This is a genomic window from Streptomyces sp. CB01373, from assembly GCF_002803075.1.
GTDB lineage: Bacteria > Actinomycetota > Actinomycetes > Streptomycetales > Streptomycetaceae > Streptomyces.
In genome coordinates this window covers 1-57,671 of sequence record NZ_NNBK01000016.1, presented here as the reverse complement: position 1 = coordinate 57,671, position 57,671 = coordinate 1, and the positions used below count along the sequence as shown (strand labels likewise).

Below are 57,671 nucleotides of genomic sequence, written 5' to 3'. Positions count from 1 at the left end.
GGGCACCACCCGGCTCGTCGACCGGCGCGACCCGATGCTGCCGTACGCGGAGACCGTGCTCGCGGCCCGGCGCGAGGCCGCGCTCGCGGGCGCCGTCGCCACCTTCGGCAAGATCGCCGTCGAGCCGAACGGCGTCAACGCGATCCCGTCCCTGGTGCGCGGCTGGCTCGACTCCCGCGCCGCCGACCAGACGACCCTGGACACCGTGGTCACCGGCGTCGAGAAGGCGGCCCGCGAGTACGCCGCCGCTCACGGCGCCGACCTGGACGTGGTCCGCGAGTCCTTCACCCCCGTCGTCGAGTTCGACCACGCCCTGCGCGACGAACTCGCCCGCCTCCTGGGCACGGACACCGACCTGAAGGTGCCGGTGCTCGGCACGGGCGCCGGACACGACGCCGGAATCCTGTCCGGGACCGTCCCGACCGCCATGCTGTTCGTGCGCAACCCCACCGGTGTCTCGCACTCCCCGGCCGAATCCGCGGCCGAGGACGACTGCGTGGCCGGAGTGCGCGCGCTCGCCGACGTACTGGAAGGGCTGGCCTGCACGTGACCCCCACCGAGCAGACGCGGACGTACTGGCTGGAGCAGGCCTGGCTCGGCACCCTCCCCCAAGCTCTCGACGGCGCTCGAGCAGGGGGGACCCCCATCGAGCCGGGCGTGGCGCTCGACGTGCGCGGCGGCCGCGTCGCGGCCGTCCGCACGGGCGTGCCCGTCCCGCCGCCGGGCGCCGAGGTGCTGCGGGGCCTCACGATCCCGGGACTCGCCAACGCGCACAGCCACGCCTTCCACCGGGCCCTGCGCGGCACCGTCCAGGTCGGCTCGGGGACCTTCTGGACCTGGCGCGAGGTCATGTACTCCACCGCCGACCGGCTCACTCCCGAGACGTACCACGCGCTGGCCCGCGCGGTGTACGCCGAGATGGCGCTGGCCGGCATCACGGCCGTCGGCGAGTTCCACTACGTCCACCACGCGCCGGGAGGCACCCGGTACGCCGACCCGAACGCGATGGGCGAGGCCCTGATCGCGGCCGCCGCCGAAGCCGGGATCCGCATCACCCTCCTCGACACCTGTTACCTGTCCTCCGGGTTCGGGCAGTCGCCCGACACTCACCAGCTCCGCTTCTCCGACGGGACGGCCGAGGCCTGGGCCGAACGCTGTTCAGTTCTCAAGGAACACGATCACGCGCGGATCGGTGCCGCCGTGCACTCCGTACGGGCCGTGCCGGCGCGGGAGCTGGAGACGGTGGCGCGGTGGGCCGAGGAGCGGCGGGCCCCGCTCCATGTGCACCTGTCGGAGCAGACCGCCGAGAACGACGCCTGCCAGGCCGCCCACGGGTGCACCCCGGCCCGGCTGCTGGCCGACCACGGCGTCCTCGGCCCGCGCACGACCGGCGTGCACAACACCCACCTGACCGACGAGGACATCGCCCTGCTCGGCGGATCCGGCACCGGCACCTGCATGTGCCCGACCACCGAGCGGGACCTGGCCGACGGCACCGGACCCGCCGTCGCCCTCCAGCGCGCCGGCTCCCCGCTCTCCCTGGGCTCCGACAGCCACGCCGTCATCGACCTGCTCGAAGAGGCCCGAGGGATGGAGCTGAACGAGCGGCTGCGCACCCGCACCCGCGGCCACTGGACGGCCGCGTCCCTGCTGCGGGCCGCCACCGCCGACGGGCACGCCGCCCTCGGCTGGTCCGACGCGGGCAGCCTCACCCCCGGCGCCCACGCCGACTTCACGACGCTCGCGCTGGACTCGGTCAGGACAGCGGGGACGCTGCCCAGGCTCGGCGCCGAGACGGCCGTATTCGCGGCGACCGCCGCCGACGTACGCCATACGGTCGTGGCCGGCCGGCACGTCGTGCGGGACAGCGCCCACACCCTCGTACCGGATGTGCCGTCGGCGCTGGCAGGCGCCGTCGAGGCACTGCGCGGCTGAATCCCCCCGTCACCCCTGAGGACACCATGAGCAGCACCGTCATCACCAACATCGCCACGCTGGTCACCAACGACCCCTCCCTCGGTGACGGATCCCCCCTCGGACTGGTCCGGGACGCGGCCGTCGTCATCGACGGCGACCACGTCGCGTGGACCGGTGAATCCAGCAAAGCACCCGCCACTGACAACCGGGTCGATGCCGGCGGCCGGGCGGTGATCCCCGGCTTCGTCGACTCCCACTCCCACCTGGTCTTCGCGGGCGACCGCACCGAGGAGTTCAACGCCCGCATGTCCGGCCGGGCCTACAGCGCCGGCGGCATCCGCACCACGGTCGCCGCCACCCGCGCCGCCACCGACGCGGAGCTGGAGGCCAACCTCACCCGCTATCTCGCCGAGGCCCTGCGCCAGGGCACGACCACGTTCGAGACCAAGTCCGGCTACGGCCTCACCGTCGCCGACGAGGCCCGCGCCCTGCGCATCGCCGCCGCGCACACCGACGAGGTCACCTACCTCGGAGCCCACATCGTCTCCCCTGACCACGCCGGGGACCCGGCGGCGTACGTCGCCCTGGTCACCGGGGAGATGCTGGACGCCTGCGCCCCGCACGCCCGCTGGATCGACGTCTTCTGCGAGAAGGGCGCCTTCGACGGCGACCAGGCCCGGGAGATCCTCACCGCGGGCATGGCCAAGGGCCTGCTCCCGCGCATCCACGCCAACCAGCTCAGCCACGGCCCCGGCGTCCAGCTCGCCGTAGAGCTCGACGCGGCCAGCGCCGACCACTGCACGCATCTGACCGACGCGGACGTGGACGCGCTGGCGAACGGGAACACGGTCGCCACGCTCCTGCCCGGCGCCGAGTTCTCCACCCGCGCCCAGTGGCCCGACGCCCGCCGCCTCCTCGACGCGGGTGTCACGGTCGCCCTGTCCACCGACTGCAACCCGGGCTCGTCCTTCACGTCCTCGGTGCCCTTCTGCATCGCGCTCGCCGTACGCGACATGGGCATGACCCCGGACGAGGCGGTCTGGGCGGCGACGGCGGGCGGTGCGAGGGCCCTGCGCCGCGACGACGTCGGCCGTCTGTCCCCGGGCGCCCGCGCCGACCTCGCCGTCCTGGACGCGCCCAGCCATGTGCACCTGGCCTACCGGCCGGGCGTCCCGCTGGTCACCGAGGTCTGGCGGCGCGGCGTGCGGGAGGCCTGAGCAGGACCGACAGGACCGCACGGGGCGGCGGTGAAGCGCCGGCCGCGGCCGCCTGGGCCGTCGGCCGGCGCTTCACCGCCGCCCCGTCACCCGGTCACTCCTCGAGTGTCAGGCCCTTGCGCAGTTGGCCGAGCGTGCGGGACAGCAGCCGGGAGACGTGCATCTGCGAGATGCCCAGTTCGTCGCCGATCTCCGACTGGGTCATGTTGGCGACGAACCGCAGGGACAGGATCTTCCGGTCCCGGGAGGGCAGTTGCGCGATCAGCGGCTTCAGCGCCTCCACGAACTCGATGCCTTCGAGACCGTGGTCCTCGTAGCCGATGCGGTCCGCGAGGGCGCCCTCGGAGTCGTCCTCCTCGGGCTGGGCGTCCAGCGACGAGGCGGTGTAGGCGTTGGAGGCGGCCATGCCTTCCACCACCTCGTCGTTGGACAGACCGAGGTGCTCTGCGAGTTCGGCGACCGTGGGGGCGCGGTCGAGCCGCTGGGCCAGTTCGTCACCGGCCTTGGCGAGGTCCAGCCGCAGTTCCTGGAGCCGGCGCGGGACGCGTACGGACCAGGAGGTGTCGCGGAAGAAGCGCTTGATCTCACCGATGATGGTGGGCATCGCGAACGTGGGGAACTCCACGCCCCGGGACAGCTCGAACCGGTCGATCGCCTTGATCAGGCCGATGGTGCCGACCTGGATGATGTCCTCCATCGGCTCGCTGCGGGAGCGGAAGCGGGAGGCGGCGAACTTGACGAGCGCGAGGTTGAGCTCGACGAGCGTGTTGCGGACGTACGAGTAGGCGTGAGTGCCTTCCTCGAGGGACTCCAGCCGCTCGAAGAGGGCCTTGGACAGGGCCCGGGCGTCGTCGGGGGCCACTTCGTCGTACGGAGGGATGTCCGGAAGTCCGGCCAGTGCGTCGGCCTGGTCGGCCCGCTCGGCGCGTACGTCGGGAAACTCGATGGGATCCAGGTGCTCCGTGGGGGATGCCGACGTCGCCATCCGGGTATGCGAGGCGTCGAGCCGGGGTGACATGATGTCCTCCATCGTTCTCGGCATATGGCTGCCGAAGCCAATTTGTGCACTGCGGTGTGCGGCGCCTCCAAAGCCGGCCGTGTCGGGTGCGGGTCCCTACTAGCCCTACCCGCTTTACCAACACCGCCGCAAGTTCCTTGTGTGGGGCTATGTCCGGTTGTGTGTGGTTGTTCGGGTGTCGGAGCGGTGAGGGAAGGCGTAGTGTTCGAGGGCGTCAGTCAGCAGCCAAGACCCCGGGAGAGAGACGGCATGGACCGCGGGACGGTCGGCAGCGCACAGTCGGGCCGGCTTCTGGTGGAGGTGCGGCAAGAGGGCTCCAGTGCCGTCGTGACGCCGGCGGGGGAGCTCGATCACCACACGGCCGACCTGCTGCGCGAGCCGCTCGAGGAGTGTCTCGACAAGGGGCGCTCGCGTCTGGTGGTGGACTGTTCACGTCTGGAGTTCTGTGACTCCACGGGGTTGAACGTCCTGCTGGGCGCGCGGCTGAAGGCGGAGGCGGCCGGAGGGGGCGTGCATCTGGCCGGGATGCTGCCGGTGGTGGCCCGCGTCTTCGAGATCACAGGGGCGGATGCGGTCTTCACCGTGCACGACTCCCTGGAGGACGCGCTGGCCGACGAGGCCGGCTGAGCCGGCCCCGGGACTCTCGACGTGCCCCTTTCGTGTTCCGCGCCCGGCGTACGCCGGGCGCCCGCACGGCGGGCCGAAAACGGGGGTGTTCCCCCCGATCGGTCGGGCAGGAGACAACCTGAGTGGATCGGCGGCCCTCGCGAGCCGGCTATCGGCATTCGGCGAATGAACGGACGTACCGGCGTGTACGTGAAGTGACTGGTGACTTTTGAATCGTGAACTGGTGAATCGGTGAGGTGAAGCGCTGATGAGCACCACCCGGCCTTACTCGCCGGGCGACCGCGGCCCGGAGTCCAGCGGCGCTTCCGGGGCGTCCGAGGGGGACGCGCCGGCGGGCGCGGTACCCCCAGGGGGTGCGACCGCCGTGCCGGCGGCCCCGTCCGGAAGTCGCCAGATCCGCAGGCTGAGCTTCGACGGCGAGAGCGGCGTCGTGCCGCTCGCCCGCGACTTCACCCGCCAGGCACTGTACGCGTGGGGCTGGCTGCCCGCCGCGACCGCCGACCAGCGGGCCGCCGCCGAGGACGTCCTCCTCGTCGTCTCCGAGCTGGTCACCAACGCCTGCCTGCACGCCGAGGGCCCCGACCAGCTGGAGATCACCTGCGACAACAAGGTGATCCGCCTCGAGGTCTCCGACCGCGGCACCGGACAGCCCGCCCCGCGCACCCCGCACCGCGCCGGACGCCCCGGCGGCCACGGCATGTTCATCGTCCAGCGGCTGTGCCTGGACTGGGGCGTCGTCCGCGCCCCCGGCGTCACCGGCAAGAGAGTGTGGGCCGAGCTGGGCGCACCCGCCTGAAAGACCGGCAACGCGAAAGGGCCGCCCCTCACGGGGGCGGCCCTTTCGCGTTGCCGCGGGGGGACGTCAGTGGACGTCGCCCATCAGGGACTTCACCTTCCGGCGGTACATGTACACCGCGACACCGGCGAGGGCGGCGAGGGCCGCTTCCAGGGCCACCGCTCCCGTCCCGCTGAGGTCGACCCCGGCCACGGCCGGGTTGGACAGCAGGCTGGTGATGGAGTCGCCCGCGGTGACCGCGAGGAACCACACGCCCATCATCTGGCTGGCGTACTTGGCCGGCGCCATCTTGGTCGTCACCGACAGGCCGACCGGGGAGAGGCACAGCTCGCCGACGGTCTGGATCAGATAGATGCCGACCAGCCACATCGGGCTGACCATGGTGTCGCCGCCGGCCATGCCCAGCGGCAGCAGGAAGAAGAAGAACGAGACGCCGATGAAGAACAGGGCGGCCGAGAACTTCGCGACCGTGCTCGGCTCCTTGCCCTTGCGGCTCAGCCACAGCCAGAACCAGGCGAAGACCGGGGCCAGCGCCATGATGAACACCGGGTTCAGCGACTGGTACCAGGAGGAGGGGAAGCCGAAGCCGAGCAGCGAGGAGGAGGTCTTGGTCTCACCGAACGCCTGGACCGTCGAACCGCCCTGGTCGTAGATCATCCAGAAGGCGGCGGCCGCGACGAAGAACCAGATGTAGCCGGTCATCCTGGACTGCTCGACGCCCGTCAGCTCCTTGTCGCGCTTGATGCGCAGCAGGACGCCGGCCGGGATGACCAGACCGATGACGGTGAGCGGGATCATCGCCCAGTTCAGGGTGAAGTGGCCGGTGAAGCCGACGATGCCGTAGAAGACGGCGGCGACGGCCAGCCAGGTCAGGCCCTTGCGCAGCCAGGAGGCACGCTCGGCGGCGGCCAGCGGCTTCGGCACGACGCTGCTCTGCGGGCTCAGGTTCCGGGTGCCGATGAGGAAGGCCGCGAGGCCGATCGCCATGCCCACGGCGGCGAGGCCGAAGCCCAGGTGCCAGCTGACCTGCTGACCGACGGTGCCGATGATCAGCGGCGCGAAGAAGGCACCCATGTTGATGCCCATGTAGAAGATCGTGAAGCCACCGTCGCGGCGCGGGTCGTCCGGGCCGTTGTAGAGGTGGCCGACCATGGTGGAGATGTTGGCCTTCAGCAGGCCGGAGCCGAGCGCGACCAGCGCGAGACCGGCGAAGAAGGACGCCTGGCCACCGGGCAGCGCCAGGACCGCGTGGCCCGCCATGATCGTGATCGCGGCGATCGCCACCGTCTTGCGGGGACCCCAGACGCGGTCGCCCAGCCACCCGCCGGGCATGGCGAGCAGGTACACCATCGACAGATAGACGGAGTAGATGGCGGTGGTGGTGGCCAGATCCATGCCGAGCCCACCGCTCATGCTCCCCTTCTTGGCGTCGGGGCCGCCGGAGAGCAGGTACACGACGAGAAGGGCGCGCATGCCGTAGAAGCTGAAGCGCTCCCACATCTCGGTCATGAAGAGGGTGGCCAGGCCGCGGGGGTGGCCGAAGAAGGTCTTCTCGGAACCGGGGGTGCCCGGATGGACCGAGTCCTTCGTCAGGCTGGACGCCATGGTCGTTCCTTGCTGGTCGGGACGCGCCGCCCTCGGCGGTTGTGCGCCCGGTGGGGGTGGCCGGCACCGGCAGGCCCGAGGTCCACCCCACGCCCAGGGGGAGTCCGCTCCGGATCGCGAAGCGGGGGACGACGGCCACCGGGATCCACACCTCTGCCCGCGTCGACGCGCGTACGAGGCCCGGCCCTAGGTCGTTCTTTTCCGGGCCGGCCCGGGCCGGCCCGCTCACAAAAGAGACCTTCAGCGTCAATACGATCGCCAAAGGTCCCCTGTGTGCATCAGACGTTCAATCCACCATACGGCAGGACACTGCCGGAAATGGAAGGACTTGAGAGATGGATCACAGGCTACAGGGGAACCCTGCCCTGCTTTCGAAGGTCTATTACCGAGGTCTCAAACGATCACATCCGGGCCGAGCGATCCGTGGCGCGGGCCGCCGAGGCGGCGCCCGGCCGGCCGCAAGGTAAGAACCGCGCGTGTCGATCACACCGCAGGACCGCCCCAGCGGGCGGCGTCGGCGGACTACCATCGGTCCATGACCCGTGTACTGCTCGCCGAGGACGACGCGTCCATCTCGGAGCCGCTGGCTCGCGCACTGCGCAGGGAAGGTTACGAGGTCGAGGTGCGTGAGGACGGACCCGCCGCGCTCGACGCCGGAATGCAGGGCGGTGTCGACCTGGTCGTGCTGGACCTCGGACTGCCCGGCATGGACGGCCTGGAGGTCGCCCGCCGGCTGCGCTCCGACGGCCACACGGTGCCCATCCTGATCCTGACCGCGCGCGCCGACGAGGTGGACACCGTCGTCGGCCTCGACGCGGGCGCGGACGACTACGTCACCAAGCCCTTCCGGCTCGCCGAACTGCTCGCCCGCGTCCGGGCCCTGCTGCGGCGCGGCGCCGCCGAACCGCAGCAGCCGCCCGCCACCCACGGCGTGCGCATCGACGTCGAGTCCCACCGCGCGTGGATGGGCGACGAGGAGCTCCAGCTCACCGCCAAGGAGTTCGACCTGCTCCGGGTGCTCGTGCGGGACGCCGGCCGGGTCGTCACCCGCGACCAGCTGATGCGCGAGGTCTGGGACACCACCTGGTGGTCGTCCACCAAGACCCTCGACATGCACATCTCGTGGCTGCGCAAGAAGCTCGGCGACGACGCGGCGAACCCCCGGTACATCGCGACCGTGCGCGGCGTGGGCTTCCGCTTCGAGAAGAGCTGAGCCGGCCGCCCCGCGCTTTCGTCAGGTAGGAGTACATGCGCCGCCGACTGATCCAGTCCACGCTTGCCGTGGTCCTGGTCGTGATCGCCGTCTTCGGTCTCTCCCTGGTGATCGTGGAGACCCGCACCATCAGCAGCAGCGCCCAGGAGCGCGTCGACTCCGAGGCGCTGCGGCTGGCCAGCATCGTCGACAGCAGGCTGCTCGGCGAGGCGACGGTCAACGCGGCGATCCTGCGCCACCAGATGGCCGACGGCCAGTACGCCGTGATCGGCATTCCGGGGCAGCGGCCCATCCAGGTCGGCGACAAGCCGTCCGGCGACGTGATCCACTCCACGGCCACGGGGGAGCAGGGCGAGACCGTCCGGGTGGAGGAGCCGCGCTCCTCGGTGACCCGCGAGGTCGGCCGTACGCTGCTGATCATCGGTCTGGTGGCGCTGCTCGCGGTGGTCGCCGCGGTGCTGCTCGCGGTCCGCCAGGCCAACCGGCTCGCCTCCCCGCTGACCGACCTGGCCGAGACCGCCGAGCGCCTCGGATCCGGCGATCCGCGCCCCCGCCACAAGCGCTACGGCGTCCCTGAACTGGACCGGGTCGCGGACGTGCTCGACGGATCGGCCGAGCGCATCGCCCGGATGCTGACCGCCGAGCGCCGGCTCGCCGCCGACGCCTCCCACCAGCTGCGTACGCCGCTGACCGCGCTGTCCATGCGCCTGGAGGAGATCACCCTCACCGACGATCCGGACACGGTGAAGGAGGAGGCGAACGTCGCCCTCGCCCAGGTCGAGCGGCTGACCGACGTGGTGGACCGCCTGCTGACCAACTCCCGCGACCCGCGTACCGGCTCCGCCGTCTCCTTCGACCTCGACGAGGTCATCCAGCAGCAGATCGCCGAGTGGCGCCCCGCCTACCGCAGCGCCGGCCGGGCGATCGTCAGCTCCGGCAAGCGGCACCTCCGGGCCGTGGGCACGCCGGGTGCCGTCGCGCAGGTGCTGGCCGCGCTGATCGAGAACTCCCTCATGCACGGCGGCGGCACGGTGGCGCTGCGCACCCGCGTGACCGGCAACCAGGCCGTGGTGGAGGTCACCGACGAGGGCTCCGGCGTCCCCGCCGACCTCGGCGCCCGGATCTTCGAGCGCACCATCAGCGGCCGCAACTCCACGGGCATCGGACTCGCCGTCGCCCGTGACCTCGCCGAGGCCGACGGCGGCCGCCTGGAACTGCTCCAGGCCCAGCCGCCCGTCTTCGGCCTGTTCCTGTCCCGCACCCCGCCGCTCAAGAAGGAGCCGGAGGACCACCCGACGGTGCGCTGACCGCCAGGGCCGGGGGGAGGGCCGGGGGCCTAGCGGAAGGCCCTGGTCCGGGGCGTCTTCGACTCGGTCTGGAGGAAGGACTCCGCGCCCGCCACGGTCTGCCGGGCCGGCAGGGTGCGGAAGACCCAGGTGCGGTACGACCAGAAGCGGAACAGGGTCGCGATGCCGATGCCGAGGAACTTGAAGACGTTGCTCTGCAGCGGGCTGTCCCAGCCGAAGCCGTACGTCGCCAGGTACAGCACGCCGTTCTCGATCACCAGGCCGACCGCGCTGAACAGCAGGAACAGCGTCAGTTCCCTGGTGCGCCCGGTCCTCTCGCGGTCCCGGTACGTGAAGTAGCGGAAGCCGATGTAGTTGAAGACGATCGCGACGACGGTCGCGATGACGCTGGCCCGCACCACCTGGAGTCCGGTCGTGTGCCGCACCAGGTTGAACACGAGCAGGTTGACCAGCAGCCCAGCCCCGCCCACCGCGCCGAACTTGACGACCTCGCGCCAGAGCTGGTCCACGTGCCTGCGCAGCGCGCCGCGGGGCGCGGGGGGCGCCGGTCGAAGCCCCGAGGAACCATGTTCCATGGTCGTGCAGGCCCCCGTCTCGGTCGGTTCGGTCAACCCGGCCATGCTAACCAGCGCCGCACGTCCGCCCCCGTGCACAAGGCATCAGCTCGGGAACGGGTCGGAAAGAGTCCGGGAAAAGGCGGGAAAGAGCCGTCGAAGTGACTGGTAAGAACGCCGACGGGGGTGACGTCGCGTACATCAGTGCGGGGGGTGAGAGCCCCGCGAGGCGCCGGTGCGGCCCCGGCGGGCGCGGAAGCGGTGCGCGGCGTGGCGGCCGATACCCTAGGAGCGTGACGTTCCCGGTAGTCGGCATGGTCGGCGGTGGCCAGCTCGCTCGTATGACACACGAGGCGGGCATCCCGCTGGGCATCAGGTTCAAGCTCCTCAGTGACACTCCCCAGGACTCCGCGGCGCAGGTGGTGAGCGACGTCGTCATCGGCGACTACCGCGACCTGGACACGCTGCGCGCGTTCGCGCGGGGCTGTGACGTGATCACCTTCGATCACGAGCACGTCCCCACCGAGCACCTGCGGGCCCTGGAGGCGGACGGCATCCCCGTGCGCCCCGGCCCCGACGCGCTCGTGCACGCCCAGGACAAGGGCGTGATGCGCGCGAAGCTCGACGCGATCGGTGTGCCCTGCCCGCGGCACCGCATCGTGAGCGACCCGCGGGACGTGGCCGCGTTCGCGGCGGAGCTCGAAAGGGGCGGGCACGAAGTGCCCTCCGGCGAGGGCGGCGGTGGGCGACGGGCGGGCGGTTTCCCCGTGGTCCTGAAGACCGTCCGCGGCGGTTACGACGGCAAGGGCGTGTGGGTGGTCGGCTCCGCCGAGGAGGCCGCCGAGCCCTTCCGCGCCGGCGTGCCCGTCCTCGCCGAGGAGAAGGTCGACTTCGTCCGGGAGCTGGCCGCCAACGTCGTACGCTCCCCGCACGGCCAGGCCGTGGCCTACCCGGTGGTGGAGTCGCGGCAGGTGAACGGCGTCTGCGACACCGTGATAGCCCCGGCACCCGACCTCGACGAGGGGCTCGCCCTCAGGGCCGAGGAGCTCGCGCTGACCATCGCCAAGGAACTCGGTGTCGTCGGCCACCTCGCCGTCGAGCTGTTCCAGACCCGCGACGGCCGCATCCTCGTCAACGAGCTGGCGATGCGCCCGCACAACTCCGGCCACTGGTCGATGGACGGCGCCATCACCTCCCAGTTCGCCAACCACGTCCGCGCGGTCCTCGACCTCCCGCTCGGCGACCCCCGCCCGCGCGCCCGGTGGACCGTCATGGTCAACGTCCTCGGCGGCGACTACCCCGACATGTACTCCGCGTACCTGCACTGCATGGCCCGCGACCCCCAGCTCAAGATCCACATGTACGGCAAGGACGTGAAGCCCGGCCGCAAGGTCGGCCACGTCAACACCTACGGCGACGACCTGGACGACGTGCTGGAACGCGCCCGTCACGCAGCCGGCTACCTGAGAGGCACCATCACCGAATGAGCCCAGTTGTTGGCATCGTCATGGGGTCGGACTCCGACTGGCCCGTCATGGAGGCCGCCGCCGAGGCGCTCGACGAGTTCGAGATCTCCTACGAGGTCGACGTCGTCTCCGCGCACCGCATGCCGCGCGAGATGATCACGTACGGCGAGCGTGCGGCGGACCGCGGCCTGAAGGCGATCATCGCGGGCGCGGGCGGGGCCGCCCATCTGCCCGGCATGCTCGCCTCGGTCACCCCGCTGCCGGTGATCGGCGTACCCGTCCCGCTGAAGTACCTGGACGGCATGGACTCGCTGCTGTCGATCGTGCAGATGCCGGCCGGAGTCCCGGTGGCGACCGTGTCCGTCGGCGGCGCCCGCAACGCGGGTCTGCTCGCCGCCCGGATGCTCGCCGCGCACGACGAGGAACTGCTCGCCCGGATGCGGGAGTTCCAGCAGGAGCTGAACGACCAGGCCACCGAGAAGGGCAAGCGGCTGCGCGCCAAGGTCGAGAACTCCGGCGGCTTCGGCTTCGGCAGGAAGTGACGCCGATGACCTCGCTGAACGAAGCCCGGGACCTGCTGCGGGAGTTCCCCGTCGTCGACGGCCACAACGACCTGCCCTGGGCGCTGCGCGAGCAGGTCCGCTACGACCTCGACGCGCGCGACATCGCCACCCCGCAGAACGCCCATCTGCACACCGACCTGCCGCGCCTGCGCGAGGGCGGCGTCGGCGCGCAGTTCTGGTCGGTCTACGTCCGCGCGGACCAGCCCGACCCCGTGCCGGCGACGCTGGAACAGATCGACTGCGTACGGCAGCTGCTCGCCCGTCACCCGGCCGACCTGGCGCCCGCGCTGACCGCCGCCGACATGGAGGCGGCGCGTGCGGAGGGCCGCATCGCCTCCCTCATGGGCGCCGAGGGCGGCCACTCCATCGCCGATTCCCTCGGCACGCTGCGCGGGCTGTACGCGCTCGGTGTGCGGTACATGACGCTCACCCACAACGACAACGTGGCCTGGGCGGACTCGGCGACGGACGAGCCGGGCGTGGGCGGCCTGTCGGCCTTCGGCCGCGAGGTGGTCCGGGAGATGAACCGGCTCGGCATGCTGGTCGACCTCTCCCACGTGGCCGCGACGACCATGCGGGACGCACTCGACACCACGAGCGCGCCGGTGATCTTCTCGCACTCCTCCGCGCGGGCCGTGTGCGACCACCCCCGCAACATCCCGGACGACGTGCTGGAGCGGCTGCCCGCCAACGGCGGCATCGCGATGGTCACCTTCGTGCCGAAGTTCGTGCTCCAGGCGGCCGTGGACTGGACGTCCGCCGCCGACGAGAACATGCGTGCGCACGGCTTCCACCCCCTCGACAGCACCGCCGGGGCGATGAAGGTCCACCACGCCTTCGAGGAGGCGAACCCGCGCCCGGTCGCCACGGTCGCGACGGTGGCCGACCACCTCGACCACATGCGCGAGGTCGCCGGCATCGACCACCTGGGCATCGGCGGCGACTACGACGGCACGCCCTTCACCCCCGACGGCCTCAGCGACGTCTCCGGCTATCCGAACCTGATCGCGGAACTCCTGGACCGCGGCTGGTCCAGGACCGACCTGGCCAAGCTCACCTGGCAGAACGCGGTCCGCGTCCTCGGCGCCGCGGAGGACGTCGCCCGTGACGCGCAGGCCACCCGGACACCGTCCAACGCGACGATCGCCGAACTGGACGGCTGAGTTCCAGTACCGGACGGCAGGAGACCACGGCATGTGTGTCTCCTGCCGTCCGGCGCACACGGCGACCGCCGGACGCCTCTCAGCAGGCGCACAGGCAGAACGGGTGCCCGGCGGGGTCGGCGTAGACGCGGAAGCTGCTGCCGCCCTGCTCGGCCAGGGGCTTGGCCCCGAGCGCCAGCACCCCCTTCTCCGCCGCGTCCAGGTCCTCCACGACCAGGTCCAGGTGGAACTGCTGCGAGGCGTCCCCGGCCGGCCACTTCGGCGGCACGTGCCCCGGAGCCCTCTGGAACGCCAGCGCCGGACCGCCCGGCACCTTCAGGTCCACCCAGTCGCCCTCGCCCTCCACGGTCCCGCCGAGCACCTCGGCGTAGAAGCCGGCGAGGGCGCGCGGGTCGGGACAGTCCAGGACGACGACACCCAGCTTGGCGAGAGCCATGACTTCCTCCCAGTCGGAGACGGTGTTACCCATAGGAGTGGGTAACCGGTAACCGTTACCGCATGCTCCACGTATAGCAAGTAACGGCGCAACCGTATTGAAGAGGTACCGTCGCTGACATGAGTGAGAGATCGTCCGCGCCCGGGAGCCTGGCGCTGGTCGAGGCCCTGGTGAACACGCTGGACATCGAGACGGGCGCCGACTCGCTCGACACCGTGGAGGCCCGTGCGCGCCTGGGAATCTCCGAGGCGGAGCTGGAGCGGGCGCGCGAGCTGCGCGAGTCGCTGCGGGCGGTGCTGCTGGCCCACGCCGGTCACCCGCCGCACCGGCGGGTGACACCGCTGGGCGAGCTGCTGGCGCGGGCGCCGCTGCTGGTGTCCGTCGACGCCCGGGACGGCTCCGCCACGCTCGCGCCCGCCGACGACGGCCCCCTGCTCTCCAGGGTCGCGGCCGCCGTCGCCGAGGCACTCGTCGCGGGCACCTGGACCCGGCTGAAGGCCTGTGAGGCGGCCACATGCCACTGGGCGTTCTACGACCGCAGCCCGGCCGGCCGCGGCCGCTGGTGCTCGATGCAGGTGTGCGGAGCACGCGCGAAGATGCGCCGCTACCGGGCGAAGCAGACGTGATCCACAGGCCGTTCGTCGTTCACACCGGCCTGTGTGGTGCACAATGCGTGCAGACGCCGGTTCGGCCGACTGAGCCTCGGCCGAACCGGCGTCGCCTGTTCTCGTGTGCCTGCCCGCGCGGGACTACGCGGTCGGGCGGCCCATCGCCCGGTACGTCCACCCGGCCCGCCGCCACAGCTCCGGGTCCAGCGCGTTCCGCCCGTCGAGGACCACCCGGGCGGCCACGACCTCGCCCAGCCCGGCCGGGTCCAGCTCGCGGAACTCCCGCCACTCCGTCAGGTGCAGGACGACGTCGGCGCCCCGCACGGCCTCCAGCGCGGAGCCGGCGTACCCGAGCGTGGGGAACACCCGCCGGGCGTTCTCCATGCCCTTGGGGTCGTAGACCGTCACCTGGCCGCCCTGGAGGTGGATCTGCCCGGCGACGTTGAGCGCGGGGGAGTCCCGCACGTCGTCCGAGTCCGGCTTGAAGGTGGCGCCGAGCACCGCGACCCGCTTGCCGAGGAACGGCCCGCCGCCCAGCGCCTGCCGGGCCAGTTCCACCATCTGCCCGCGCTGGCGCATGTTGATCGAGTCGATCTCGCGCAGGAAGGTCAGCGCCTGGTCCGCGCCCAGTTCACCGGCGCGCGCCATGAAGGCCCGGATGTCCTTGGGCAGGCAGCCGCCGCCGAAGCCGATGCCGGCCCGCAGGAACTTCCGGCCGATCCGGTCGTCGTGCCCGATGGCCTCGGCCAGCTTGGCCACATCGCCGCCGGCGGCCTCGCAGACCTCGGCCATCGCGTTGATGAAGGAGATCTTCGTGGCGAGGAAGGAGTTCGCGGAGGTCTTCACCAGTTCCGCGGTGGGGAAGTCGGTGACCACGAACGGGGAACCCTCGCCGACCGGCGTGGCGTACACCTCGCGCAGCAGCTTCTCCGCCCGCTCGCTGCGCACGCCGACCACGATCCGGTCCGGGCGCAGCGTGTCCTGCACGGCGAAGCCCTCGCGCAGGAACTCCGGGTTCCAGGCCAGCTCCACGTCCGCGCCCGCGGGCGCGAGTTCGGCGATCGTACGGGCCAGACGGTCCGCGGACCCCACGGGCACGGTCGACTTGCCGACGACGAGCGCGGGGCCGGTCAGGTACGGGGCGAGCGAGGTGACGGCGGAGTCGACGTAGCTCATGTCACAGGCGTACTCGCCGTGCTTCTGCGGGGTGTTCACGCAGACGAAGTGGATGTCGCCGAACGCGGCAACCTCCGCGTAGTCCGTCGTGAAGCTCAGCCGCCCGGTCGAGCCCTCGATCCCGGCCACGTGCCGGCGCAGCAGCTCCTCGAGACCGGGCTCGTACATCGGGACCTCGCCCCGCCGGAGCATCTCGATCTTCTCGGGGACCACGTCGAGACCCAGCACCTCGAACCCGAGCTCGGCCATGGCCGCGGCGTGCGTCGCGCCGAGATAGCCGGTCCCGATCACAGTGATCTTGAGGCTCATGGGTGCTCCAGGAAAGACGACGGTGATGCGGTGCCCGAGCATATCGGGGGCATGCGCGGGGCCTTCGCCGGGCAATGTCCCCGCTGTCGCCAAGCTCACGTATCACTGGCGGGGGCGGGCGCATAAAATTTGGGTTACTTAACGGTAATTAGCGTTGGAGCGTGAGAGACCTTGGCCGGATCGGCTGACTTCGACCTGTACCGCCCGTCGGAGGAGCACGGCATGCTCCGCGACGCCGTCCGCTCGCTGGCCGAGGCGAAGATCGCGCCGTACGCCGCCGTGGTGGACGAGGAGGCCCGCTTCCCGCAGGAGGCCCTGGAGGCGCTGGTCGCCAACGACCTGCACGCGGTGCACGTGCCCGAGGAGTACGGCGGCGCCGGCGCGGACGCCCTCGCGACGGTCATCGTGATCGAGGAGGTGGCCCGCGTGTGCGCGTCCTCCTCCCTCATCCCGGCCGTGAACAAGCTGGGCTCGCTGCCGGTGATGCTCTCCGGCTCCGAGGAGCTGAAGAAGCGGTACCTGACCCCGCTCGCCAAGGGCAACGCGATGTTCTCGTACTGCCTGTCCGAGCCGGACGCGGGCTCCGACGCGGCCGGCATGAAGACCAAGGCGGTCCGCGAGGGCGACACGTACGTCCTCAACGGCGTCAAGCGCTGGATCACCAACGCGGGCGTGTCCGACTTCTACACGGTGATGGCCGTCACCGACCCCGACAAGCGCAGCAAGGGCATCTCGGCGTTCGTCGTGGAGAAGTCGGACCCCGGGGTCTCCTTCGGCGCCCCGGAGAAGAAGCTCGGCATCAAGGGCTCCCCGACCCGCGAGGTCTACCTGGACAACGTCCGCATCCCCGCCGACCGCATGATCGGCGCCGAGGGCACCGGCTTCGCCACGGCGATGAAGACCCTGGACCACACCCGCATCACCATCGCGGCCCAGGCCCTCGGCATCGCCCAGGGCGCCCTCGACTACGCCAAGGGCTATGTCAAGGAGCGCAAGCAGTTCGGCAAGCCGATCGCCGACTTCCAGGGCATCCAGTTCATGCTCGCCGACATGGCCATGAAGATCGAGGCCGCCCGCAACCTCACCTACGCGGCCGCCGCCAAGTCCGAACGGGGCGATTCCGACCTGACCTTCCAGGGCGCCGCCGCCAAGTGCTTCGCCTCGGACGTCGCCATGGAGGTCACCACGGACGCCGTCCAGCTCCTCGGCGGCTACGGCTACACCCGCGACTACCCGGTCGAGCGCATGATGCGCGACGCCAAGATCACGCAGATCTACGAGGGCACGAACCAGGTCCAGCGGATCGTGATGGCGAGGAACCTTCCGTAGCAGGTCTCTTCACGCGTCTTCGACGGCCTCCGGCATCGCGCCGGGGGCCGTTCGTGTCGCGGTGGGGAGGGCCGCCGTAAGCCGAACGGCGGTAGCCGGTGCGTTGTCCGTGCCGGATGGCGCGGGGGCCCGGGCGGGCGTACGACGGAAGTGAACAGGGCCCCGATCCGGTGCCCTTCGTCCTCCAGGAGGAGCCATGACCCAGCCCGGAACCATGACCCCCATGAGCAAGGAGATGCAGGACTGCGTCCAGGCCTGCATGTCGTGCCACACCGTCTGTGAGGAGGCCATGAGCGGCTGCATGCAGATGGGCGGCCAGGCGCAGATGCAGATCATGCGCGCGATCATGGACTGCTCCGAGATGACCCGCATGTGCGCGGACATGATGATGCGCCGCTCGCCGATGGCGGCCGAGATGTGCGCGATGTGCGCCAAGGCCTGCGACATGTGCGCCGAGGCGTGTATGTCCATGCCCGACGACAAGATGATGATGCGCTGCGCGGAGGCGTGTCGCCGCTGCGCGGAGATGTGCCGGGCGATGGCGAGCGTCAGGATGTGACCTGAGCCCGACCGGACGGCGAAAGCCCCGCGGTGCCGGCCGGCACCGCGGGGCTCTCCTGGGAGAGTGGCCGGGTCAGTTGCCCGTGACCGTGACCTTCTCGTCGTTCTTCAGCTCGTTGACCAGAGTCTTGACCTTCGGCATGTCCCAGACGAGGTTGCCGCCGGTGGAGCCGGATATCGGCATGTTCATGGAGGTGCCGTCGCCGCCGCTGACGTTCTTCATCGCCCAGAACATGGAGGCCAGGTTCCACAGGCTCATGTCCTTGTCGACGATCAGGGAGTCCAGGCCCGCGCCCAGCGTCGGGTAGAGCTTGAACGGGTTCATGACGGTCGAGGGGGTCGCCACCTCGTGGGCCAGTGCGGCGAGGAACTTCTGCTGGTTCTTGGTGCGCTCCAGGTCGGAGGCGGCGAAGGCGTGCCGGGTGCGGACGAAGGCCAGGGCCTGCCGGCCGTCCAGCGTCTGCTTGCCCGCCTTGAAGTCGGCGCCCGAGTACTTGTCCTGGAAGCCCTTGTCGATGGTGAGTTCCACGCCGCCGACCGCGTCCACGATGTTCGCGAAGCCGGCGAAGCCGATCTCCACGTAGTGGTCTATGTGCAGTCCGGTGTTGTACTCGACGGTGCGGACCAGCAGCTCCGGGCCGTCGAAGGCGTAGGCCGCGTTCAGCTTGTTCGCTCCGAGCGGGCCCTTGATCTTGCCGGACTCCGAGCCGCGGAACTGCGGGATCGTGACGTTGGAGTCGCGCGGCAGGGATATCAGCGTGTCGCCGTTGTCGCCGACGTGCAGGATCATCATCGAGTCCGTGCGCTTGCCCTCGGCGGACCCGGTGTGCAGGTCCTTCTTCTGCTGCGAGGACATCCCCTCACGGCTGTCGGAGCCGACGATCAGGTAGTTCGTGCCCTTGCCGGCCTCCGGGCGGTCGATGACCTTGGACAGGTCGACCTCGCGGCGGAGCTTGGAGTCGGCCCAGAAGTAGGTCGCGACCGAGGTCACCACCAGCAGCGTGACCAGGGTGATCACGGACCACTTGAAGCGGCGGCGCCAGTTCGGCGCGGGACGGTAGCCGCGCGGGTCACCGCCGCCCGGTCCGCCGGGACCGCCGTAGACCTGGCCGGAGTTGTAGCCGTCGTGGCCGCCGGGATCGTCGTACCCCCCTCCGCCGACGTACGACGGCTGCTGCGGGATGCCGTAGGGCGGTGCCGAGGGGCCGGGACCGCCGGGTCCCGGATACCCGCCCTGCCCTGCGGGGCCACCCGGGCCGCCGCGCCGTACCTGGCGCATCGCACGCGCCCCTTCCGGCGTCGCGCCGGCGCTGCCGCGTCCGTATCGGGGTCCGCGGTCGCCGCCGGACCGCCCCTGGGGCCATTCACTCATGCGGCCCAGTGTGCAGGGCACCGCCGTGTGCCTTACAAGGGCCGTCGGTGAATAAGGGCCCCGCTGTTGCCAAGCTGACACAAAATCCCCCGGATGCCGCCTCGCATAAGGTAGGGGTCATGACAGAGCAGGCCTCCACCGCTGAGTCCGAGATATCGGACATCCCCGGCAAGCCGACTTCGGCGTCCCGGACCACCCTGAGCCACATCATGACCCACAACGACACCAACCTGCTGGGGACGGTGCACGGCGGCGTGATCATGAAGCTGGTCGACGACGCGGCGGGAGCGGTGGCCGGCCGGCACAGCGGCGGACCCGCCGTCACGGCGTCCATGGACGAGATGGTGTTCCTCGAACCGGTCCGGGTCGGCGACCTCGTCCACGTCAAGGCCCAGGTCAACTGGACCGGCCGCACCTCCATGGAGGTCGGTGTGCGGGTGCTCGCCGAACGCTGGAACGAGTCCACCCCGACCACCCGGGTCGGCTCGGCCTACCTGGTCTTCACCGCCGTGGACGCCGACGGCAAGCCGCGCCCCGTGCCGCCGGTGCAGCCCGAGACCGACCGGGACCGGCGGCGCTACCAGGAGGCCCAGATCCGCCGCACCCACCGCCTGGCCCGCCGCCGCGCCATCAAGGAACTGCGCGAGAGGCGCGCCGCCGAGGGCTTCGAGGACTGACGGCTGCCCGCCGGTCCTCACTCCGTCAGCCGCACAGCACCTCGTCGCCCGTCATGACCGTCGCGGCGCCCTGCTCCGGGTCCTCCACCCGCACCGGGCGCACCCGGCGGTAGTCGCTTCCCGCGATCACCTTGAGCGTGGCCCCCTGCCCCGGCACGGCCCGCAGCTCACTGCCCGGCAGCGCCGCGGCGAGCGACTTCGCCGACCGGTCCCACCGGGGGTCGTAGACCACGACCGTCCGTCGCGCGGTGCGGTCCTGGGCGTCCGCGGGCGCCCCCGTCGTACGGAACCCGGCCGCGGCCAGCGCCTCGTCCACCCGATTGCCGAGCCCGGTACCGGCGGTGCCGTTCTCCACCTGGACGCGGATCTGCTGCGGGGCGACCTGCACGGCCGCCGGAGGGTTCGCCGGCCGCGGCCGGCGAACGGTCAGCGGCCGGTCCTCGCGCAGCGCCTGGAAGAGGCGGTCGGCCTTGGTCCGGTCCCACTTCACCGTCGAGCCGAGGCCCTTGACGGGATACGACGGCTGCGCGATCGGGACGGTGGTGAACTCCGAGGAGGACGGGGAGAAGTTGCGCATCGCCCGCCCGAGGTCCAGCAGCTCGTCGGTGTGGAACCCCTGGTCCGCCCGCACCGAGCCCAGCACGGTCAGCGCCACGTTCCGGAACTTCATGGGGTTCAGCAGCACCCGGGAGGAGGCCGCTCGCTCGATCAGGGCGGCCAGGAAGCGCTGCTGGCGCTTCATCCGGCCCAGGTCGCTGGCCCCGTCGACGTGCCGGGAGCGGACGTACTGCAGGGCCTGGCCGCCGGAGAGCGTGTGCGTGCCGGCGGCCAGGTCCAGGCCGGAGTAACTGTCCCGCATCGGTTCGGAGGTGCAGATCTGCACCCCGCCGAGGACGTCCACGGTCCGCATGAAGGTGGTGAAGTCCACCTCCAGATAGTGGTCGATCTTGAGACGGGTCAGGTCCTCGACCGTGCGCACGGTCAGATGCGGCCCGCCCTCCGCGTACGCCGCGTTGAGCTTGACGGGGTGCGGTCCGTGCCGCCGGCCGGAGTTCTGGTCGACGTGGCCGGGCAGCTCGGCGTAGGAGTCCCGGGGCAGGCTCACCACGCTGGCCCGCTGCCGGTCCTGCGACACATGCACGATCATCATCGTGTCGGTGCAGTGGCAGGCCTGGCCGCCCAGCCGGTACTGGCGCCGCTCCTGCTCGCTGATCCGGTCCCGGCCGTCGGTGCCGACCAGCAGGACGTTCATGCCGTGGCCCGCGCGCGGGCGGTTCTTCATGTCCTTGAAGGGGTCGACCCGGGCGATGTCCGCGTCCAGGCTGGAGACCACCGCGTGCCCGATCCCGGCGGAGGCGAGCACCACCACCGACAGCGTGGTCGCCGCTCGCATGGCCCAGCGCGGTCTTTTCCGCGGTACGGACGCGTACGGAACCCGGGCCGGCCGCGGCGGTGCGGGGCGGCGCTGCGGGGGTCGCGGTGACCGCGGGCGGGGCCGGGACGGCGTGGTGGGCATGGGGACACCTCCGCATAGGCGTGGGTGGACACCGTGAGCACCGTAGGGCCATACGATCGGCTGACCGGTGCAGTGACCCCCACGGCGCGCACCGGTGTCCCCCGTTCGCGGTAACGTGAGCACCGATGAACGCCAAGCCCGACGTGCGGCTCCCCGCCGTTTCTGTGATCATGCCCGTCCTCAACGAGGAACGGCACCTGCGCGGAGCCGTCGAAGCGATCCTCGCGCAGGACTACGGCGGCGAGATGGAGGTGGTCATCGCCCTCGGTCCGTCCACGGACCGCACGGACGAGATCGCCGCCGCGCTCGTGGCCGACGACCCGCGCGTGCACACGGTCCCGAATCCCACCGGCCGCACCCCCGCCGCGCTCAACGCCGCGATCAAGGCCTCCCGCCATCCGATCGTGGTCCGGGTCGACGGCCACGGGATGCTCTCGCCGGACTACATCGCCACGGCGGTGCGGCTGCTCGAGGAGACCGGCGCGCAGAACGTCGGCGGCATCATGCACGCCGAGGGCGAGAACGCCTGGGAGCACGCCGTCGCCGCCGCCATGACCTCGAAGATCGGGGTGGGCAACGCCGCCTTCCACACCGGCGGCCAGGCCGGCCCGGCCGAAACGGTCTACCTGGGTGTCTTCCGCCGCGCGGCCCTTGAGCAACAGGGCGGCTACAACGAGGAGTTCATCCGGGCCCAGGACTGGGAGCTCAACTTCCGCATCCGCGAGGCGGGCGGCCTGATCTGGTTCTCGCCCGAACTGCGCGTGTCCTACCGGCCCCGCCCGAACGTGCGGGCGCTCGCCAAGCAGTACAAGGACTACGGCCGCTGGCGGCACGTGGTCGCCCGCTACCACCAGGGCTCCATCAACCTGCGCTACCTCGCCCCGCCGGCCGCGGTGTGCGCCATCGCGGCGGGCATCGTGGCGGGCGCCGTCCTGACCCCTTGGGCCCTGGTGGTCCCCGGCGGCTACCTGGCGGCGATCGCCGCCGGCTCGCTCCCGGCGGGCAAGGGCCTCGCCCCGGCGGCCCGGATGCGCATCCCGGTCGCCCTGGCCACCATGCACATGTCCTGGGGCTGGGGCTTCCTGACCAGCCCCAAGTCCCTGGCCCGGAGGGTCATCGCCGCACGACGTCCGGCGGTCCCCGCCGCCGACTGAGCGTTCCCGCCAGGAGTTCCGCAGGGCCCCTCTCCCAGGAGAGGGGCCCTGTTCGCGCTACCAGCGGTAGGGCGCGTACACGTCCATGCACTGGTTCTCGTCCGAGCCGTTGATGGCGTCGGAGTTCTCGGGCAGCTCGCCGGGCTTCGGCGCGGCCTCCTCCGGATAGGTGGTCCCCGTACGCCAGTCGGCGCCGACGACGACGGTGACACCGGAGACGTCGGTCGACCTGCGCACCGAACTCAGCGGAATCCCGAGGGCCTTGGCGACGCTCTGCGCGTCGCCCTCCATGTCCGCGCTCGGGTACCGCACGAGCGTCTCGTCCTCCGCCAGCGCCTGCGAGGTGTCCGCGGCGGCCCGGGTGAAGCCCTTGCCCGCCAGTTCCTGGCTGATCTCCCGCGCCCGGCCGCCGACCGGGGCCGCGGTGGCGGTGCGGGTGGCGTTCTGCACCAGGACGCCCAGCCGCTCGGCCGGGACCGAGGGAGTCCTGCCCGCCGCGCCCTTGCCGGTCCCCTTCTTCGCGGCAGGCGACGTGCCCTTGTCGTCGAAGGGCACGTCGTCGCGGAGCATCTTCCACATCTTCGCGGCGTTGGCGCCGTCCGGGAGCAGGTGGTTCTCGTCCTTCCAGTCCTCGATGTTGGGCATCGTGGTCATGGTGATGCGTTCGGTGGGGATCGTCTTGAGCTGCATCCCGAGGTCGTACAGCTTCGCGACGGTGCCGATCTCCTCGGAGACCTCGAGCGACTTCGTGGCCGTCTCCGCCAGGTTCATCAGCCGGCCGGTGTCGGTGAAGACGTTCTGGTGCTGCAGAGTGCGGATCATCGAGTTCATGTACATGTGCTGGCCCCTGGCCCGCATCTGGTCGCTGCCCCAGGCGTGCCGGGTGCGCAGCCACTGCAGGGCCTGCTTGCCCTGGACCTTGTGTTTGCCCGCCGTCAGCTTCAGGCCGGAACCCCCGGGCGCCTGGGGCGTGGGGTGGTCCCACACGTTCTGCTTCACACAGACCTCGACGCCGCCGATGGCGTCCGCCATCTTCACCACGCCCGCGAAGTCGAGCGTCATCCAGTGGTCGATGTACACACCGGTGAGGCTCTCCCAGGTGGCGAGCGTGCAGCCGGCGCCGCCGCGGGCCAGCGACTCGTTGATGATCTGGTTGACCGGCGGATAGACCTCGCCGGTGTCGGGGTCGGTGCACTTGGGGATGTCGACCCGGGTGTCCCGCGGGATGCTCACCACGGCGGCGCTCTTGCGGTCCGCGGCCAGGTGGATGAGCATCTGCACGTCGGCCCGTGGCGGGGTGCCGCGGTTGTCCCGGCTGCCGCCCAGTGCGATGTTCGCGTCGGAGTTACGGCTGTCGGAACCGATCAGCAGGATGTTCATGGGCGTCTGGCCGTCCGCGTTCGGCCTCGACCGCTGCGCCTTGGAGTCGCCGCTGCTGCGCCGGCCCTTGTGGATGTTGTCGTTCAGGTGCTGGTAGTAGAGGTATCCGGCGCCGGCCGTGCCGAGTACGACCAGTGCGAGCACCGTGGCCGACCAGCGCAGTACGCGCCGCGCGGGGCTCCTGCCCGCGGTGTCGGGCTTCTTCCCGCCGCGTCCTCCTCCGCCGTGCCGGCGGCGGCCGCCCGATGCGCTGCCCTTGCGCGGCGCGGGAGGTATCGCTTCCTCGACCGCCGACCCCTCCCCGCGCAGACTGCTCTGCGTCACTCCCCGTCCTCCCACCCTGGTGCCATGCCATGAAACAGGCCTGCCATGCGCCGGGTTAGACGCATGACAGGCCCATAAGGTGGTGCTGTGCGCTCAACTTGCGCACTCGACCTTGTCCGCCGTGGACTTCTCGTCGACATCCGGGGCCTTCGTCGGCGCGGTGAGCGGCACGCCGGCACCCTTGAAGTCCTTGCCCAGGGTCAGCGTCATCGTGGGCAGCCCCTGGGAGTTGGTGAAGCTCTTGCCCGGCTTCAGCGCGGCCCCGGACAGTCCCATGAGCGCGGCGAGCTTACGCGCCTGCGGCGCCTGGTCGGGCGCGTACTCGAGGGTGGTCTTGGGGAGTTCCTCGGGCGCGTTGGCCGCGTTCTCCGACTTGAGCACGCCCACGGAGGTCTGCAGCCAGCTGACGGTCTCCTGGGCGGAACCGGGGGCGGCCCCTCCGTTGAAGACCCGGACCCGCACCTCGGAGGCCTCGGACTGGGTGCCCTTGAGACGGGCGGCCGCGGCGCTCTTGTCGGCCTTCTGCTTCTTCTTCACCTCGGTGAAGGAGACGTCGTTGGCGATGGCGTCGAAGATCTGGGGCGCTTTGGCCTTGTTGACGACGACCGTCGCGCGGACCTTTTCGGTCGGATTGTCCAGCACCGGCACCGTCAGGAAGGTGATGTTCTTCGTCGGCACCTTCTTCAGCTCCAGCGCCACGTCCTTGAGGGCGCTGACCTTGCCGATGCCGGTGTCGACGGTCAGTGCCTTGGTGGCGGCGTCCGCCAGCTCGTACAGCTTGGTCGGGTCGGTGAGCGTGTCACCGGAGGCCATCTGGCGCATCAACGAGCTGAGGAACTGCTGCTGCACTTTGATGCGGTCCAGGTCGCCCTGGTTGCCCCAGGCGTGCCGGGTGCGCACGAAGGCCAGCGCCTCCTCGCCCTCGACGTTGGACTTGCCGGCGGGCAGGTTCAGGTGCGACTTGTCGTCGTTCACGGCGTGCTTGAGGCAGACCTCGACCCCGCCGACCGCCGTCGTCAGCGTCTTGACCGCGTTGAAGTCGGCCATCATGAAGTGGTCGGGCTGAACACCGGTGACCTCTTTGACCGTGCGCATGGTGCAGCCCGGGTCACGGCCGTCCTGGCCGAGGCTTGTGTTGAAGCGCTGGTTCAACGTTCCCGGGATGACCTTCGTACTGCCGTCGGGCTGCTTGGTCGGGCAGTCCGGGATGTCCACGATCATGTCGCGCGGGATGCTCAGTGCGGTCGCGTTCGTACGGTCCTTGGAGACGTGCAGCAGGACGTTGGTGTCGGCGTGGCCCACGCTGCCCGCGTCGCCGTAGCCCTCGTTGCCTTTGCCGGTGCGCTTGTCCGTGCCGATGATCAGTATGTTGAAGGCTTCGTCCTTGCTGAAGCCGTTCTTGGCCGCGTTGCCCACGTCGGTGGTGGTGACGTTGCCTTCGAGGTGCTTGTAGACCAGGTAGACGGTCGTGCCGACGCCCACCACGACGAGAGCCATGGCGCCGCTGGTCCACATCAGGACCTTCTTGGTCTTCGACTTCTTCTTCTCCGGCCGGCGCCCCCGCCGTCCGGGCGGCGGCTCGTCCGCCGGCGCCGTCCGGCGCCGGCGCGGGGCGGGCACTGTCTCGGCGGGGGCGGCCTCGCGGGTCTTCTGCCCTCCGGACGGCGCCGCCGGGCGCTCCGCGGACGCGTTGCCCCCGGCCCTGCCCGCGGACGGCCGACGAGGACCCGGCACCGACGACTGCGGTGCGGAATCGGGCAGTCGCAGCTCGTATTCGCCGGTGTCCGGATTGAGTACCCACTGGTCTGCGGGGTCGATGTTGTCCGCCCGCCCACGGCCTTGCGCGTCCACGGTTGTCCGAATCCTCCGTCGGGGCCACGCGGCGCCTGCCCTTCTCGGCGCCAGGTCTGCTTCGCACAGTGCGCGACCCCAGGAAGACCTCGCGGCCAGTCGCACCGGATCGCTCACACTATCCGGCAGATTCAACATCGAGCGACGCTGGTGACAAATTCCACTTCCCTACAAGGGGGCAATTCGCCCATTTCCTTGGACAAAAGTTCGCCTTTGGCCGTGGCTTTACCCTTAGGGGCCCCCGAGTTGGCGGTGTTGTCGCGGGACGACGTCGCGGGTCGGGGCGCGAGTCATGGGTCGTCCGGGCGCTCGGGCCGCGTCGCGTACAACCCTTGGAATACCCACCGTAGTCGTGCGGCTGCGCAGGCGAATCTCTTTCCGGTCCGGAATCCGAATCCTCTCGGCGGCGGAATTAGCGCCGTTCGCCCCGAATCCAGCATTCCGCGGGATTCGGGGCGAGGGAGTGGTACGGAGATCCGGGCGCGGGGCCCGGTCGCCTCATCTGGCCGTGGCTGTGACCCGTTCGGACTCGATGCGCTTGGCGAGGGCGTCCTCGGGCAGGCGGTCGAGGTTGCGGCACAGGACGACCGAGGCGCCGGCGGTGAGCGGCGCGTACAGGCCCGCGCTGAGGCCCTCCCAGGTGTCGTACTGCAGCGCCGACAGCAGGCGGGAGCCCGGCCCGGTCAGGTTCAGTTCCGGGGCGTCGCCGCGGGCCCGCTCCACGACCTCGGCCGCCGTGTACTCGGCCCCGGCCACGATCAGTGCCGGCTCCTCCGGGTCCACCGGCGCGAAGGGCGCGAACACGTCGCCCTGCCCCGGCACCTCGACGGCGTAGTCCGCGAAGCCCTCCGGCGGCTGCGGGAAACGCCCGCCCAGCGGCCGCAGCGCCAGCGCCACCCGCTCCCCGGAGCAGGCGCGGGCCGCGTCCAGTGTGCCGGGACCGCTGACCACGACGTCGGCCGCGCGCGCGTTCCCGTCGACGTCGGCCACCGCGCCCACCGACGCGCACGCCAGCAGCCACACCGCCGTCTGCCAGTGCGCCGGCAGCAGCAGCGCGACCCGGTCGCCGGGGCCGGCGCCGAGGTCCCCCTGGAGGAGGTTCGCCGTCTTGGCCACCCAATTGGAGAAGGTGGCCACGGACAATTCGACACGTTCGCCCGTGGCGTCGTCGTAGAAGGTCACCAGCGGGCGTCCGGGATCCGCGGCGAGCGCGGAACGCAGCAGGTCGGCAGGGGTGCGTTCGGTGGCGTTCACCCACGCAAGCGTACGCGGCGCCGGTCCCGCACACCGCGTGGCGGGCCAGGCGCGGGCCACCGGTTCGGCGCAACGACAGGCGACGGTCCGTCAAATCACCGATGGGCAGGTTTGTCTGACCATGTCCAGGATCAGGGGCATGCGTCGATACGGATTCCTCGCCTCCTCCCTCGGTGCCACGTGCGCGGCCGCCGTCGCCCTCGGGCCGGGCCTGACGGGCAGTCGGGCAAGCGCTCAGCCGGCAGCGGCGGCCGGGACGGCGGCCGTCACCGGCACCACCCGGTCACTGCCCCTCGCCCCGCTCACCCGTGACCCCGATCCCGGCGGCGCCGCCCTCGAACAGGGCCTGCGCCGCACGGACGTCCACCACTTCTCACTGGCCGGCGTCGTCTGGAACGACCCGGACGCCGAACTGCGAGGCACCGTCCGGATCCGCACCCGCTCCGCCGCCACCGGCGCCTGGTCCGGCTGGCAGGACCTCGACACGCGCAATGCCGACCACGGCGCCGACCCCGGCACGGCCGAGCGCACCTCCGGGCACGTGCACGGGGCCACCGCGCCGCTGTGGGTGGGTGACTGCGACGGCGTCGACGTACGCGTCCGCGCCGATGCCGGGAGCCGCGACCCGGCCGCCCGACCGGTCCCGCTGCCCGCGGGACTGCGCCTGGAACTCGTCGACCCCGGCACTCTGTCCCCGGCGCGGGGCCGGAGCGCCCAGGCCCCTGTGGGACCGCGGCCGGGTATCGTCACGCGCCGCGGCTGGGGCGCGGACGAGTCCCTGCGCGAGCCGGGCTTCGTCTACACCCAGAAGGTCAAGGTGGCGTTCGTGCACCACACCGCCTCCGGCAACAACTACACCTGTGCGCAGGTCCCGGCGGTGATCCGCGGCATCTACCGCTACCACGTCAGGAGCATGGGCTGGCGCGACGTCGGCTACAACTTCCTGGTCGACAAGTGCGGGACCATCTACGAGGGCAGGGCCGGCGGAGTGGCGAAGGCCGTGCTGGGCGCCCACACCATGGGGTTCAACAGCAACAGCGCGGGCATCGCCGTCATCGGCACCTACGACACCGCCAAGCCCTCCTCGGCCGCGGTGACGGCCCTCGCTCGGCTGACCGCGTGGAAGCTCGGCCTCTACGGGATGAATCCGCTCGGAAAGACATATCTGACGTCCGGTGGTGGCAACCTCTACCAAAAAGGGAAGAGCGTACGCCTGAATGTGATCTCCGGCCACCGGGACGGCTTCGCCACCGACTGCCCGGGACAACAGCTCTACGGCAAGCTCGGCACCGTCCGCTCGACCGCGGCGCGCTACCAGGGCCGCTGAGGGCGGACCGAGGACGAACAGGAAGCGGAGACGACAGGTGACAGAAGCGATCCTCCTGGTCGGCGGCAAGGGAACACGGCTGCGCCCCCTCACGGTGCACACGCCGAAGCCGATGGTGCGGGCGGCGGGAGTGCCGTTCCTCACCCACCAGCTGGCGCGGGCGAGAGCGGCGGGCGTCGAGCACGTCGTGCTCGCCACCTCCTACCTGGCCGAGGTCTTCGAGCCGTACTTCGGCGACGGCTCCTCGCTCGGCCTCCACCTGGAGTACGTGACGGAGGAGGAGCCCCTGGGCACGGGCGGCGCCATCCGTAACGTCGCCCCCCTCCTGCGCTCGGGTCCCGACGAGCCGGTCCTGATCTTCAACGGCGACATCCTGACCGGACTGGACATCCGGGCGCTGGTGCGCACCCACGAGACGACGGGCGCGGACGTCTCCCTGCACCTCACCAAGGTGCCGGACCCCCGCGCCTACGGTCTGGTCCCCACCGACGGGACCGGCCGCGTCCTCGCCTTCCTGGAGAAGCCGCAGACCCCCGAGGAGATCGTCACTGACCAGATCAACGCGGGGGCGTACGTCTTCCGCCGCTCGGTCATCGACACGATCCCGCACGGCCGGCCGGTGTCGGTGGAGCGGGAGACGTTCCCCGAACTGCTCGCGGCGGGCGCCCACTTGCAGGGCATGGTCGACTCCACCTACTGGCTGGACCTGGGCACCCCGGCCGCCTTCGTACGCGGCTCCGCGGACCTGGTCCTCGGTCGCGCGCCCTCCCCGGCCGTGCCCGGCCGCTGCGGCGACCGTCTGATCCTGCCCACGGCCGTCGTCGCCCCCGGGGCCAAGCTGACCGGCGGCACGGTGGTGGGCGAGGGCGCGTTCGTCGCCGAGGGCGCGCGGGTGTTCGGCAGCACGATCCTGCCCGGTGCCGTCATCGAGTCCGGTGCCGTCGTCACCGACTCCCTCATCGGCAGCCGCGCCCGCGTCGGCACCCGCTCCGTCCTCAACGGTACGGTCGTCGGCGACGGCGCGGTGGTGGGCGCCGACAACGAGCTGAGGAACGGGGCGAGAGTGTGGTGCGACGCGACGATCCCGGCCGGATCCGTGAGGTTCTCCTCGGACCAGTAGCCCGGCCTCGCGCCGGCTGCGACGCGGGCGCCCGTCAAGGCCTTTGAGCCGCCCGGCTCGGAGGTGCCCCGGCTCGAGGACGCCCCGGCTCAGAGGCGCCCGATGTCGCCCTTCGGCATCCGCGGCGCCCGCCGGGGCGGCACCCGCCCGCTGATCAGGATCAGCCGGGCCGCCCGATGCCGCTGCCCGGCGTACGGCTCCAGCAGGCGCAGCATCTCCGCGTCGTCCGCGTTCCGGTTCCCGGCCAGCGCCCAGCCCACGATTCCCGGCAGGTGGAGATCGCCGACCGTCACGGCGTCCGCCGCGCCATGACTGCGCTGCACGGTCTCCGCCGACGTCCACGGCCCGATGCCGGGCACCAGTTCCAGACGCTCCCGCGCCCGCTCCGGAGTCATCCGCGCCGCCTCCTCGAGCCGCGCGGCGACCCGCACCGCCCGCAGCACGGTCGAGGCCCGCTTGTCGTCGACCCCGGCCCGGTGCCACTCCCACGACGGGATCAGCGCCCAGGTCCGCGGGGCCGGCATGACGTACATCCCTGCGGGGGCGGGCCCGGGCGCCGGCTCCCCGAACGTGCGCACCAGCGTCCGCCAGGCCGCGTACGCCTCGACCGTCGTCACCTTCTGCTCCAGGACGGAGGGGATCAGCGACTCCAGTACCAGCCCGGTCCGCGTCAGCCGCAGCCCCGGCCGGCGGTGGCGGGTCAGCGCGAGCAGCCGGTGCCGCGGTACGAACGCGGACGGGTCGTCGGTGGCCCCGAGCAGCTCGGGCAGCTGCTCCAGCAGCCATGCGGCCCCCGGCCCCCACGCCTCGCCGCGCGCCTTCCCGCCGTGGGCCAAGACGCGCAGCGTCCCGGGTCCGAGCGGTGTGCGGCCGGTGCGCCACACCGAACCGTCCGGCGTCGCACGGAACGTGGGGTCGCCCTGCCCCCGCCGCAGCGGCCCGAGCACGAGGCCCAGGTCCAGCGGCCCGTCCGGCGTCCAGGTGCGCACCCGCCCCGGCGCGGCGGCCTGCCGGGGCACGGACGCGGGTACGCCGGCCTGCCCGCCGCGCACGGTCGGGCGCGGGGGCCGCGGAGCGAAACGTCCTGCCACGAGTGAGATCCAGGGTTGCCTTGGGGATGCCGTACGAGCCTATGCGGTCACCGGGAGACGACGAACGCCCCCGCGTCGCGCTCCGGCCGCGGCTTCGGCAGCTCCGCAGGATGCCCGACGGCGACCGCTCCCATCGGATCCCAGTCCTCGGGCAGCTCCAGCACCTCGCGCACCACGTCCCGGCAGAACATCGTCGAGGACACCCACGCCGAGCCGAGCCGCTCGCCGGCCAGCGCGACCAGGAAGTTCTGCACCCCGGCCCCGGCGGCGACCACGAACATCTCCCGCTCGGCGCCGTCCCGGCGCTCGTCGCCGTACTCGTGCGAGCCGTCCATGACGAGGCAGGGCACCACGAGGTACGGCGCGTTGCGCAGCACGTCCCCGCGCCGGATCCGCCGGGCGATCGACTCCTCGCTCTTCCCGTCCCGTCGCAGGTCCGCGATCCACGCCTCGCGCATCGCGTCGAGGAGCCGGGTGCGCGACTGTGCGGACTCGAGCAGCACGAACCGCCACGGCGTGGTGTGGTGCGGCGCGGGCGCGGTCACCGCCGCGGCCACCGCCCGCCGTACCGCGCCGGGGTCGACGGGCTCGTCGGTGAAGGACCGCACGGTACGCCGCTGGGTCACCGCCTCCCGCACGGCCTCGGAGGTCCCCAGCCGGAACATGTCGTCGCGCGCGTCCCGCACCATGGCCCGCGCTCCTTCCCCGTCCTCACCGTCCTCCCCGTCCTCCTCGGCCACCACGTGCCGCAGCCCGCGCACCACGGCGACGGGCAGCCCGGCGGCCTTGCCCTTGACCAGATCGCCCGCGGCGGCGAGTTCGTCGGCGGTGGCGACGACGGTGGCGCTCAGCGGGTTGCCGTGGGCGTCGGTGCCGCCGCGCAGATCGTCCAGCACGCGCACGCCCGCGGCGCCGATGGCGACGTCGGTCAGCCCCGCGCGCCAGGGTCGCCCGAAGGTGTCGGTGACGAGCACGCCGACGGTGACCCCGAGGGCGTCGCGCAGCCCGTCCCGGATGGCGCGCGCGGAGGCGTCCGGGTCCTCCGGGAGCAACAGGACGGTGCCCGAAGGGGTGTTGGACGCGTCGACTCCGGCGGCCGCCATGACGTGCCCCTGCCGGTTCTGCACGATCCGCAGCGGCCCGCGCCGGGCCACGACCCGTACGGTCTCGGCGTCGATGGCAGCCTCCCGGTCGGCCGCGTGGACCAGCCGCCCTTCGGCCTTGGAGACGATCTTCGAGGTGACGAGCAGCACATCCCCGTCGGCCAGCCCGGGTTCCGCGCCGGCGATGAGCTTGGCCAGATCGTCGCCCTGCGCGACCTCGGGCAGCCCGGGCACCGCCCAGACCCGGAACTCCGGGGCGGCCGGTGACTGCTCCGTCGTGCCGCTCATGCCCCGCGCACCTCCTCGGCCAGCGTGAGTGCCTCGTCCGCCATCCGGGCGGTGGCGTCGATGTCGGTCATCATCAGCGGCACCGCCCGGCACCGGATGCCCGCGGCCTCGACCCGCTCGACGGAGGCCTCGTCGACCGTGTCGACCAGCCAGCCGTCCAGCAGACCCGAGCCGTAGTGCTCGGCCACCGCCGCGGCCGTGGACTCCACGCCCACCGCGGCGAGGACCTTGTCGGCCATGCCGCGCACCGGCGCGTCCCCGACGATGGGGGACAGGCCGACCACCGGTACCCCGGCGTCGGCGATGGCCTCCCGGATGCCGGGCACCGCGAGGATGGTGCTGATGGAGACGACGGGGTTGGACGGCGGGAAGAGGATCACGTCGGCCGCGGCGATCGCCTCCAGCACGCCGGGCGCCGGCTTGGCCTGCTCCGCGCCGACCGGCACCACCGCGTCGGCCGGCACCGAGGCCCGCAGCCGCACCCAGTACTCCTGGAAGTGGACGGCCCTGCGCTCGCCGGGCCCCGGGGTGGCCCCGCTGTCGGGCAGCGTGACCGCGACATGCGTCTCCACCCGGTCGTCGGTCATCGGGATCAGCCGCACCCCCGGCTTCCACCGCTCGCACAGCGCCTCGGTCACCGCGCTGAGCGGATACCCGGCGCCGATCATCTGAGTGCGCACGATGTGCGTGGCGAAGTCGCGGTCGCCGAGCCCGAACCAGTCCGGTCCGACGCCGTACGCCGCGAGCTCCTCCTTGAGATGGAAGGTCTCCTCGGCCCGGCCCCAGCCCTGCTCCTCGTCGATGCCGCCGCCGAGCGTGTACATCACCGTGTCCAGGTCCGGGCAGATCTTCAGCCCGAAGAGGTGGATGTCGTCACCGGTGTTGCCGATGACCGTGACGTCCGCGTCCGGCACGGCCCGCTTCAGACCGCGCAGGAACCGGGCACCACCGATGCCGCCTGCCAGAACCACAATCCGCATGGAAACAGTGTGTCAGCCGCCGGGCCGACGCGTGGCGGCCTGTGGACAAGGGACAGGTCCGCGGTCTGTGGACGAGGAAGCCGACGCGCGGCGGCCCGTGGACCAGGGGCATGCCCCCCCGCGGGCGGCTCAGGCGCCGGTCGCGCCCGCCGGGTCGAGGTAGGCCCCCGCGCACCGGGCGGCGGAGTGGGCCGCCCCGGTCGAGGACCGGGGGTGCATGGGCATCTCGGTCAGACCGGGGAAGTACACGTGCAGGCTGACCGCCGGCTCCAGCGTGTCGTTGACGACCTCGTGCGCGTAGCCGGGCGCGAACACCCTCCCCCACTCTCGGCTTCGCTCGAGCGGGGGGACCCCCATCGCCCCCGCGCCCAACGTGCGGGTGGCCCGCGCGGTGCGCTCGGTCAGCTCGCCGTCCAGGACCGTGAGCACGCCGGAGGAGGGACCGTGGTCGTGCGGTCCGCTGCCCTGTCCGGGCACCCAGGACAGCAGCCACACCTCGTAGCCCGGGCCGGTGCGCAGCCGGTGGTACCAGCGGGTCGTCGCGTCGTAGCGGACGAGGTGTGCCCACTGGGCGCGGTCGGCGGCGATGGAGCGGGCCAGTCCGACGAACTCGGCCACGGTCGAGGGGTGTTCGCGGGGGGTCTGGAGCAGGTGCGGGACTTCGAGGATGTCGCCGGCGATCTGGAGGTCGCTGTCGCTGTTCATGAGGGTGGGGTGGTTCCTCGGTGAAAGAAGGTCAGAGGGAACGAGGGCCCGGCCGCGAAGGGCCGGACGACGGCTGGAGCACGCGTGCGCGCGTGGGGCTCAACAGCCGCAACAGCGACAGCTGTGGCGAACGTGGGCAGCACCGCGGGACCCGGCGGTGCGGGTCGTGGTGAGTACCGAGTTCGCGAGCATGCCCTCAAGGACAGCGGCTCACACCTTCACTGTCAACCTGACGCCCGGAATGTGGGACATGTTTCACCTCATCCGGTTCATCTCACAGGTGAAAGGTTTGCTCGTGGGGCCACCGGGACACATGGCGTCCATGCCGGGCGCGCAAGCCCCGTTGCGATCCCGTGATCAGACCGTGATCCGGGTCGCTTCGGTGCATGCGCCGGAACGAGATCGAAGTCCGGGTCGTCCTTCCCTGTGCGGGCTCCGTGCGGGGTGCGAGACCCTCGGGGCCTCGGCGGCGTGTCAGGGGTTATCCCGATTTGAACACTTTCCGCATGGCCTTGGTTCCGCAGAGTGAATAAGGGGCTCAATAGCAGATCTCGGCTTGACTCGCCCGGAGCAGCACACTTGTAATTTCACTCGTGTCGTTCAGCCGGACAGATAACGGCTGCATCACGGGGACGCGAAAGACAGACGAGGGGCGCACATGACCGAGCTGGTGCAGCAACTGCTGGTCGACGACGCGGACGAGGAGCTCGGCTGGCAGGAGCGCGCGCTGTGCGCCCAGACCGACCCCGAGTCCTTCTTCCCCGAGAAGGGCGGCTCGACCCGCGAGGCCAAGAAGGTCTGCCTCGCCTGCGAGGTCCGCTCCGAGTGCCTCGAGTACGCCCTCGCCAACGACGAGCGCTTCGGCATCTGGGGCGGCCTGTCCGAGCGGGAGCGCCGCCGTCTGAAGAAGGCCGCCGTCTGACCGCCGGAGCGCCGCAGGCTCCGCTCGCTCCCCCCGGAAGAACGTCCCGGAAAAACGTCACGAACGGCCCGTCGCAGGTGGGTTATCCACAGGCGGCGGGCCGCCTTGTTGGCCAGCCGATAGTGTGGTTGCTCGTCCGACACGCCCCCCTGCACCCAGCGGGCGCGGGCGTCCACCGCAGACCACCGAACCGGGGCCCGTATCTCGATGTCCGTGCACAGCCATACGGCAGCCCACTACGACGGCGCTGCCCCAGCGCCCGACCCGGCGCGCGCGACGGTGTCCGACCAGACCGGCACACCGGAGTACCCGCGCCACGTCGTCACTGCCGTGCTCGTCTCCCATGACGGCGCCCGCTGGCTGCCCGACGCGCTCGCCGGCCTGCTCGGCCAGGAGCGCCCCGTCCAGTACGCCGTGGCCGCCGACACCGGCAGCGGGGACGAGTCCGCCCAGGTGGTCACCGACGCCCTCGGCCCCGACCGCGTCGTGCACCTCGCCCGGCGCACCGGCTTCGGACAGGCCGTCGAGGAGGCCCTCCACGGCGCCCCGGTCCTCACCCCGGACGACCTGCCGTACCTCAAGCGCCCCAGCAGCTGGGACCCCGTCACGCGCACCTGGCGCGACGACGCCTACGACCTGCCCGAACTGCCCCACGGGGAGCCGGTGCAGTGGCTGTGGCTGCTGCACGACGACTGCGCACCCGAACCCGAGGCCCTGGCCGAGCTGCTGCGCGTCGTGGACAACGAGTACGAACTCGGCCGCGACGACGTGGCCGTCGTCGGCCCCAAGCTGCGCGGCTGGTACGACCGAAGGCAGCTCCTCGAAGTGGGCGTCAGCATCGCCAACTCCGGCCGCCGTTGGACCGGACTCGACCGGCGCGAGCAGGACCAGGGACAGCACGACCACGTACGGCCCGTGCTGTCGGTGTCCACCGCCGGAATGCTGATCCGGCGTGACATCTTCGAGGAACTGGGCGGGTTCGACCGCCGGATCCCCCTGATGCGCGACGACGTCGACCTGTGCTGGCGTGCCATCTCCGCCGGCCACCGCGTCCTGGTCGCCCCCGAAGCCGTCGTACGGCACGCCGAGGCGGCCTCCCGGGAGCGACGCACCGTCGACTGCGCCGGCCGCACCGCCGCCTCCCCGCACAAGGTCGACAAGGCCGGCGCCGTCTACACCCTGCTCGTCAACGTCCGTACGGCGGCACTGCCCTGGGTCCTGCTGCGGCTCGTCCTGGGCACCCTGCTGCGGACCGTCGCCTACCTTGTCGGCAAGGTCCCGGGACAGGCGGTGGACGAGATCCGCGGCCTGATGAGCGTTCTGCTCCGGCCCGAGCGGATCATCGCGGGCCGCGGCAGACGCGGCCGGCCGCAGATCGACAAGGGCGAGCTGCGGGCGCTGCTCCCGCCGCCGGGCGCCACCATCCGCGCCACGGTGGAACAGGTGGCAGGCAACTTCGTGGGCGGCTCCGACGCCGAGGCGTCCGCGGCCGGCCGGCACGGTAGCGCGATCGAGTCGGGGCCCGGCGGCGACGACGCCGACTTCCTCGAGGTCGAGCAGTTCGCCCGCCTCAAGCGCATCGCCCGCAAACCCGGCCCGGTGCTCTTCCTGGTGCTGCTGCTCGCCTCCCTGGCCGCCTGCCGCGGCCTGCTCGGCGGCGGCGCGCTCGCGGGCGGCGCCCTGCTGCCCGCACCCGCCGACTCCGCCGAACTGTGGTCGCGCTACCTCGACTCCTGGCACCCGGTGGGCGCGGGCGGCACCCCGTCCGCGCCGCCGTACCTGGCGATGGTCGCGATGCTCGCCTCCCTGCTGCTCGGCTCGGGCGGACTCGCGGTCACCGTCCTGCTGGTCGGATCGGTCCCACTGGCCGGGTTCACGGCGTACTTCGCCTCCCGCCCGCTGGTCCCCTCCCGTCTGCTGCGCGCCTGGGTCGCCGTCGCCTACGCCTTCCTGCCCGCCACCACCGGCGCGCTGGCCGGCGGCCGCATCGGCACCGCCGTGCTGGCCGTGCTGCTGCCGCTGATCGCCCGAGCGGGCGTCGCGGCCGGCGGCCTCGCCAAAGCCCCCGGCGCCCGCGGCAGTTGGCGCGCCACCTGGGCGTACGCCCTGCTGCTGACCATCACCACCGCGTTCACGCCGATCGTGTGGCCCATCGCGCTGCTGCTCGGCCTCGGTGTGCTGGTCGTCCGCCGCGACGACATCGTGGCCCACGGGCTGCGCTTCCTGGCCCAGTTGGGCACCCCGCTGCTGGTCCTCGCGCCCTGGTCGCTGTCGCTGCTGCCGTTCGGCTTCTTCCACGAGGCCGGCCTGGAGTACGGCGCCTCGGCAGCCTCCGCGCTCGACCTGCTCGGCGCCGGTCCCGGCGGACCCGGCACCATGCACGGGCTGATGCTCATCGGCATCGTCCTGGCCGCGCTGGCCGCCCTGCTGCGCTCCGAGCGCCAGTTCGCGATCTGGACGGCCTGGGCGGTCGCCCTGGTGGCGCTCGTCTTCGCCGTGCTGTCCAACGGCTCCACCTGGGCCGGCCCGGCCACCCTCGTCTACGGCCTCGCCCTCCTCGCCGCCGCCGTGATCGGCGCCGACGGGGCACGCGCCCGCGTGGCCGAGCAGAGCTTCGGCTGGCGCCAGCCGGTCGCCGCGCTCATCGCCTTCGCCTCGGCCGCCGGACCCCTGCTCGTCGCCGCCGGCTGGATGATCGGCGGCGCCGACGGACCGGTGGAGCGACGCGACCCCGTGCAGGTGCCCGCGTTCGTCGCCGAGGAGAGCGCCACCCGCGACCAGGCCCGCACCCTGGTCCTCGACAGCGACTCGCCCGCACACGTCGGCTACATGCTCGTACGCGGCTCCGGCGCCCGCATGGGCGACGCCGAACTCGCCGCGGTGAACGGCGCGAACCAGCAGCTGGACAAGGTCGTGGCCAACCTGGTCGCCGGCTCCGGCGCCGACCAGGCCGGCCAGCTCGGCGGCTACGCCGTGCGCTACGTCCTGGTCCACAAGGGCGCGCCCCGCGACGTCAGCCGCGTCCTGGACGCCACGCCCGGCCTCACCCGGCTCAGCCAGCAGGACGGCAGCGCCCTGTGGCGGGTGAACCGGGAGGTCTCGCGCGCCGCCGTCGTGTCCGCCTCGGGCTCGGGCACCGCCGAACCCGTCGCCGCGGGACCCGTCGAGATCCACACCACCATCCCGTCCGGGGCCGAGGGCCGCGTGCTGCGCCTGGCCGACTCCGCCGACGCGGGCTGGACGGCCACCCTGGACGGCAAGCCGCTCACCCGCACCACCGTCGACGGCTGGGCCCAGGGCTTCCAGCTGCCCGCCTCCGGCGGCAAGCTGGACGTCACCTTCGAGGACCCGTTCGCCCACACCGCCTGGCTGTGGGCCCAGGGTGCCCTCGCCGTCGTCCTCGTCGTGCTCGCCCTGCCCGGCCGGCGCCGTGACGTCGACGACGACCTGCCCGAGGAGGAGCTCGCTCCCGCCGAGGCCGTCGCCGGAGAGGGCCGCCGGGCCCGCAGGCTCCGGGCCCAGGCCGAGGCCGAGGAGGCCGCACAGGACGAGGCCGGTCACGAGGGGTTCGGTCCGGAGGAGCCCGGGCAGCAGGAGCCCGGAAAGGCGGAGTTCGCCCCCGAACCGGGCACCGTCCCGTCTGCCGCCCCGGACGAGGCACCCGCCGCCGTCCCGCACCAGCAGGCCTACGACGAGTGGGACACCACCGCCTACGCGGGAGCGACGGCCGAGTACGGCGCCTACGGCGACAACCAGTACCAGGACGACGGCCAGTACCAGGGCGCCCAGCCCCAGCAGTACCCGGCGGGCGGCTACGACCAGGCGTACCAGGCCGACCCGTACCAGGGCGCCCAGTACGACCCGTACGGCTACGACGGCCGGACGCCGGCGGCGCCGTACGACCAGACGACGTATCACCAGGGATACGAGGAGCCGTACGACCCGGCTCAGCACCACCCGCACGGCAACGGCAATGAGCGCCCCGACGGGAGCCAGCAGTGAACCGCACGACCCTGTCCCTGATCGCCGGCGTGACCGCGCTCGCCGCCGTCACCGGATTCGCCGCGCTGGAGACGCCGGAGGCCACGGGCGCCGGCACCGCCACGGCGGCCGCGCAACTGCCGGTCGAGCGCACCACCCTGGTGTGCCCGGCGCCGAGCACCTCGGACATAGCCGACACCGCGTACGCGTCCTTCACCCCCGTGACCACGGGCACCGGCAGCACGGGCAAGGCCCAGTTGCTGCCCGCCGGCGAGGCGTCGGACACGGGCGCCGGGAAGGGCACGGCCAAGGGCGGGACCAAGGACGGCGGAAAGAACAAGACCGCCAAGTCCGTCCTGGAGCCCAAGGAGCCCGGCACCCCCGTCACCGCCGACATCTCGGGCGGGGACGGGACCGCGCTGATCGGCACGGCCGAGGGCAAGTTCGCACCCGGCTGGACGGTGCAGCAGACCACCGAGGTCACCGTGGGCGCCGGCCGCGGCCTCCTGGGCGTGACCTGCACCCCGCCGGACACCCAGTTCTGGTTCCCCGGCGCCAGCACGGCCGCCGGCCGGTCCGACTACATCCACCTCACCAACCCGGACGACTCCCCGGCCGTCGTCGACATTCAGCTCTACGGCACGGAGGGCGTCGTGAAGTCGCCCGCCGGCGAGGGCATCACCGTTCCGGCGCACTCCAGCGAGCCGGTCCTGCTCTCCACGCTCGCCGATTCCCCGCAGCAGGACCTCACCGTGCACGTGAGCGTGCGCAGCGGCCGGGTCGGGGCGGCGGTGCAGTCCCTCGACAACAGTCTGGGCGGGGACTGGCTGGCGGCCTCGGCCGATCCTGCGGGCAGCCTGGTGCTCCCGGGCATCCCCAAGGACGCCACGGACGTACGGCTGGTCGCCTTCACGCCCGCCGACTCCGACGCCGACCTGACGGTGCGCCTCGCCTCCCCGTCCGGGCTGATCACGCCCGCGGGGCACGAGACGGTCCACCTCAAGGGCGGGACGACGACCGTCGTCGAACTCGGTGAGGTCACGCGCGAGGAGGCGGGCTCGCTGGTGCTGACCCCGACCTCGCGGTCGGTGCCGGTGGTCGCGGCGCTGCGGATCCTGCGGGGCAAGGGCGACCGGCAGGAGACGGCGTTCATCCCGGCGACCGGCCCGGTCGTGACCCGGGCGACCTCGCCGGACAACAGCGCCAAGGGCTCGACGCTGTCGCTGACGGCTCCCACCGCCACCGCGGAGGTCAAGGTCACCGCGTCGGCGGGCAGCGGCGGCGGCACGGCCGTGTCGAAGACCTACACGATCAAGGAGGGGACGACCCAGGACATCGTCCCGCCGGTGCCGTCCGGTCTGAAGGGGACGTACGCGGTCACGGTGGAGCGGGTCTCCGGCGGCCCGGTCTACGGGGCGCGCACCCTCACGGCGTCGCGGGAGGGCAGCTCCGGCTTCACGATCCAGACGCTGCCGGACGACCGGGGGATGGTGGCGGTGCCACACGCGGAGCAGGACCTGTCGGTGCTGCAGAAGTGAGCCTGGCGGCCCCCGGCGGGCAGGGGCGCTCCTCGTCGCGGCGGGGCGGTCAGTCCTCGCCGTACCGGGGGTCGACCGTCTCCGGGGTCAGCCCCAGCAGCTCGGCCACCTGTTCGACCACGACCTCGTGCACCAGGGCGGCCCGCTCGTCGCGGCCCTTGGTGCGGATCTCCACCGGCCGCCGGTAGACCACCACGCGCGCGCGTCGGCCCTCGCGCGACGCGACCGTACCTCCGAGCGGCACCACCTCGTCGCTCCACGCCTGCCCCGGCCCGTCCAGCCGCGGCACCTCCACCACGAAGAAGTCGATGTCGGCCAGTTGCGGCCAGCGCCGCTCCAGCCGGTCCACGGAGTCCTGCACCAGATCCGCGAACGCCTCGGCACGGCTCGCGGCGAGGGGCACCTGCGGCGGGGCGATCGGGCCGCGCATGCCCCGGCCGTGGCGATCACGTCGTCGGGGCCCGGGGCCGGCGGCACGGGGCGGTACACGGTTGTCCATCACTGCTGAAGGGTAGTCCCCGGCGTCCCCGCGCGCCCGGCTCCACGCGTCACCCCGGACATCGCGCGCCATCCCGGGCGCCGCGCCCGACACCGCGTCACGGCCTGCGTGACGGTGAGCATTTCAGCCAAGCTGGGGCTCGATTCCATATCTCTACGGGACCGTCAATATCAAGGTAATTGACTGATTTTGCACCCGGTCGTGACCGGATCCGGCTTGCCCGAGGTCCCGTCAGGCGGCGTTCGCGCAGGTCAGGGAAGTGTGACAGAAGGCGCTTCCGGGACGTTTCATGCCGCGACACGGTGGAGTGGCCTGGTGGAGAGTCGTCGCGGCCCGCTCAAGAGTGCGGTACCGTCCAACGTCGTGAGCCTTGTACGTCGCTGTTCGCGCACCGCTTGCGGCCGTCCCGCCGTAGCGACGCTGACGTACGTCTACGCCGACTCGACCGCTGTCCTCGGCCCGCTCGCGACCTACGCCGAACCCCACTGCTACGACCTGTGCGCCGAACACTCCGAGCGCCTCACCGCCCCGCGCGGCTGGGAGGTCGTCCGGCTCCTCGACGGCTCGGCTCCCGCGCGGCCCAGCGGCGACGATCTGGAAGCGCTTGCCAACGCCGTGCGCGAGGCCGCCAGGCCCCAGGAACGGGCGGCCGAGGCCGGTGGCGGAGCGCGTACCGCGGACCCGATGGAGGTCGCTCGCCGCGGCCACCTGCGCGTGCTGCGCTCGCCCGACAACTGACCGCGTCCGGCCGCGCACTCCTTCCGTCACCCGTGCCCCGCGCCTTCGCTGCCTCGTGTTCGCGCACCGACGGTAGTTTGTGGTGACCGATAGGACCTCAGAAGGGCTTGCCGTGGCTGCTGATCTGTCGCAGATCGTGAAGGCGTACGACGTACGCGGGGTGGTCCCGGATCAGTGGGACGAGTCGCTGGCCGAGCTCTTCGGCGCGGCCTTCGCCCAGGTGACCGGCGCCGAGGCCCTCGTGACCGGCCACGACATGAGGCCCTCCTCGCCCGGCCTGGCCCGCGCCTTCGCCCGCGGCGCGGCCCGTCACGGCGCCGACGTCACCGGGATCGGGCTGTGCTCCACGGACCAGCTCTACTACGCCTCCGGCGCCCTGGACCTGCCCGGCGCGATGTTCACGGCCTCGCACAACCCGGCCGAGTACAACGGCATCAAGATGTGCCGCGCGGGCGCGGCCCCCGTCGGCCAGGACTCCGGACTGGCGGACATCCGCGAACTGGTCGAGCGGTGGCTCGCCTCGGGCGCCCCGGAGCCGGCCGCCCGGCAGGGGACGATCAGCCGGCGTGACACGCTGCACGACTACGCCGCCTACCTGCGCTCCCTCGTGGACCTGGACTCCCTGCGCCACCTGAAGGTCGTCGTCGACGCGGGCAACGGCATGGGCGGCCACACCGTCCCGACCGTCTTCGACGGCCTGCCCGTCGACCTCGTCCCGATGTACTTCGAACTGGACGGCACCTTCCCCAACCACGAGGCCAACCCCCTCGACCCGGCCAACCTCGTCGACCTCCAGAAGCGGGTCCGCGCGGAGGGCGCCGACCTCGGCATCGCCTTCGACGGCGACGCCGACCGCTGCTTCGTGATCGACGAGCGCGGCGAGCCGGTCTCCCCGTCCGCGATCACCGCACTGGTCGCCGCCCGCGAACTGGGGAAGAACGGCGGCAAGGGCGTGATCATCCACAACCTCATCACCTCCTGGTCGGTCCCGGAGGTGGTCGAGGAGAACGGCGGCACGCCCGCCCGCACCCGCGTGGGCCACTCCTTCATCAAGGCCGAGATGGCGAGGACCGGCGCGATCTTCGGCGGCGAGCACTCCGCGCACTACTACTTCAAGGACTTCTGGAACGCCGACACCGGCATGCTCGCCGCTCTGCACGTCCTCGCGGCCCTCGGCGGCCAGGACGGCCCGCTGTCCGCCCTCGTCGCCCAGTACGACCGCTATGCCGGTTCCGGCGAGATCAACTCCACGGTCGACGACCAGGCCGCCCGCCTCACAGCGATCAGGTCGGCCTACGAAGGCCGCGCGGACGTCACCCTCGACGAACTCGACGGTCTCACCGTCAGCGCCGCCGACTGGTGGTTCAACGTCCGCCCGTCCAACACCGAACCGCTCCTGCGGCTGAACGCCGAGGCCCGCGACGAGCCGACGATGGCCAAGGTGCGCGACGAGGCCCTCGCGATCATCCGGGGCTGAGAGACCGTTCACCGCCGGTGGCGGCGGCGCCGCGCCATGCGGGCCCCGGCCCGCCCCCGCCATGCCGCCGCCACCGGCGGTACGCTGACCAGGCACGTCCGTACGACCGCACCGACGCGTCCATCCCGCCGCCCGAAGGGAAACCCCATGCCGCTCGAAGCCGGCCTCCTGGAGATCCTCGCCTGCCCGGCCTGCCACGCCCCCCTCAAGGAGCAGGAAGCCGAGCTGGTCTGCACCGGGCAGGACTGCGGTCTGGCGTACCCCGTCCGCGACGGCATCCCCGTCCTGCTCGTCGACGAGGCCCGCCGCCCGGCGTGACACCGGCTCGTCCGGAGGAGGCCCACCGCCTCGTCCGGACGACTTCCGCTGCCCGCACGAAGACGACCAGGCGCTCGGTGCCCGATCGGGAGGCTGCCGCCCATGCTCGACGAATCGCTGCTCGACGCCCCTGAGGGGCTCGCCGCCGCCGACAGCCGCGGACTGCTCCGCGGTGCCGCCGAGGCCGGCGCCCGCGTCCGGACCGCCGCCCGGAACGCCACCGAGGCCGGAGTGGCCGGCCTCAGGCCCGACGGCCGCCCCCGCGCCGTCCTGATCGCCGGCCCCGGAGCCGCCGCCACCCACGCGGCCGACCTGCTCGGCGCGCTCGCCGGCGCCGGCAGCCCCGTGACCCGGCTGGCGCCCACGGGTGTGGCCTCCGCCGCCGGCGCCCTGCGCTGGGAGCTGCCCGGCTGGGCCGGCTCCGTCGACCTGCTGCTGATCGCCACCCCGGACGGCACCGAACCGAGCCTGTCCCTGCTCGCCGAGCAGGCCTACCGGCGCGGCTGCACGGTCGTCGCCGTGGCCCCGGCCGGAACCCCGCTCGCCGAGACCCTCGAAGGCGCCCGCGGCCTGTTCATCCCCATGGCCACGGCCCCCTACGACCACGACGAACCCCTCGCCGGATCCGCCCCGGGTGTCCTGTGGGCGCTGCTCACACCACTGCTGGTCCTCCTGGACCGCGTCGGCCTGCTCGCCGCCCCGCCCGACGCCCTGGAGAAGGTCGCCGACCGGCTGGACCAGATCGCCGAGCGCTGCGGACCCGCCATCGTCACCTACAGCAACCCGGCCAAGACCCTCGCCGCCGAACTCGCCGACGCGCTGCCGGTCATCTGGACCGAGGGCGCCTCCGCGGGACCCGCGGGCCGCCGCTTCGCCGCCGGGCTCGCCGAACTGTCCGGCATCCCCGCGGTCGTCGCCGAACTGCCCGAGGCCCTCGCCGCGCACACCGCGCTGCTCGCCGGTCCGCTGGCCGCCAGCGCCGACCCGGACGACTTCTTCCGCGACCGCGTCGAGGAACGGCCCGCCCTGCACGCGCGCGTGGTGCTGCTGCGCGATCGCCCGCTGGGCGGCCTGACCGCCGCCCCGGCCGCCCGGGACCTGGCCCTCAGCCACGACACGCCGATCAGCGAACTGGAGCCGGGCCCCGGCGACGAGATCGAGAGCCTCGCGGAACTGATCGCCGTCACGGATTTCACCGCCGTTTACCTGGCGCTCGCCTCCGGCACCTGATCTGTCCTTGAGAACAGCCGAGAACAGCCCAGAACCGCAGAGAGAAGCGCATGGACCGCCTCGACAACACGATCCGCCCCTACGCCTGGGGTTCCACCACCGCCATCCCGCACCTGCTGGGTGTCGAACCGAGCGGCGAGCCCCAGGCGGAGCTGTGGATGGGGGCCCACCCGGGCGCACCCTCGCGCACCGCACGCGGCACCCTCGCCGACGTCATCGACGCCGCCCCCGAGGAGGAACTCGGCGCCGGGACGGTCGCGAAGTTCGGCCCGCACCTGCCCTTCCTGCTCAAGATCCTCGCCGCCGGCGCCCCGCTCTCCCTCCAGGTCCACCCCGACCTGGAGCAGGCCAAGGAGGGATACGCCGACGAGGAGCGCCGAGGCGTCCCCGCCGACGCTTCGCACCGCAACTACAAGGACGCCAACCACAAGCCCGAACTGGTCTGCGCACTCACCGAGTTCGACGGCCTGTGCGGCTTCCGCGCGCCGAACCGGGCCGCCGACCTGCTCGAAGCCCTCGGTGTCGACTCCCTCAAGCCGTACATCGAGGTGCTGCGCACCCGCCCCGAGGAAGCCGCCCTGCGCGAGGTCCTCACCGCCCTCCTCACCGCCGACCGCGAGGAGATGGCCGCGACGGTCACCGAGGCCGCGGCCGCCTGCGCCCGCCTCGGCGGCGACCACGCGCCCTACGCCGGCATCGCCCGCCACTACCCGGGCGACCCGGGCGTGCTGGCCGCGATGCTCCTCAACCACTTCCGCCTCAAACCGGGCGAGGCGGTCTTCCTCGGCGCCGGCATCCCGCACGCCTACCTCGACGGCCTGGGCGTGGAGATCATGGCCAACTCCGACAACGTCCTGCGCTGCGGCCTGACCCCCAAGCACGTCGACGTGCCCGAACTCCTGCGCATCGTCCGCTTCGAGGCGGGCGACCCCGGCATCATGTCCCCAGAAGCCGGCCCCGACGGCGAGGAGGTCTACGACACCCCCGTCGACGAGTTCCGCCTCTCCCGCTACGTCCTGTCCGAGGGCACCGCCGACGTCGACCTCACCCTCGGCACCCCGCAGATCCTGCTCTGCGCGACCGGCTCCGTCCGGGCCGGCGAGCAGCAACTGACCCCGGGGCAGTCCGTGTTCGTCCCGGCCGGCGAGAAGGCCGGGGCATCCGGCACCGGCACCCTGTTCCGCGCCACCGTCGTCGTATGACCTCCCGGGCGGCGGCCCGGGAGGCCGCCGCCCGCGTACCGCCGCCGGACCGGGCTGCCACAATGACCCACCGGCCGAGCACGGGGCACGGCCGCGAGGGCGTACGACGGCGAAGGGACCACGCGAACAGATGAGCGCGTCAGGCGGTACCAGGGCGATCATGGCGGCACTCGGCGCCAACCTCGCCATCGCGGCAGCCAAGTTCGTGGCGTTCGCCTTCAGCGGCTCCTCCTCGATGCTCGCCGAGGGCGTGCACTCCCTCGCCGACTCCGGCAACCAGTTCCTGCTGCTGATCGGCGGCAAGCGGGCCCAGCGCGAGGCGACTCCGCAGCACCCCTTCGGCTACGGCCGCGAGCGGTACGTCTACGCCTTCCTCGTCTCCATCGTCCTGTTCTCCGTCGGCGGCATGTTCGCCGTCTACGAGGGCATCGAGAAGATCAGGCACCCGCACGAACTGGAGCACTGGTACTGGCCGGTGGGCGTCCTCCTCTTCGCGATCGTCGCCGAGGGCTTCTCCTTCCGCACGGCCATCAAGGAGGCCGACCAACTGCGCGGCAAGCTGTCCTGGCCGCAGTTCATCCGCCGCGCCAAGGCACCCGAACTGCCGGTCGTGCTCCTGGAGGACTTCGGCGCGCTGATCGGTCTCGTCCTCGCCCTCGGCGGTGTGGGTCTCTCCCTGCTCACCGGCGACGGCATCTGGGACGGCATCGGTACGGTCTGCATCGGCGCCCTGCTCGTACTGATCGCCCTCGTCCTGGCCGCCGAGACCAAGTCCCTGCTGCTCGGCGAGGCCGCCGGCACCGACGTGGTCCGGCAGATCGAGACCGCCATGGTCGACGGTGACACCGTCACCGGCGTCATCCACATGCGCACGCTCCACCTCGGCCCCGAGGAACTGCTCATCGCCGCCAAGATCGCCGTCCGGCACGACGACACGGCCGCCGACGTCGCCGCCGCCATCGACGCCGCCGAGGCCCGCATCCGCGCGACCGTCCCGATCGCCCGCGTCATCTACCTGGAACCGGACATCTACAGCGAGGCCGAGGCGGCCAAGGGCCCGGACCGCGAGGCCACCCCGGGCGGCCCCGCCCCGCACCCCACCGGCCACTGATCCCGCCCGGCCCGGCGACGATCACGAGGCCCCGCGAACGGCCCGGAGTGTCCGGACGCGGACTGTGGGCCGCCGCGCTTCGCGGTGTAGCTTGGGTCGGAGCCAGACGTCGCTGCTGATGGCGGTCGGGCGGCCCGAGCAGGGGCCGGCCGAGGGAGAGAGGGCCTCCGACGGACTGCGCTGCGCGCACGCGGGCATGCCTGTGTCTTCTTCGGGCACCCCTGTGTCCGCCGCCGCGCAGATCAGCCGTACCCACCTCGCCCCAACCCCGAGGAGCAGCACCCCATGACGACTGTCGAGAACCGACAGGACTTCAAGGTCGCCGACCTGTCCCTGGCCGAGTTCGGCCGCAAGGAGATCTCCCTCGCCGAGCACGAGATGCCGGGCCTCATGGCCATCCGTGCGGAGTACGCCGAGAAGCAGCCGCTCAAGGGCGCCCGCGTCACCGGCTCCCTGCACATGACCGTGCAGACCGCCGTCCTGATCGAGACCCTGACGGCCCTCGGCGCGCGCGTCCGCTGGGCGTCCTGCAACATCTTCTCCACCCAGGACCACGCGGCCGCCGCCATCGCCGTCGGCCCCCACGGCACCCCCGACGACCCGCAGGGCGTTCCGGTCTTCGCCTGGAAGGGCGAGACCCTCGAGGAGTACTGGTGGTGCACCGAGCAGGCGCTGACCTGGCCGGACAGCCCCACCGGCGGCCCGAACATGATCCTGGACGACGGCGGCGACGCCACCCTGCTCGTCCACAACGGCGTCGAGTACGAGAAGGACGGCAAGGTCCCCTCGCCCGACACCGCCGAGTCCGACGAGCACCGCGTCATCCTGGAGCTGCTGAACCGCACCCTGGGCGAGAACCCCCAGAAGTGGACCCAGCTGGCCTCCGAGATCCGGGGCGTCACCGAGGAGACCACCACCGGCGTGCACCGCCTGTACGAGATGCAGCGCGAGGGCACCCTCCTGTTCCCGGCGATCAACGTCAACGACGCCGTCACCAAGTCGAAGTTCGACAACAAGTACGGCTGCCGGCACTCCCTGGTCGACGGGATCAACCGCGCCACCGACGTCCTGATCGGCGGCAAGACCGCCGTCGTGTGCGGCTACGGCGACGTGGGCAAGGGCTGCGCGGAGTCCCTGCGCGGCCAGGGCGCCCGCGTGATCATCACCGAGATCGACCCGATCTGCGCCCTCCAGGCGGCGATGGACGGCTACCAGGTCACCACGCTGGACGAGGTCGTCGAGACGGCCGACATCTTCGTCACCACCACCGGCAACAAGGACATCATCCTCGCCTCCGACATGGCGAAGATGAAGCACCAGGCCATCGTCGGCAACATCGGCCACTTCGACAACGAGATCGACATGGCCGGCCTCGCCAAGACCCCCGGCATCGTCAAGGACGAGGTCAAGCCGCAGGTCCACACCTGGACCTTCCCGGACGGCAAGAAGATCATCGTGCTGTCCGAGGGCCGCCTGCTGAACCTGGGCAACGCCACCGGCCACCCGTCGTTCGTGATGTCCAACTCCTTCGCGGACCAGACCCTGGCCCAGATCGAGCTGTACACCAAGCCCGACGAGTACCCGACCGGTGTCTACGTGCTGCCCAAGCACCTCGACGAGAAGGTCGCGCGCCTCCACCTGGACGCCCTCGGCGTCAAGCTCACCACGCTGCGCCCCGAGCAGGCCGCGTACATCGGCGTGGAGGTCGACGGCCCGTACAAGTCGGACCACTACCGCTACTGACCGCCACCGAGCCGCACCCCGCGTCTCAGCCAGGTCCTTCGAGGCAGGCCCCCGCACCCCCGTGTCGGGGGCCTGCCCCTTTGGCCGGACCGGCCGTTTCGACCGGACCGGCGGCCGTCACGCCGCCCGCCCGCCCGAAGCACCGAGGCGGCCGGACCACCCCGTCACACCCCAGGACCCCCATGCCCCGCGGCCGTTATTCGCTCCACGATCCGCACGATCACACCCCCCTCGCAGAAGAGCACTTCCAGTGCGCGCCCGGCCCCTCCGGCTGGCGCTACGTGTCCCAGGTGACCACCCCCTCGGGTACTCATCACGGCTCCGTCGACCTGGCCCTGGACGATCTCGGCCGTCCCCTTCGCCTCGAACTCCACGCGGGAAGCTGGCAGGTGCGCGGTGCCGCCCTCGACGGCGTCACCTGGGTGCGCACCGACCCCACCGGCATCCATGCCATCGAAGGCACTGCGCGCGCTCACGCCTTCACCGGCACGTCCCCCGCGTTCCTCGTCGCCACCGCCCGTCTCCTGCGCCTCACCCCCTCTGCCTCCGCGACCCGTGTCCGCCTCGTCGCCTTCACGGATCCGGTCCTCGCCCCCCGCACCGTGGACCAGTCCTGGGCTCTGCTGGAAAGAGAAGCACACGCCACTGACAACGGGCCCCTGACCGTGGACGAATACCAGGTCACAGCCCTGGACACGGGCGAGCAGCACACCGTGCACATCGCCGGGGACGTGGTTCTGGCAGCCCCCGGCATCGAGCTCGAAGACCTCCAGTCGCCCCCGTCGGTCTTCGACTCCTGAGCCTGCGGGGCGGAGCGGCCGACGCGTCAGGCCGGCGGCACGAACCCGGTACCGGGACGCTCGGTCCGCGACGTGTCCTCGAAGGCAGCGTCCTGCGACGGGAGATCCATGGCCGGGGCGCCCCAGGAGGGGGTGTCCTGAGGCGCGGCGGGTGAGGCCGCGGCGGCGGACACGGGAGCACCCGGGTGCTCGCCGACGCCGTACGCCTGCGACTGCGGCGCGCCGTACACCGGTGGTTGCGGCGGCGGGAAGCCGGGACCACCGGGCGCCGCACCGAACCCGGCGACCGGGACCCCGCCCCCTGCCGCGAACGCACCGGCCCCGTAGCCGCCGCCGAACGTGCGCCGGGCCTCACGTGCCTGCCGCTCCTGCAGCACCGCCGCCAGATACATGGCCGGCGGGATCTCGCGTGGTGCCGGAGTCCCGGTAAGGGCGACGAGATCGGCGGCGAGCCGTTCGGCCATGTTCCAGCCGACCCGCGGATCCAGGTGCTGCATCCGTGTCAGGTACTGCCGGATCGCCAGCCAGAGCCCGTCGGGCACCGCCGACAGATCGAGCTCCGAGAAACGCCCCGCCAGCCAGGGCGGCGGCGGAGGCACGGCGGTCGCCTGCCCGGCCGGCACCCGCTCCCGCACGACCAGGGTGCCCGCGAACACGTCACCCAGCCGACGCCCTCGCGCCGACACCAACGAGGAGATGCAGGCGACGGCCCCGAACGTCATCAGAATCTCGACCACACCGATCGCGCCACGCACCAGCGCGTGCCGGAAGCGGATCGGCCCGCCGTCGTCCCGGACCACCCGCAGCCCGCAGGCCATCTTTCCGAGGGACCGCCCGTGGCTGAGCGTCTCCACGGCTATCGGACCCCCGACCAGCACGAGCAGGAACGTCCCGATCGACACCGCGATCTGCGCCGCCTCGTCCAGGGAAGCCGTGGCGGCGAGGAGGCCAAAGGACACGACCATGTAGACCATCACCGTCACGACCAGGTCGAGCAGCACTGCCAGTGCCCTGCTGGGCAGCCTGGCCGGGCGCACCTCCAGCGCCACGGCCTCACCCGTCACCAGCTCACTCATGCCCGTCGTCCTTCCCCTGGCCTGCCCCGAGAACGGCCAGTCTGCCAAGCTGAGGGCGACCGCGCCGCAGTAGGACAAGCTGACACAGCCGACGAGTTGTCGAACAACCAGCCGAGGAGCAGGCAGGCACGATGGACCTGGACGTCTTCGTCTCCGCCCACCGAGCGGAATGGGACCGCCTCGACACCCTGCTCCGCCGCAGGCGCAGGCTCACCGGCACGGAGGCCGACGAACTCGTCGCCCTCTACCAGCGCACCGCCACCCACCTCTCCCTGATCCAGTCCAGCGCACCCGACCCGCAGCTGACGGGCCGGCTCAGCCAGCTCGTGGCGGGCGCGCGCAGCGCTGTGACGGGGACCCGCCGTGCCTCGTGGCGGGACGTCACCCGCTTCCTGCTGGAAGGGTTCCCCGCGGCGGTCTACCGGGCCCGCCACTGGTGGGTTCCCACCGCACTCGTGTCCACCGTCGTCGCGGCACTCCTGGGGTGGTGGATAGGGACACACCCCGAGGTGCAGGCCGCGATCGCGGCACCCGACGAACTGCGGCAGCTCACCCGTCCCGGCGGCGAGTACGAGACCTACTACTCCAGCCACCCCGCGGCCGCCTTCGCCGCCCAGGTCTGGACGAACAACGCGCAGGCCGCCGCGATGTGCCTGGTCCTGGGCGTCTTTCTGGGGCTGCCGGTCCTGTGGATCCTCTTCCAGAACATGCTCAACCTCGGTGTGGGCATCGGCCTGATGTCCTCGGCCGGCCGCCTCGACACCTTCCTCGGCCTCGTCCTCCCTCATGGTCTGCTCGAACTGACCGCGGTCTTCGTCGCTGCCGGTACGGGGCTGCGCCTGGGCTGGACGGTCATCGACCCCGGCCCCCGCTCCCGCCGCGCCGCTCTCGCCGAAGAGGGCCGGGCCGCGCTGGGCATGGCGATCGGCCTGGCCCTCGTTCTCTTCGTCTCCGGCGCCATCGAAGGCTTCGTCACGCCGTCGGGACTGCCCACCTGGGCCCGCATAGGCATCGGGATCCTCGCCGAGCTGGCCTTCCTGGCCTACGTCTACGTCCTCGGCGGTCGAGCGGCACGGGCCGGCGGCACAGGGGACGTGGAGCCGATCGAGCGAAGTGCGACCGTGCCGACCGCCGCCTGATGTGCGTTTGAGCCCGCCGAGCTGCTACTCTCCTCTTCGCCGCACCAGAGCCGTTGACACGGGTCCGGTGAGGAGGTAGATTCAAACAGTTGCCCGGAGATGGACAAGGTCCACAAGGGTGACAGTGAACGTCTGTCTGCTTCTGTACATGTCGACAAGATCGAACATGGAGAAGCCTCTCCCGATAAATCGGAAACGAAGGCCGGTCGGACCGGCTCAAAAGTTCTGATAAAGTCGGAACCGCCGGAAAGGGAAACGCGAGAGCGGAAACCTGGAAAGCACCGAGGAAATCGGATCGGAAAAAGATCTGATAGAGTCGGAAACACCGAAGGGAAGCCCGGAGGAAAGCCCGAGAGGGTGAGTACAAAGGAAGCGTCCGTTCCTTGAGAACTCAACAGCGTGCCAAAAATCAACGCCAGATATGTTGATACCCCGTCTCCAGCATCCGCTGGGACGAGGTTCCTTTGAAAAAACACAGCGAGGACGCTGTGAACCGAGGGGACTATTCCTCCCCTCTGGTTCCGCTCTCGTGATGTGTCGCCGGATTACCGGTATACATTCACGGAGAGTTTGATCCTGGCTCAGGACGAACGCTGGCGGCGTGCTTAACACATGCAAGTNGCCCGGAGGAAAGCCCGAGAGGGTGAGTACAAAGGAAGCGTCCGTTCCTTGAGAACTCAACAGCGTGCCAAAAATCAACGCCAGATATGTTGATACCCCGTCTCCAGCATCCGCTGGGACGAGGTTCCTTTGAAAAAACACAGCGAGGACGCTGTGAACCGAGGGGACTATTCCTCCCCTCTGGTTCCGCTCTCGTGATGTGTCGCCGGATTACCGGTATACATTCACGGAGAGTTTGATCCTGGCTCAGGACGAACGCTGGCGGCGTGCTTAACACATGCAAGTCGAACGATGAACCACTTCGGTGGGGATTAGTGGCGAACGGGTGAGTAACACGTGGGCAATCTGCCCTTCACTCTGGGACAAGCCCTGGAAACGGGGTCTAATACCGGATATCACTCCTGCAGGCATCTGCGGGAGTTGAAAGCTCCGGCGGTGAAGGATGAGCCCGCGGCCTATCAGCTTGTTGGTGAGGTAATGGCTCACCAAGGCGACGACGGGTAGCCGGCCTGAGAGGGCGACCGGCCACACTGGGACTGAGACACGGCCCAGACTCCTACGGGAGGCAGCAGTGGGGAATATTGCACAATGGGCGAAAGCCTGATGCAGCGACGCCGCGTGAGGGATGACGGCCTTCGGGTTGTAAACCTCTTTCAGCAGGGAAGAAGCGAAAGTGACGGTACCTGCAGAAGAAGCGCCGGCTAACTACGTGCCAGCAGCCGCGGTAATACGTAGGGCGCAAGCGTTGTCCGGAATTATTGGGCGTAAAGAGCTCGTAGGCGGCTTGTCACGTCGGGTGTGAAAGCCCGGGGCTTAACCCCGGGTCTGCATTCGATACGGGCTAGCTAGAGTGTGGTAGGGGAGATCGGAATTCCTGGTGTAGCGGTGAAATGCGCAGATATCAGGAGGAACACCGGTGGCGAAGGCGGATCTCTGGGCCATTACTGACGCTGAGGAGCGAAAGCGTGGGGAGCGAACAGGATTAGATACCCTGGTAGTCCACGCCGTAAACGGTGGGAACTAGGTGTTGGCGACATTCCACGTCGTCGGTGCCGCAGCTAACGCATTAAGTTCCCCGCCTGGGGAGTACGGCCGCAAGGCTAAAACTCAAAGGAATTGACGGGGGCCCGCACAAGCAGCGGAGCATGTGGCTTAATTCGACGCAACGCGAAGAACCTTACCAAGGCTTGACATACACCGGAAAGCATTAGAGATAGTGCCCCCCTTGTGGTCGGTGTACAGGTGGTGCATGGCTGTCGTCAGCTCGTGTCGTGAGATGTTGGGTTAAGTCCCGCAACGAGCGCAACCCTTGTTCTGTGTTGCCAGCATGCCCTTCGGGGTGATGGGGACTCACAGGAGACCGCCGGGGTCAACTCGGAGGAAGGTGGGGACGACGTCAAGTCATCATGCCCCTTATGTCTTGGGCTGCACACGTGCTACAATGGCCGGTACAATGAGCTGCGATACCGTGAGGTGGAGCGAATCTCAAAAAGCCGGTCTCAGTTCGGATTGGGGTCTGCAACTCGACCCCATGAAGTCGGAGTTGCTAGTAATCGCAGATCAGCATTGCTGCGGTGAATACGTTCCCGGGCCTTGTACACACCGCCCGTCACGTCACGAAAGTCGGTAACACCCGAAGCCGGTGGCCCAACCCCTTGTGGGAGGGAGCTGTCGAAGGTGGGACTGGCGATTGGGACGAAGTCGTAACAAGGTAGCCGTACCGGAAGGTGCGGCTGGATCACCTCCTTTCTAAGGAGCACTTCTTACCGGGTTCGCTCGGTCAGAGGCCAGTACATCGGCGAATGTCTGATGCTGGTTGCTCATGGGTGGAACGTTGATTATTCGGTACGGTCCAGGACGGACCAGGCGCTAGTACTGCTCTTCGGGGCGTGGAACGCTGATCTGGTCGGCTGGTCGTGCCGGGCACGCTGTTGGGTATCTGAGGGCACGGCCGTCTGGTCGGGTCTTCGGTTGCCGGCCCCGGTAAAAATCTGCTTCGGCGGGTTGTGACGGGTGGTTGGTCGTTGTTTGAGAACTGCACAGTGGACGCGAGCATCTGTGGCCAAGTTTTTAAGGGCGCACGGTGGATGCCTTGGCACCAGGAACCGATGAAGGACGTGGGAGGCCACGATAGTCCCCGGGGAGTCGTCAACCAGGCTTTGATCCGGGGGTTTCCGAATGGGGAAACCCGGCAGTCGTCATGGGCTGTCACCCTTGTCTGAACACATAGGGCAAGTGGAGGGAACGCGGGGAAGTGAAACATCTCAGTACCCGCAGGAAGAGAAAACAACCGTGATTCCGGGAGTAGTGGCGAGCGAAACTGGATGAGGCTAAACCTACGACGTGTGAGACCCGGCAGGGGTTGCGTCGTGGGGGTTGTGGGATCTCTCTTCCACGGTCTGCCGGCCGTGGGACGAGTCAGAAACCGTTGATGTAGACGAAGGACATGCGAAAGGTCCGGCGTAGAGGGTAAGACCCCCGTAGTCGAAACGTCAGCGGCTCGTTTGAGAGACACCCAAGTAGCACGGGGCCCGAGAAATCCCGTGTGAATCTGGCGGGACCACCCGCTAAGCCTAAATATTCCCTGGTGACCGATAGCGGATAGTACCGTGAGGGAATGGTGAAAAGTACCCCGGGAGGGGAGTGAAATAGTACCTGAAACCGTGTGCCTACAAGCCGTGGGAGCGTCGGATGCAGCTTGCTGCATCTCGTGACTGCGTGCCTTTTGAAGAATGAGCCTGCGAGTTTGCGGTGTGTTGCGAGGTTAACCCGAGTGGGGTAGCCGTAGCGAAAGCGAGTCCGAATAGGGCGATGGAGTAGCACGCTCAAGACCCGAAGCGGAGTGATCTAGCCATGGGCAGGTTGAAGCGGAGGTAAGACTTCGTGGAGGACCGAACCCACCAGGGTTGAAAACCTGGGGGATGACCTGTGGTTAGGGGTGAAAGGCCAATCAAACTCCGTGATAGCTGGTTCTCCCCGAAATGCATTTAGGTGCAGCGTCGTGTGTTTCTTGCCGGAGGTAGAGCACTGGATAGGCGATGGGCCCTACCGGGTTACTGACCTTAGCCAAACTCCGAATGCCGGTAAGTGAGAGCGCGGCAGTGAGACTGTGGGGGATAAGCTCCATGGTCGAGAGGGAAACAGCCCAGAGCATCGACTAAGGCCCCTAAGCGTACGCTAAGTGGGAAAGGATGTGGAGTCGCACAGACAACCAGGAGGTTGGCTTAGAAGCAGCCACCCTTGAAAGAGTGCGTAATAGCTCACTGGTCTAGTGATTCCGCGCCGACAATGTAGCGGGGCTCAAGCGTACCGCCGAAGTCGTGTCATTGCGATATGTACCCCCAACGGGGATCGTGATGGGTAGGGGAGCGTCGTCTGCCGGGTGAAGCAGCACCGGAAGGTAGTTGTGGACGGTTGACGAGTGAGAATGCAGGCATGAGTAGCGATACACACGTGAGAAACGTGTGCGCCGATTGACTAAGGGTTCCTGGGTCAAGCTGATCTGCCCAGGGTAAGTCGGGACCTAAGGCGAGGCCGACAGGCGTAGTCGATGGATAACCGGTTGATATTCCGGTACCCGCTGTGAAGCGTCAAACATCGAGCATCGTGATGCTAAGGCCGTGAAGCCGCCCCTGATCTCTTCGGAGTGAGGGGGAGTGGTGGAGCCGCCGAACCAAGCGGTTAGTAGGTGAGTGATGGGGTGACGCAGGAAGGTAGTCCATCCCGGGCGGTGGTTGTCCCGGGGTAAGGGTGTAGCCCGAGTGGTAGGTAAATCCGCCACTCATGCAGGGTGAGACCTGATGCCGAGCCGATTGTGGTGAAGTGGATGATCCTATGCTGTCGAGAAAAGCCTCTAGCGAGTTTCATGGCGGCCCGTACCCTAAACCGACTCAGGTGGTCAGGTAGAGAATACCGAGGCGTTCGGGTGAACTATGGTTAAGGAACTCGGCAAAATGCCCCCGTAACTTCGGGAGAAGGGGGGCCACGTCTGGTGATCCGTTTTACACGGTGAGCTGGGGGTGGCCGCAGAGACCAGCGAGAAGCGACTGTTTACTAAAAACACAGGTCCGTGCGAAGCCGTAAGGCGATGTATACGGACTGACGCCTGCCCGGTGCTGGAACGTTAAGGGGACCGGTTAGCTCCATTTCGGTGGGGCGAAGCTGAGAACTTAAGCGCCAGTAAACGGCGGTGGTAACTATAACCATCCTAAGGTAGCGAAATTCCTTGTCGGGTAAGTTCCGACCTGCACGAATGGCGTAACGACTTCTCGACTGTCTCAACCATAGGCCCGGTGAAATTGCACTACGAGTAAAGATGCTCGTTTCGCGCAGCAGGACGGAAAGACCCCGGGACCTTTACTACAGTTTGATATTGGTGTTCGGTTCGGCTTGTGTAGGATAGCTGGGAGACTTTGAAGCGGCCACGCCAGTGGTTGTGGAGTCGTCGTTGAAATACCAGTCTGGTCGTGCTGGATGTCTAACCTGGGTCCGTGATCCGGATCAGGGACAGTGTCTGATGGGTAGTTTAACTGGGGCGGTTGCCTCCTAAAGAGTAACGGAGGCGCCCAAAGGTTCCCTCAGCCTGGTTGGCAATCAGGTGTTGAGTGTAAGTGCACAAGGGAGCTTGACTGTGAGACCGACGGGTCGAGCAGGGACGAAAGTCGGGACTAGTGATCCGGCGGTGGCTTGTGGAAGCGCCGTCGCTCAACGGATAAAAGGTACCCCGGGGATAACAGGCTGATCTTCCCCAAGAGTCCATATCGACGGGATGGTTTGGCACCTCGATGTCGGCTCGTCGCATCCTGGGGCTGGAGTCGGTCCCAAGGGTTGGGCTGTTCGCCCATTAAAGCGGTACGCGAGCTGGGTTTAGAACGTCGTGAGACAGTTCGGTCCCTATCCGCTGTGCGCGTAGGAGTCTTGAGAAGGGCTGTCCCTAGTACGAGAGGACCGGGACGGACGAACCTCTGGTGTGCCAGTTGTCCTGCCAAGGGCATGGCTGGTTGGCTACGTTCGGGAGGGATAACCGCTGAAAGCATCTAAGCGGGAAGCCTGCTTCGAGATGAGGACTCCCACCCACTTGATGGGGTAAGGCTCCCAGTAGACGACTGGGTTGATAGGCCGGATCTGGAAGCACGGTAACGTGTGGAGGTGACCGGTACTAATAGGCCGAGGGCTTGTCCTCAGTTGCTCGCGTCCACTGTGTTGGTTCTGAAACCACGAACAACCGTCGTAGCCATGTGTTACGGCTCCGGTTGATTGTTTCATAGTG

45 protein-coding genes and 2 rRNA genes (1 of these 47 running past the window's edge) are annotated in these 57,671 nt (G+C 70.5%); 31 read left to right on the top strand and 16 right to left on the bottom strand.

Annotated features, from left to right (window positions below; all coding sequences use genetic code 11):
* The 3 genes in view from CG719_RS25420 to hutI are tightly spaced (at most 26 nt apart) and all read left to right on the top strand, a layout consistent with a single transcriptional unit that may run on beyond the window.
* Nucleotides 1-550: the 3' portion of an allantoate amidohydrolase gene (locus CG719_RS25420; protein ID WP_100571131.1), read on the top strand. It extends 653 nt beyond the left edge of the window; only the last 550 of its 1,203 coding nucleotides appear in the window; its start codon lies off the left edge, out of view; the stop codon is at nt 548-550.
* Nucleotides 547-1,935 carry a formimidoylglutamate deiminase gene (locus tag CG719_RS25415; protein ID WP_100571010.1) on the top strand — a complete coding sequence of 463 codons (1,389 nt, stop codon included), beginning with the start codon at nt 547-549 and terminating at the stop codon, nt 1,933-1,935. Before CG719_RS25420 ends, CG719_RS25415 begins: the two co-directional genes overlap by 4 nt.
* Nucleotides 1,936-1,961: 26 nt before the next feature.
* Nucleotides 1,962-3,134, top strand: coding sequence for an imidazolonepropionase (gene hutI, locus CG719_RS25410; RefSeq protein ID WP_100571009.1), 1,173 nt, complete (start codon nt 1,962-1,964; stop codon nt 3,132-3,134).
* A 94-nt stretch (nt 3,135-3,228) separates the two neighbouring features.
* Here the strand turns inward: hutI and CG719_RS25405 are convergent, their stop codons facing one another.
* Nucleotides 3,229-4,164 (bottom strand): RNA polymerase sigma factor SigF, encoded by a 936-nt coding sequence (locus CG719_RS25405; RefSeq protein ID WP_199836776.1) that lies wholly within the window; start codon nt 4,162-4,164, stop codon nt 3,229-3,231.
* A gap of 237 nt (nt 4,165-4,401) precedes the next feature.
* Between CG719_RS25405 and CG719_RS25400 the strand changes: the two genes are divergently transcribed.
* Together CG719_RS25400 and CG719_RS25395 are read left to right on the top strand one after the other, a co-directional pair.
* On the top strand, nt 4,402-4,779 hold the full coding sequence (locus tag CG719_RS25400) for an STAS domain-containing protein (protein WP_100571008.1): 378 nt from the start codon (nt 4,402-4,404) through the stop codon (nt 4,777-4,779).
* A gap of 247 nt (nt 4,780-5,026) precedes the next feature.
* Nucleotides 5,027-5,575 carry an ATP-binding protein gene (locus CG719_RS25395; RefSeq protein WP_100571007.1) on the top strand — a complete coding sequence of 183 codons (549 nt, stop codon included), beginning with the start codon at nt 5,027-5,029 and terminating at the stop codon, nt 5,573-5,575.
* Between the two features lie 66 nt (nt 5,576-5,641).
* Here the strand turns inward: CG719_RS25395 and CG719_RS25390 are convergent, their stop codons facing one another.
* A complete protein-coding gene (locus CG719_RS25390; protein WP_100571006.1) occupies nt 5,642-7,180 on the bottom strand; it encodes a peptide MFS transporter in 1,539 nt (512 codons plus the stop codon).
* Between the two features lie 535 nt (nt 7,181-7,715).
* Between CG719_RS25390 and CG719_RS25385 the strand changes: the two genes are divergently transcribed.
* Together CG719_RS25385 and CG719_RS25380 are read left to right on the top strand one after the other, a co-directional pair.
* Complete coding sequence (locus CG719_RS25385; protein ID WP_100571005.1) at nt 7,716-8,393, top strand: response regulator transcription factor; 678 nt, start codon at nt 7,716-7,718, stop codon at nt 8,391-8,393.
* A gap of 35 nt (nt 8,394-8,428) precedes the next feature.
* A complete protein-coding gene (locus CG719_RS25380) occupies nt 8,429-9,700 on the top strand; it encodes an ATP-binding protein (RefSeq protein ID WP_100571004.1) in 1,272 nt (423 codons plus the stop codon).
* A gap of 29 nt (nt 9,701-9,729) precedes the next feature.
* On the opposite strand, the gene CG719_RS25375 is transcribed toward CG719_RS25380, so the two are convergent.
* The gene (locus CG719_RS25375) at nt 9,730-10,275 is read right to left on the bottom strand and encodes a GtrA family protein (RefSeq protein ID WP_100571129.1); all 546 of its coding nucleotides are present in this window, start codon (nt 10,273-10,275) and stop codon (nt 9,730-9,732) included.
* 293 nt (nt 10,276-10,568) lie between these two features.
* On the opposite strand from CG719_RS25375, the gene CG719_RS25370 reads away from it, so the two are divergent.
* The 3 genes from CG719_RS25370 to CG719_RS25360 are packed head-to-tail and all read left to right on the top strand — an operon-like array spanning nt 10,569 to nt 13,446.
* Nucleotides 10,569-11,741, top strand: a complete 1,173-nt coding sequence (locus CG719_RS25370) for a 5-(carboxyamino)imidazole ribonucleotide synthase (RefSeq protein WP_234375765.1) — start codon at nt 10,569-10,571, stop codon at nt 11,739-11,741.
* Nucleotides 11,738-12,262 (top strand): 5-(carboxyamino)imidazole ribonucleotide mutase, encoded by a 525-nt coding sequence (gene purE, locus CG719_RS25365; RefSeq protein ID WP_100571002.1) that lies wholly within the window; start codon nt 11,738-11,740, stop codon nt 12,260-12,262. Before CG719_RS25370 ends, purE begins: the two co-directional genes overlap by 4 nt.
* Before the next feature lie 5 nt (nt 12,263-12,267).
* Entirely contained in the window at nt 12,268-13,446 is a 1,179-nt protein-coding gene (locus tag CG719_RS25360; RefSeq protein ID WP_100571001.1) for a dipeptidase, read from the top strand.
* Between the two features lie 79 nt (nt 13,447-13,525).
* Here CG719_RS25360 and CG719_RS25355 read toward each other — a convergent pair whose 3' ends face one another.
* Entirely contained in the window at nt 13,526-13,882 is a 357-nt protein-coding gene (locus CG719_RS25355; protein ID WP_100571128.1) for a VOC family protein, read from the bottom strand.
* Between the two features lie 119 nt (nt 13,883-14,001).
* Here CG719_RS25355 and CG719_RS25350 point away from each other — a divergent pair, with 119 nt between their 5' ends.
* Nucleotides 14,002-14,508, top strand: a complete 507-nt coding sequence (locus tag CG719_RS25350; RefSeq protein ID WP_100571000.1) for a CGNR zinc finger domain-containing protein — start codon at nt 14,002-14,004, stop codon at nt 14,506-14,508.
* A gap of 123 nt (nt 14,509-14,631) precedes the next feature.
* Here CG719_RS25350 and CG719_RS25345 read toward each other — a convergent pair whose 3' ends face one another.
* Complete coding sequence (locus CG719_RS25345) at nt 14,632-15,975, bottom strand: UDP-glucose dehydrogenase family protein (RefSeq protein WP_100570999.1); 1,344 nt, start codon at nt 15,973-15,975, stop codon at nt 14,632-14,634.
* Between the two features lie 171 nt (nt 15,976-16,146).
* On the opposite strand from CG719_RS25345, the gene CG719_RS25340 reads away from it, so the two are divergent.
* Together CG719_RS25340 and CG719_RS25335 are read left to right on the top strand one after the other, a co-directional pair.
* Entirely contained in the window at nt 16,147-17,304 is a 1,158-nt protein-coding gene (locus CG719_RS25340) for an acyl-CoA dehydrogenase (RefSeq protein WP_100570998.1), read from the top strand.
* Between the two features lie 196 nt (nt 17,305-17,500).
* The gene (locus tag CG719_RS25335; RefSeq protein ID WP_100570997.1) at nt 17,501-17,863 is read left to right on the top strand and encodes a four-helix bundle copper-binding protein; all 363 of its coding nucleotides are present in this window, start codon (nt 17,501-17,503) and stop codon (nt 17,861-17,863) included.
* 75 nt (nt 17,864-17,938) lie between these two features.
* Here the strand turns inward: CG719_RS25335 and CG719_RS25330 are convergent, their stop codons facing one another.
* Nucleotides 17,939-19,237 (bottom strand): LCP family protein, encoded by a 1,299-nt coding sequence (locus CG719_RS25330; RefSeq protein WP_100570996.1) that lies wholly within the window; start codon nt 19,235-19,237, stop codon nt 17,939-17,941.
* Nucleotides 19,238-19,356: 119 nt separating this feature from the next.
* Here CG719_RS25330 and CG719_RS25325 point away from each other — a divergent pair, with 119 nt between their 5' ends.
* Nucleotides 19,357-19,914, top strand: a complete 558-nt coding sequence (locus CG719_RS25325; protein ID WP_100570995.1) for an acyl-CoA thioesterase — start codon at nt 19,357-19,359, stop codon at nt 19,912-19,914.
* Between the two features lie 25 nt (nt 19,915-19,939).
* On the opposite strand, the gene CG719_RS25320 is transcribed toward CG719_RS25325, so the two are convergent.
* Entirely contained in the window at nt 19,940-21,430 is a 1,491-nt protein-coding gene (locus tag CG719_RS25320; RefSeq protein ID WP_100570994.1) for an LCP family protein, read from the bottom strand.
* 125 nt (nt 21,431-21,555) lie between these two features.
* Between CG719_RS25320 and CG719_RS25315 the strand changes: the two genes are divergently transcribed.
* Nucleotides 21,556-22,584 carry a glycosyltransferase family 2 protein gene (locus tag CG719_RS25315; protein WP_100570993.1) on the top strand — a complete coding sequence of 343 codons (1,029 nt, stop codon included), beginning with the start codon at nt 21,556-21,558 and terminating at the stop codon, nt 22,582-22,584.
* 57 nt (nt 22,585-22,641) lie between these two features.
* Here CG719_RS25315 and CG719_RS25310 read toward each other — a convergent pair whose 3' ends face one another.
* The 3 genes from CG719_RS25310 to CG719_RS25300 all read right to left on the bottom strand — a co-directional run bounded on the left by CG719_RS25310 (nt 22,642) and on the right by CG719_RS25300 (nt 27,393).
* Nucleotides 22,642-24,288: an LCP family protein gene (locus CG719_RS25310; protein WP_234375756.1), complete on the bottom strand. Its 1,647-nt coding sequence runs from the start codon at nt 24,286-24,288 to the stop codon at nt 22,642-22,644.
* A gap of 93 nt (nt 24,289-24,381) precedes the next feature.
* Nucleotides 24,382-26,139 carry an LCP family protein gene (locus tag CG719_RS25305; RefSeq protein ID WP_100570992.1) on the bottom strand — a complete coding sequence of 586 codons (1,758 nt, stop codon included), beginning with the start codon at nt 26,137-26,139 and terminating at the stop codon, nt 24,382-24,384.
* A gap of 498 nt (nt 26,140-26,637) precedes the next feature.
* Nucleotides 26,638-27,393, bottom strand: a complete 756-nt coding sequence (locus CG719_RS25300; RefSeq protein WP_100570991.1) for a TIGR03089 family protein — start codon at nt 27,391-27,393, stop codon at nt 26,638-26,640.
* Between the two features lie 139 nt (nt 27,394-27,532).
* Here CG719_RS25300 and CG719_RS25295 point away from each other — a divergent pair, with 139 nt between their 5' ends.
* Complete coding sequence (locus CG719_RS25295) at nt 27,533-28,720, top strand: peptidoglycan recognition protein family protein (protein WP_100570990.1); 1,188 nt, start codon at nt 27,533-27,535, stop codon at nt 28,718-28,720.
* Between the two features lie 37 nt (nt 28,721-28,757).
* Nucleotides 28,758-29,840 (top strand): nucleotidyltransferase family protein, encoded by a 1,083-nt coding sequence (locus tag CG719_RS25290; protein ID WP_100570989.1) that lies wholly within the window; start codon nt 28,758-28,760, stop codon nt 29,838-29,840.
* Between the two features lie 89 nt (nt 29,841-29,929).
* On the opposite strand, the gene CG719_RS25285 is transcribed toward CG719_RS25290, so the two are convergent.
* From CG719_RS25285 to CG719_RS25270, 4 genes are all read right to left on the bottom strand, one after another.
* A complete protein-coding gene (locus tag CG719_RS25285; protein WP_100570988.1) occupies nt 29,930-30,931 on the bottom strand; it encodes a DNA-3-methyladenine glycosylase family protein in 1,002 nt (333 codons plus the stop codon).
* A gap of 47 nt (nt 30,932-30,978) precedes the next feature.
* Nucleotides 30,979-32,322 (bottom strand): coenzyme F420-0:L-glutamate ligase, encoded by a 1,344-nt coding sequence (locus CG719_RS25280; protein WP_100570987.1) that lies wholly within the window; start codon nt 32,320-32,322, stop codon nt 30,979-30,981.
* Entirely contained in the window at nt 32,319-33,302 is a 984-nt protein-coding gene (cofD, locus tag CG719_RS25275) for a 2-phospho-L-lactate transferase (RefSeq protein ID WP_100570986.1), read from the bottom strand. Before cofD ends, CG719_RS25280 begins: the two co-directional genes overlap by 4 nt.
* A gap of 129 nt (nt 33,303-33,431) precedes the next feature.
* Nucleotides 33,432-34,007: a cysteine dioxygenase gene (locus CG719_RS25270; RefSeq protein WP_100570985.1), complete on the bottom strand. Its 576-nt coding sequence runs from the start codon at nt 34,005-34,007 to the stop codon at nt 33,432-33,434.
* 658 nt (nt 34,008-34,665) lie between these two features.
* On the opposite strand from CG719_RS25270, the gene CG719_RS25260 reads away from it, so the two are divergent.
* From CG719_RS25260 to CG719_RS25250, 3 genes are all read left to right on the top strand, one after another.
* Nucleotides 34,666-34,929: a WhiB family transcriptional regulator gene (locus CG719_RS25260; RefSeq protein WP_003975777.1), complete on the top strand. Its 264-nt coding sequence runs from the start codon at nt 34,666-34,668 to the stop codon at nt 34,927-34,929.
* 207 nt (nt 34,930-35,136) lie between these two features.
* Nucleotides 35,137-38,931 (top strand): glycosyltransferase family 2 protein, encoded by a 3,795-nt coding sequence (locus CG719_RS25255; RefSeq protein ID WP_100570984.1) that lies wholly within the window; start codon nt 35,137-35,139, stop codon nt 38,929-38,931.
* Nucleotides 38,928-40,448 carry a DUF5719 family protein gene (locus CG719_RS25250; protein WP_100570983.1) on the top strand — a complete coding sequence of 507 codons (1,521 nt, stop codon included), beginning with the start codon at nt 38,928-38,930 and terminating at the stop codon, nt 40,446-40,448. The genes CG719_RS25255 and CG719_RS25250 overlap by 4 nt, the downstream gene beginning before the upstream one ends.
* A gap of 49 nt (nt 40,449-40,497) precedes the next feature.
* Here CG719_RS25250 and CG719_RS25245 read toward each other — a convergent pair whose 3' ends face one another.
* Nucleotides 40,498-40,947 (bottom strand): metallopeptidase family protein, encoded by a 450-nt coding sequence (locus CG719_RS25245; RefSeq protein ID WP_100570982.1) that lies wholly within the window; start codon nt 40,945-40,947, stop codon nt 40,498-40,500.
* Nucleotides 40,948-41,262: 315 nt separating this feature from the next.
* Here CG719_RS25245 and CG719_RS25240 point away from each other — a divergent pair, with 315 nt between their 5' ends.
* The 8 genes from CG719_RS25240 (at nt 41,263) to CG719_RS25205 (ending at nt 49,566) form a co-directional block, all read left to right on the top strand.
* Nucleotides 41,263-41,685, top strand: a complete 423-nt coding sequence (locus CG719_RS25240) for a DUF3499 domain-containing protein (protein WP_100570981.1) — start codon at nt 41,263-41,265, stop codon at nt 41,683-41,685.
* Between the two features lie 112 nt (nt 41,686-41,797).
* On the top strand, nt 41,798-43,162 hold the full coding sequence (locus CG719_RS25235; protein ID WP_100570980.1) for a phosphomannomutase/phosphoglucomutase: 1,365 nt from the start codon (nt 41,798-41,800) through the stop codon (nt 43,160-43,162).
* A 147-nt stretch (nt 43,163-43,309) separates the two neighbouring features.
* Entirely contained in the window at nt 43,310-43,480 is a 171-nt protein-coding gene (locus CG719_RS25230; RefSeq protein ID WP_100570979.1) for a Trm112 family protein, read from the top strand.
* 102 nt (nt 43,481-43,582) lie between these two features.
* Entirely contained in the window at nt 43,583-44,710 is a 1,128-nt protein-coding gene (locus CG719_RS25225; protein ID WP_100570978.1) for an SIS domain-containing protein, read from the top strand.
* A 50-nt stretch (nt 44,711-44,760) separates the two neighbouring features.
* A complete protein-coding gene (gene manA, locus CG719_RS25220; RefSeq protein WP_100570977.1) occupies nt 44,761-45,912 on the top strand; it encodes a mannose-6-phosphate isomerase, class I in 1,152 nt (383 codons plus the stop codon).
* A 130-nt stretch (nt 45,913-46,042) separates the two neighbouring features.
* The gene (locus tag CG719_RS25215; protein ID WP_100570976.1) at nt 46,043-47,023 is read left to right on the top strand and encodes a cation diffusion facilitator family transporter; all 981 of its coding nucleotides are present in this window, start codon (nt 46,043-46,045) and stop codon (nt 47,021-47,023) included.
* Between the two features lie 285 nt (nt 47,024-47,308).
* Complete coding sequence (gene ahcY / locus CG719_RS25210) at nt 47,309-48,766, top strand: adenosylhomocysteinase (RefSeq protein WP_100570975.1); 1,458 nt, start codon at nt 47,309-47,311, stop codon at nt 48,764-48,766.
* A 182-nt stretch (nt 48,767-48,948) separates the two neighbouring features.
* Nucleotides 48,949-49,566, top strand: a complete 618-nt coding sequence (locus CG719_RS25205; protein ID WP_100570974.1) for a hypothetical protein — start codon at nt 48,949-48,951, stop codon at nt 49,564-49,566.
* 26 nt (nt 49,567-49,592) lie between these two features.
* Here the strand turns inward: CG719_RS25205 and CG719_RS25200 are convergent, their stop codons facing one another.
* The gene (locus CG719_RS25200; protein ID WP_100570973.1) at nt 49,593-50,642 is read right to left on the bottom strand and encodes an RDD family protein; all 1,050 of its coding nucleotides are present in this window, start codon (nt 50,640-50,642) and stop codon (nt 49,593-49,595) included.
* A gap of 131 nt (nt 50,643-50,773) precedes the next feature.
* Between CG719_RS25200 and CG719_RS25195 the strand changes: the two genes are divergently transcribed.
* From CG719_RS25195 to CG719_RS25180, 3 genes are all read left to right on the top strand, one after another.
* Complete coding sequence (locus CG719_RS25195) at nt 50,774-51,781, top strand: stage II sporulation protein M (protein WP_100570972.1); 1,008 nt, start codon at nt 50,774-50,776, stop codon at nt 51,779-51,781.
* An 844-nt stretch (nt 51,782-52,625) separates the two neighbouring features.
* A 16S ribosomal RNA gene (locus tag CG719_RS25185) occupies nt 52,626-54,151 on the top strand.
* Between the two features lie 311 nt (nt 54,152-54,462).
* Nucleotides 54,463-57,584 (top strand): 23S ribosomal RNA (locus CG719_RS25180).
* The 16S and 23S rRNA genes sit together here, the layout of an rRNA operon.
* Nucleotides 57,585-57,671: the final 87 nt, after the last annotated feature.

Bases quoted from the DNA above. Each gene is read 5' to 3' on its own strand.
- hutI (WP_100571009.1), top strand. From the start codon at position 1,962: ATGAGCAGCACCGTCATCACCAACATCGCCACGCTGGTCACCAACGAC.
- CG719_RS25405 (WP_199836776.1), bottom strand. From the start codon at position 4,164: ATGGAGGACATCATGTCACCCCGGCTCGACGCCTCGCATACCCGGATG.
- CG719_RS25400 (WP_100571008.1), top strand. From the start codon at position 4,402: ATGGACCGCGGGACGGTCGGCAGCGCACAGTCGGGCCGGCTTCTGGTG.
- CG719_RS25395 (WP_100571007.1), top strand. From the start codon at position 5,027: ATGAGCACCACCCGGCCTTACTCGCCGGGCGACCGCGGCCCGGAGTCC.
- CG719_RS25390 (WP_100571006.1), bottom strand. From the start codon at position 7,180: ATGGCGTCCAGCCTGACGAAGGACTCGGTCCATCCGGGCACCCCCGGT.
- CG719_RS25385 (WP_100571005.1), top strand. From the start codon at position 7,716: ATGACCCGTGTACTGCTCGCCGAGGACGACGCGTCCATCTCGGAGCCG.
- CG719_RS25380 (WP_100571004.1), top strand. From the start codon at position 8,429: ATGCGCCGCCGACTGATCCAGTCCACGCTTGCCGTGGTCCTGGTCGTG.
- CG719_RS25375 (WP_100571129.1), bottom strand. From the start codon at position 10,275: ATGGAACATGGTTCCTCGGGGCTTCGACCGGCGCCCCCCGCGCCCCGC.
- CG719_RS25370 (WP_234375765.1), top strand. From the start codon at position 10,569: ATGGTCGGCGGTGGCCAGCTCGCTCGTATGACACACGAGGCGGGCATC.
- purE (WP_100571002.1), top strand. From the start codon at position 11,738: ATGAGCCCAGTTGTTGGCATCGTCATGGGGTCGGACTCCGACTGGCCC.
- CG719_RS25360 (WP_100571001.1), top strand. From the start codon at position 12,268: ATGACCTCGCTGAACGAAGCCCGGGACCTGCTGCGGGAGTTCCCCGTC.
- CG719_RS25355 (WP_100571128.1), bottom strand. From the start codon at position 13,882: ATGGCTCTCGCCAAGCTGGGTGTCGTCGTCCTGGACTGTCCCGACCCG.
- CG719_RS25350 (WP_100571000.1), top strand. From the start codon at position 14,002: ATGAGTGAGAGATCGTCCGCGCCCGGGAGCCTGGCGCTGGTCGAGGCC.
- CG719_RS25345 (WP_100570999.1), bottom strand. From the start codon at position 15,975: ATGAGCCTCAAGATCACTGTGATCGGGACCGGCTATCTCGGCGCGACG.
- CG719_RS25335 (WP_100570997.1), top strand. From the start codon at position 17,501: ATGACCCAGCCCGGAACCATGACCCCCATGAGCAAGGAGATGCAGGAC.
- CG719_RS25330 (WP_100570996.1), bottom strand. From the start codon at position 19,237: ATGAGTGAATGGCCCCAGGGGCGGTCCGGCGGCGACCGCGGACCCCGA.
- CG719_RS25325 (WP_100570995.1), top strand. From the start codon at position 19,357: ATGACAGAGCAGGCCTCCACCGCTGAGTCCGAGATATCGGACATCCCC.
- CG719_RS25320 (WP_100570994.1), bottom strand. From the start codon at position 21,430: ATGCCCACCACGCCGTCCCGGCCCCGCCCGCGGTCACCGCGACCCCCG.
- CG719_RS25315 (WP_100570993.1), top strand. From the start codon at position 21,556: ATGAACGCCAAGCCCGACGTGCGGCTCCCCGCCGTTTCTGTGATCATG.
- CG719_RS25295 (WP_100570990.1), top strand. From the start codon at position 27,533: ATGCGTCGATACGGATTCCTCGCCTCCTCCCTCGGTGCCACGTGCGCG.
- CG719_RS25280 (WP_100570987.1), bottom strand. From the start codon at position 32,322: ATGAGCGGCACGACGGAGCAGTCACCGGCCGCCCCGGAGTTCCGGGTC.
- cofD (WP_100570986.1), bottom strand. From the start codon at position 33,302: ATGCGGATTGTGGTTCTGGCAGGCGGCATCGGTGGTGCCCGGTTCCTG.
- CG719_RS25270 (WP_100570985.1), bottom strand. From the start codon at position 34,007: ATGAACAGCGACAGCGACCTCCAGATCGCCGGCGACATCCTCGAAGTC.
- CG719_RS25260 (WP_003975777.1), top strand. From the start codon at position 34,666: ATGACCGAGCTGGTGCAGCAACTGCTGGTCGACGACGCGGACGAGGAG.
- CG719_RS25255 (WP_100570984.1), top strand. From the start codon at position 35,137: ATGTCCGTGCACAGCCATACGGCAGCCCACTACGACGGCGCTGCCCCA.
- CG719_RS25245 (WP_100570982.1), bottom strand. From the start codon at position 40,947: ATGGACAACCGTGTACCGCCCCGTGCCGCCGGCCCCGGGCCCCGACGA.
- CG719_RS25230 (WP_100570979.1), top strand. From the start codon at position 43,310: ATGCCGCTCGAAGCCGGCCTCCTGGAGATCCTCGCCTGCCCGGCCTGC.
- CG719_RS25225 (WP_100570978.1), top strand. From the start codon at position 43,583: ATGCTCGACGAATCGCTGCTCGACGCCCCTGAGGGGCTCGCCGCCGCC.
- manA (WP_100570977.1), top strand. From the start codon at position 44,761: ATGGACCGCCTCGACAACACGATCCGCCCCTACGCCTGGGGTTCCACC.
- CG719_RS25215 (WP_100570976.1), top strand. From the start codon at position 46,043: ATGAGCGCGTCAGGCGGTACCAGGGCGATCATGGCGGCACTCGGCGCC.
- ahcY (WP_100570975.1), top strand. From the start codon at position 47,309: ATGACGACTGTCGAGAACCGACAGGACTTCAAGGTCGCCGACCTGTCC.
- CG719_RS25205 (WP_100570974.1), top strand. From the start codon at position 48,949: ATGCCCCGCGGCCGTTATTCGCTCCACGATCCGCACGATCACACCCCC.
- CG719_RS25200 (WP_100570973.1), bottom strand. From the start codon at position 50,642: ATGAGTGAGCTGGTGACGGGTGAGGCCGTGGCGCTGGAGGTGCGCCCG.
- CG719_RS25195 (WP_100570972.1), top strand. From the start codon at position 50,774: ATGGACCTGGACGTCTTCGTCTCCGCCCACCGAGCGGAATGGGACCGC.